The following is a 57,671-nucleotide window of genomic DNA, read 5'->3' as shown; positions in this document are numbered from 1 at the left end:
TTCTTCGGCGCCAGCCGCTTCGACCCCAAGTCGGATCGCTGGGTACGCATCACCCTGTTCCAGGGGGCACCGCTGGTCGAGGAGCTCAACGCCGAGCCCGACGACCTGCGTGCCTTCGACGACTGGAGCTTTCCGCTCGAACCATCGACAAGCCACGCCGAGGATACCCCCACCCCCCTTACCACCGGAGTCACAACATGAAGGTCTCCTACAACGAGCTCCAAGGACTCTGCCGCAAGGCCTTTCTGGGCCTGGGCTTCGAAGATGGCGACGCCAGCGACGCCGCCGACATGGTCGCCTGGATGCAGCTCCATGAGCTCGATGGACTGGAGGCCCTGAATCGTGGCCTCGATTATCTGCTGGCCGAGCAGCATGCCCAGGAGCATGCGCCGGTGCAGCTCTATTCCGATGGTGACCTCGCGGTACTCGATGGCCAGGGTCATAGCGTTCTCAGAAGCTCGAGCCTGGCGCTGGAGCTCGGTTTCGCCAAGGCGCGCGCCCGGGGCCTCTCGGTGATCAAGATCCGGCGCTGTCACAATCGCCAGCTGATCATGGGCTATCTGGCCCGCATCGCCGGGCGGGGCATGAACGTCACCGCCTTCTGGCGTAACGCTCAGGCCCCGGAGGGCAGCGACCAGCCACCGCTGACCGAGCAGGTGGTCGGCTTTCGTGCCAACAGCTCGGTGCCCGAGATCCGCGTCTATGCGGTGAAGCAGGTCCCCGAGGAGAACGAGCCGAACGACGGCATCACGCTGGTGTTTGCCAACCACGTCGACCTGCTGCCGTCGATGCGCTCCGAGTTCGACTACGAACTGCTGGCCCGCCATGAAGAGTCGACGCTGCTGGCCTGCCGCGAGCGGGCCATGCTCGATGGTATTCCCATCAATGATGGCGTGTGGAACAGGCTCAAGGACCTGGCAGCACGCATTCTGGTCGAGTCCACCGATGCCTCCCGCGGTGGCGCCGGAGCCGGCGTCTCCGACAACGATTGAGTCATCGATTCATTGGGTGACGACCAGGCCCGGCGCTTACCCTCGAGGAGCGCCGGGGCCTCGTTATCCACCCATATATCTCTCCGCCCACCCCCTTATCCACCTATCCAGAGCACCCCAGAGAAGGACACCCGCATGGTTCAGCCCGTTACCACCGATCTGTTCGCTTCCCGCGCCCCGCTGTCATGGGCAACCGTGGGCAATGGCATCCTCTTCACCGCCCAGATTCCGATCGACGATCAGGGCGAGGTCGTCAGCGGCGGCATTGAGGCCCAGACCCGCCAGACGCTGGATAATCTGGTACACACCCTGGAGTGCGCCGGCGGTGGCGTCGAGAACCTGACCCAGGTACTGATCTATGTGACCCGGCGCGAAGACCTCGCCACGGTCAACAGGCTCTACGCCGAGGTGGTGAAGGCCCCCTATCCCAATCGCGCCGCCATCATCGTCTCGGGCTTCGCCCGCGAGGAGATGCTGGTCGAGATGGTGGCCTACGCCGCCATCGATGAGGCAAGCTGAGGGAGGCGCTGGTGGCTGCCCGGAGATTGTCCTGGCGCGGGGCAAGTGCCACCATAGGGATGATTCATATCAACGCACGCGAATATAGAACCCGCTGACTGTCGCGCCTCTTAACAATTATGACAACGAGCTCGTTATGACTGTGGAGATCACTCAACCGAAGCGTCGCCGCGGCAGGGCCCGTGGCCGCGAACTGGCCCCGCTGGCGCTCGCCGGGCTGCGTCGCCTGCTGGGCGATGAACGCAGCGACCCCAGCCTGCAGCGCCGTGACCGGCTGATCGAGCATCTGCATGGTATCCAGGATGCCCATGGCCATCTGGCCATGGTCGAGCTGCGGGCGCTGGCCGCCTACATGAACCTGCCCATGGCGGCCATCTACGAGACCGCCACCTTCTACGCCCACTTCGACGTGGTCCACGACGACGAGGCACCGCCGCCGGCGGTGACGGTGCGGGTCTGTGACTCTCTCTCCTGCCAGCTGGCCGGCGCGGAAGCCCTGAAGGCGGAGCTCGAGGCCGGTGCCGCCCCGGAAGCGGTTCGCGTGTTGCGCGCGCCCTGCATGGGGCGCTGCGATAGCGCGCCGGTGGTGGAGGTGGGGCACCACCATGTCCGCTACGCCAGCGTGGAAGGGGTCGAGGCGGTGATCGATACCGGTCATTTCCACCCCGAGACGATCCTCTGGGAGCGCCTGGCCGACTACCGCGAGGCCGGTGGCTACCGGCTGCTGAACGCCTGCCGCGACGGTGAGGTGAGCGTCGAGAGGCTGATCAAGGCCTTCGAGCATGCCGGACTGCGTGGCCTGGGTGGCGCCGGCTTTCCGCTCCATCGGAAGTGGCAGGCGGTTCGCGCCGAGGCGGGCCCTCGCTATGCGGTGATCAATGCCGACGAGGGCGAGCCAGGCACCTTCAAGGATCGCTTCTATCTGGAGCGCGAGACCCACCGCTTCTTGGAGGGTGCCCTGGTCGGCGCCTGGGTGGTGGAGGCCGAGGCGCTCTATATCTACCTGCGCGACGAGTATCCCGGCCTGCACCGGGTGCTGCACAGCGCCATCGGCGAGCTGGAGGAGGCCGGCCTGGTGGCGCCGGGCTATATCGTGCTGCGTCGCGGTGCCGGCGCCTATATCTGTGGCGAGGAGTCGGCGCTGATCGAGTCCCTGGAGGGCAAGCCCGGCAAGCCCCGGCATCGCCCCCCCTTTGTTGCCCAGAGGGGGCTCTTCGACCGTCCGACCCTGGTCAACAATGTCGAGACCGTCTACTGGATCCCGCGCATCTGGGAGCAGGGGGCCGAGTGGTTCGCCGCCCAGGGGCGTCATGGCCGGCGTGGCCTGCGCAGCTTCTCGGTCTCCGGCCGGGTCAGGCGCCCCGGCGTCCACCTGGCCCCGGCGGGCATCACCCTGCACGAGCTGCTGGAGGAGTACTGTGGCGGCATGGCCGAGGGCCATCGGCTGCTGGGCTACCTGCCCGGCGGCGCCTCCGGGGGGATCCTGCCGGCCGACAAGGCGGATATCCCGCTCGATTTCGATACCCTTCAGGAGCATGGCTGCTTCATCGGCTCGGCGGCGATCGTCGTGCTCTCGGACCAGGATGATCTGCGTGCCGTGGCCAGCAACCTGTTGGCCTTCTTCGCCGACGAGTCCTGCGGACAGTGCACGCCCTGCCGCGTGGGGAGCGAGAAGATGCTCACCCTTCTCGAACGCGACGAGTGGGATGTCCCGCAGCTCGAGCGGCTCGCCCGGGTGATGATGGACGCCTCCATCTGCGGCCTGGGCCAGGCCGCGCCCAATCCGGTGATCAGCCTGCTGCGCGACTTCCGCGGCGAGCTTGCCGACCGCAACCTGATCGCCAAGGGGTGAGGAGGGAGAGATGAGTGACCAGAGCGTAATGGAAAGCTTTACCCTGAATCTGGATGGCGCCGAGGTCAGCGCCTGGCCCGGCGAGACCCTCTGGCAGGTGGCCAAGCGTGCCGGCGAGACCATTCCTCACCTGTGCTTCAAGGACGCCCCCGGCTACCGTTCCGATGGCAACTGCCGCGCCTGCATGGTGGAGATCGAGGGGGAGCGCGTGCTCGCCGCCAGCTGCATCCGCGAGGCGACCCCCGGCATGGTAGTGAAGAGCGCCGGCTCCGAGCGGGCCCGCGAGGCGCGGGAGGAGGTGCTGGCACTGCTGCTGGCCGACCAGCCCGATCGCGAGGCGAGTCCCGATCGCTCGAGCCACCTGTGGGCCATGGCCGACCGGCTGGCCGTCGACGCCACGGCGGTGGGCGAGCGTCTGCCCGCGCGGGCGGAGCGGACGTCGCCCACGGTGCATCATGTGGCCGAGAGGGCCGACTCGCTGCCCCATGCCGGAGGGCATGACGCCACCCACTCGGCGATGAACGTCAATCTGGATGCCTGCATCACCTGCGGGCTCTGTGTGCGGGCCTGTCGCGAGGTGCAGGGCAACGACGTGATCGGCCTGGCCCATCGCGGGGCGGCATCCAAGATCGTGTTCGACTTCGATGACCCCATGGGCGAGAGCACCTGCGTGGCCTGTGGCGAGTGCGTCCAGGCCTGTCCCACCGGGGCGCTGATGCCGGCGACCCTGATCGATGACGCGGGCCGTGGCGACTCCGCCGTGGCCGACCGCACCGTCGACTCGATCTGTCCCTACTGCGGGGTCGGTTGTCAGCTGACCTATCATGTCAAGGATGACGCGCCACACGTCGAGGAGCGCCGGGGGCAGGGCGAAGGGGAGGTCCGAGGACCGGGGATGGCCGAGGTAGCTTCCAGGGAGGGACTCGTAGCGCCTCCCTGCAGCCCTGCCGCCGGATCAGCTCCGTCCAATGCAGGAGCTGGGCGCATACTCTTTGTCACCGGTAGAAACGGTCCCTCCAACCAGGGCCGGCTCTGCGTCAAGGGGCGTTTCGGCTTCGACTACCCCAATCATCCGGCGCGACTGACCCGGCCGCTGATCCGGCGCGAGGGCGTGCCCAAGGGGGTCGATCCCGACTTCGATCCGGCCGACCCGCTGACTCACTTCCGCGAGGCGAGCTGGGAGGAGGCGCTGGATCTGGCGGCGGAGGGGCTCACCAGCCTCAAGGCCGGCAACGGTCCCGAGGCACTCGCCGGATTCGGCAGCGCCAAGTGCTCCAACGAGGAGGCCTGGCTGTTCCAGAAGCTGGTGCGTACCGGCTTCGGCTCCAACCATGTCGATCACTGTACCCGCCTGTGCCACGCCAGCTCCGTGGCGGCCCTGATGGAGTGCCTGGGTTCCGGCGCGGTCACCGCGTCGTTCATGCAGGCGCTCGAGGCCGATGTGGTGGTCCTTACCGGCTGCAACCCGGCGGTGAACCACCCGGTGGCGGCCACCTACTTCAAGCAGGCGGCCAGGAACGGCACCCGGCTGATCATCCTCGACCCTCGCGGCCAGGCCCTGGACGCCTACGCCTGGCGCAGCGTGCGCTTCACGCCGGGCGGCGATGTGGCGCTGCTGAACGCCATGCTCAACGTGATCATCGCCGAGGGTCTCTACGACCAGGCCTATATCGATGCCCATACCGAAGGCTTCGCGGCGCTGGCGGCGAGCGTGGTCGACATGACCCCCGAGGCCATGTCACCGCTGTGCGGCGTGGCGCCCGATACCCTTCGCGAGATCGCGCGGGCCTATGCCACCGCCGACAAGGCGATGGTCTTCTGGGGCATGGGCATCTCCCAGCACACCCACGGCACCGACAACGCTCGCTGCCTGATCTCGCTGGCGCTCGCCTGCGGGCAGACCGGACGTCCGGGAACCGGCCTGCATCCGCTGCGCGGCCAGAACAACGTCCAGGGCGCCTCGGACGCCGGCCTGATTCCCATGGTGCTGCCCGACTATCAGCCGGTGGGCGACGCCCAGCTGCGTGCCGCCTTCGAGGAGCTGTGGAATACCGAGCTCGACCCCGAGCCCGGGCTGACCGTGGTGGAGATCATGGATGCCATCGTGGCCGGTACCATCAAGGGCATGTATATCCTCGGCGAGAACCCGGCGATGTCCGACCCGGATCTCAACCATGCACGCCAGGCGCTGGCTACCCTCGAGCACCTGGTGGTGCAGGACCTGTTCGTGACCGAGACGGCCCAGTTCGCCGATGTCATCCTGCCGGCCACCGCCTGGGCGGAGAAGGATGGCACCGTCACCAACACCAACCGCCAGGTGCAGATGGGGCGCGCCGCGGTGGCCCCGCCGGGGGAGGCGAAGCCCGACTGGTGGATCATCCAGGAGATGGCCAGGCGCTTCGGGCTGGGCTGGGACTATGCCCACCCGCGGGAGGTGTTCGCCGAGATGAAGCAGGGCATGTCCTCGCTGGATCATATCAGCTGGGAGCGCCTCGAGGCGGAGGACTCGGTGATCTACCCCTGCCTCGCCCCCGACGCCCCGGGCGAGGACGTGGTGTTCAACGACGCCTTCCCGCGGGCCGGCGGCAAGGCGAAGTTCTCGCCCACCCGCCCGCTGCCGCCTGATGAGCCGGTGGATGCCGACTATCCGACGGTGCTGACCACCGGGCGGCTGCTGGAGCACTGGCACACCGGCGCCATGACGCGTCGCAGTCGGGTGCTCGATGATCTGGAGCCGGAGGCCGCGGCCAGCCTGGCTCCCGCGGAGCTGGGACGCCTGGGGGTGGCGCCGGGAGAGCCGATCACCATCGCGACCCGGCGTGGCACGATCACCCTGACGGCACGCTCCGATCCGCGCATGCCCGAAGGCATGGTGTTCGTGCCCTTCGCCTTCGTGGAGGCGGCGGCCAACCTGCTGACCAACCCGGCGCTGGACCCCTACGGCAAGATCCCGGAGTTCAAGTACGCGGCCTGTCGGCTCTCGCCGGCTGTCCCTTGACCACCAGCACCACGCCGGCGATGGCGATGGCCATGCCGGCAAGCGAGGCGGGAGGCAGGGCCTCATCGAACAGCCACCAGGCCTGCAGGGCGGTGACCGGTGGCACCAGATAGAACAGGCTTGCCACCCGCGAGGCCTCGCCGCGCTTGATCAGCGCCATCAGCAGCAGGATGGCGCTGATCGAGAGCACCAGCACCAGCCATCCCAGGGTCAGGGTGAAGACGGGAGACCACTCCACGCCGCGCTCCTCGAAGAGCAGGGCGCCCAGGCCGAACAGCGTGGCGGTGGCCAGATACTGCACCACGGTACCGGAGAGCAGTGGCATGCCGGTGCAGTGGCGCTTCTGGTAGAGCGTGCCGCCGGTAATGCCCAGCAGCGCGACCAGCACGGCCCCCAGTGCCCCCAGGCCGAAGCCCTGGAAGAGGCTCTCGCCCGGGTCGAGCTTGCCGCCCAGCACCAGGGCGACTCCCACCAGCCCCAGCAGCAGTCCCAGCCACTGGCGTGTCGTCAGCCGCTCGCCCAGCAGCGGGCCGGCGAGCCCCGCCGTCAGCAGCGGCTGCAGCCCCACCAGCAGCGAGGCGAGCCCCGCCGGCATGCCCAGGTAGATGCCGTAGAAGACCCCCCCCAGATAGGCGCCATGCACCAGCAGGCCCGAGACCGCGATATGCCCCCATAGCCGGGAGCCGCGGGGCCACTCGCCGGAGAGCCAGTGGGCGAGGGGAGCCAGCAGCACCAGGGTCAGGGCGGAGCGAATGAAGAGGAAGGTGAAGGGCTCGGCGTAGGGCAGGCCGAACTTGGCACCGATGAAGCCGGTGCTCCACAGCACCACGAACAGCAGCGGCATGGCGGCGAGCCACAGGCGATGAGAGAAGATGGCGGGCATGGGGGCATCCTTGCAGGGGAGGCAACCATCTTCGCCGCCTCGCGGCAGGCTGCCAAGGGGGCGTGGCGCCTTCGAGGGTTTGTGCTTTGGTCGTAGAGCGTGGGACCAGTGGCTAACTGGTCAGACCAGTTTTTCCCCATTGCTTACAACATATTGGCATCGGAGACAGGGCAGTGGTTCGCGGATGGCGGGCATCGCAACGTTGAATCGCGGCATTGGCCGGGCCCGGGGCTTTCGCTAGCTTCTTGAGGGGAGCGCCCGTGCGCTTACCGACCATGCACGATGGAGTCGAGCGTGGGGCGTCGGGGTCGCCTGGGCGGCCATGAACGGCGAATCGGTCCAGGGAAGATAACAACAAGATCCGGCCATGCCCCGTTGGGGCCGGCCACCGCCATCTGGAGTCTATTCCATGCAAGATGACAAGCAGCCATCACGCATCCTGACGTCACCCGGCGAGGCGATCTCCGATCGTCGCGAGCCCGATCGTCGCGAGCCCGACCGTCGCCGTTTCCTCAAGGCCGCCGCCGTCGGTTCCGCCGCCGCCGTGGCGGCGCCCTGGATCGGCAATGCCCAGGCCCAGGAGGGCATCCGCATCCGCATGCAGTCCTCGTGGCAGCCTGGCACCGTCGGCTATCGCACCTTCGAGGCCTGGGCCAAGGGCGTGGTCGAGTCCACCAGCGGTGAGGTCAATATCGAGCCCTTTCCCGCCGGTGCCGTTGCCGGGGCCTTCGAGGTCGCCGACGCCGTGCGCAATGGCGTGCTCGATGGCCAGAACTGGTTCACCGTCTACTGGCCGGGCAAGATGCCGGCGGGTGTCTTCCTTACCGCCTACCCCATGGGGCTCTCGCTGCCCCACCAGTGGGACATGATGTTCGGCGCCTATGGCGGCCTGGATATTGCCAAGGATCTCTATCGCAAGCAGGGCCAGGAGCTGCTGGGCTATGTCCACCATGACCTCAACCTGATCCATTCCAAGGTGCCGCTGCGCAGCTTCGATGACTTCGACGGCATCAAGATCCGCATGCCCGGCGGGATCGTCGCCGAGACCTTTGCCGCCATGGGCGCGCGTACCACCCTGCTGCCGGGCTCGGAGGTCTACCCGGCACTCGAGAAGGGCACCATCGATGCCGCCGACTTCACCGGTGCCGCGGTCAACTACGAGCTGGGGTTCTGGCAGGTGGCCGACTATATCATCATGGGGCCGCCCTCCACCCCCTGCCTGCACCAGTCCGTCGACCTCATGGATATCGCCGTCAATCGCCGCGTCTTCGAGCGCATGTCCTCCCAGACCCAGGACCTGATGCACGACCTGGTCGCCGCCTACTCCCGTGAGCACTATGCGGCGATTCAGAAGGCCAATGCCGAGGCCTGGCCCAAGTACCGCGAGAAGGGCGTGGAGATCATCCACCTGACCGAAGAGGACGCCACCCGCTTCCGCGAGGTGGCGATCCCGCTGTGGTTCAAGTGGGCCAACAAGGACCCGGATGCCGCCCGCCTGTTCAAGGCGCACCTCGACACCATGATGGATCCCGCGGTGGCGCTGATCACGCCCGAGGACATCAAGGACTACGAGCTCAACGTCTGACCCGCCGGCTCGGCCAGGCCGGGTGCTGCGTCTCAGGAGTCGCGGCACCCGGCCCCGGGCATATCGCTCAACCCCGCATCTGCCGGGTCCATGATCCGTCGCTCTCGCCGGGAGGTGATGGCATCGCGGAGGAGTCTCAATGAATCTAGAGATCAACTTTATCCTGCCCCACTGGCTCTACTGGTCGGTGCTGATCTTCCTGCCACTGGTGGTCATGTTCTTCGTCGATCGCAGCTTCCGCCGCGGTGGCCGCATCGATGGTGGCGAGGTCGCCGAGGTGCCGGCCGGTGAGGAGGTGGCGGTCGGCTATCAGCCTCCCGGCAACCTCCTTACCCTCGCCATCGATCGCGTGTCCGGCTTCTTCGGCCGCTACGTGGCCTACTGGTCGCTGATCGCGCCCTTCGTGTTCGCCTATGAAGTGCTGATGCGCTACGCCTTCAACTCGCCGACCAACTGGGCCCACGAGTCGATGACCCTGATGTTCGGCATGCAGTACCTGATGGCCGGCGCCTTCGCCCTGCGCGAGGGGGGCCATGTGCGCGTGGATATCCTCTACCAGCGCGCGCGGCCGTTGACCAAGGCGGCTCTGGACCTGCTGACCTCGGTATTCTTCTTTATCTTCACCGTGGCCCTGCTGGTCACCGGCTGGAAGTTCTTTTCCCAGTCGGTGAGCGACCGCCTCTTCTTCGGCGCGAGCTATGCCAACGAGGTCTCCTTTACCGAGTGGGCGGTGCAGTACTATCCGGTGAAGTTCATGCTCTTCTTCGGGGCGCTGCTGCTGCTGCTGCAGGGCATCGCTCAGCTGATCCGTGACGTCCAGGCGTTTCGGTATCATCGCGCACGGGAGCGCCAGGGGCGCGGCTTCGCCCAACTGCTGGTGGTGCTTGGCGTACTGCTGGCCGCCTGGGTCCTGTTCGAGATGGTCAATATCGCCGTCACCGACTACGAGAGCCTGGCCGGTAGTCTCGAGAACAGCCTGAGTCGGCTGGGCATCGGTGGCCTGACCCTGCTGATGTTCGGCACCCTGATGGTGGTGCTGGTGGCGGGCCTGCCGCTGGCCTTTGTCACCGGTGGCCTGGGGGTGGCCTTCCTCTATCTGGTCGGCGACCAGGCCATGCTCAACCTGATGCCCTCGCGCATCTTCCCGATGATGACCAACTATCAGCTCTCCGCCATTCCGCTGTTCATCTTCATGGCATCGGTGCTGGAGAAGGCGGGCATCATCGAGGAGCTGTTCGATGTCGTCTACAAGTGGATGGGCGGGCTCAAGGCGGGCCTGGCCATCGCCACGGTCATCGCCTCGACGCTGCTGGCCGCCATGGTCGGCGTGATCGGCGCGGCGGTGGTGACCATGGGGCTGATCGCCCTGCCGGCGATGCTCAAGCGCCACTACGACCCCGAGATCGCCATCGGCTCGATCATGGCCGGCGGCACCCTGGGCATCCTGATTCCCCCCTCGATCCTGGCCATCATCTATGGCGTCATCGCCCAGCAGTCGGTGGGGGAGCTCTACCTCGGCTCGCTTCTCCCCGGCCTGCTGCTCGCCTTCATGTATGGCTTCTACTGCTGGATGCGCGGCACCCTGAACGTCAAGATGGCGCCGCCGATGCCGGTCGAGGACCGGGTCGACATGGGCGAGAAGCTGTGCCTGCTGCGCAATATGCTGGCGCCCATCGTGCTGGTGGTGCTGGTGCTGGGCATCATCTTCACCGGCATCGCGACGCCGGTGGAGGCGGCGGGCATCGGTACCTTCGGCGCCCTGGTGGTGGCCGCGATGCACAAGCGGCTGACATGGCCCAACCTGCATGCCGCCTGCATGACCACGCTGGTGGCGTCGGCCATGGTGATGTGGATCATCTTCGGTGCCAGCATCTTCGTCGGTTTCTATATCCTGCAGGGGGGGCAGACCTTCGTGCAGGAGCTGATCTCCGGTGCCGGCCTCGGCCCCTATGCGGTGCTGGCGCTGATGATGGTGCTGCTGGTCGCGCTGGGGATGTTCCTCGACTGGGTGGGCATCCTGCTGCTGGCGGTGCCGATCTTCGTGCCGCTGATCAAGGGGCTCACCTTCGACGGGGTATTCGGGTTACCGGGTGTGGACCCCGCCGATGTCTCGCTATGGTTCGGCGTCATCTACCTGGTCAATATGCAGATGTCCTTTCTCAGCCCGCCCTTCGGCTATGCGCTCTTCTATATCAAGGGGGTCTGCCCGCCACATATCACCATGGCGCAGATCTTCCGCTCCTCCTTCCCGTTCCTGGCACTGCAGGCGCTGGGCCTGCTGCTGGTGATCCTGTTTCCGGCGCTGGTCACCTGGCTGCCCAACCTGGCATACGGCTGAAGGGGTGGTGTTCATGAGCAGGGCGCCTGCGGGCGCCCTTGTTACATTCCCACACAAAACGATCTGAACTCCTCCGGACACGGGGGCGTCACAGGGGGGCACACACATTTTGACGTATCCTTGTGACGTCCCCCTGGAGGTATCTATGAAACGCATGACTGCCCTGTTCTCCGCCGCCCTGCTCAGTGCCGGCCTGATGTCGGCCACGGCGCATGCCCAAGAGGACACTGCAGCCAATGCCTCAACGTCGGCCGAGGCCTCGGTTCAGGCCCAGGACTTCTCCGATGCCCAGCTCCAGCAGTTCGCCGATGCCTCGCAGGAGATCGCCGTGCTGTCTCAGGAGTATACCGAGCGTCTGCAGGCCGCCGAGGGTGAAGAGGCGCAGCAGCAGGTTCGTGTCGAGGCCAACGAGGAGATGGTCAGCGTAGTGGAAGAGAGCGGCCTCGAGGTCGACACCTTCAACGCCATCGGCCAGGCCATTCAGCAGGATCCCGAGCTGATGCAGCGTGTTCAGGAGATGGCGCAGTCGTAAGGCTTGCCCGACTCCCCGCCGGCTCCCATCGGCATTGACGGCCACCCTCCGGGGTGGCCGTTTTCATGGTGCGCCAGGCATGGCGCACCTGGCCGCGCTCGAAAGGGCCGTTGTCGAGGCCGATGGTATGAGAGTCGATTCTGGGCCGCATGGTCATCTTGCCCGCCGGCGCTGCAGCGCGATGGCCAGCAAATGTGAGGGCAGATACAGCAGGATCGGCCAGCCGATCATCAGGCCCAACAGGTAGATGAGCGGGTCGAGCAGGGCCTGGGGCTGGCCGAAAAGACCATATACCCAATTGATATTGCGCGCCGGATCGGTGAGCAACAGGGTCAAGGGCAGTACCAGCCAGGTCAGTACCGTCTGCAGCCAGAGGCCGCGTCGATCATAGCCCAGCCTGATCAGCGCATAGCTGGTCACTACCGGCAGCACCACATGGAAGAGCGAAAGCAGGCGAAAGGAGAGCGCCACCTGGGCATCGAACATGTATTCGGTGCCGCCGATGGGGTGAACGCCGAACAGCAAGGCCCCGCCCACATCCAGGCTCCACAGGGTGCCCACCACCAGCACCGCGAGCCACTGGGCCGACATCAACAGACGACTCTCGGCCCACAGCGCGACGAGAATCAGCAGGCTGGCCAGATCGCACAGCCACAGGAAATTCTGCCAGCCCACCTTGGCGAAATAGGTCGGTGCCCAGATGGCGATCCACAGGGTGAAGGCGAGCTTGAGCCAGAGGGGAAGGCGGTGTGATGACATGGCGACCTCATCGTGAACCGAAGACGCTTGATCGGCTACGCAAGCCCCACCCGGCGCAATCCGTCGTGCCAGTGTGCGCCTTCGGTGCTCAGGCGCAAGAGCAATGCCCGATAGGCCAGGCCAAGCAACTAGATGCGATCACTCGGTTGGGGAATACCTTGCTACCGATAGTGTAGTTATCACGGCGCGATCGAGGTTGCAGCCTGATCCGAAGCGGAGGCTTGCTTTACAGCCTGTCGGCACTCTTACAGACTTGCCGGAAACCGCCTGAGAAGGGGAGAGACCCATGGAAGTGGAATGGCTGGAGATACGCCAGCATATGGGGCAGTTTCCGCCCTTCGACGCCCTGTCCGACGAGCTGCTCGACGAGATCGCCAGCCAGGTCGAGGTTGCCTACTTCCAGGCCGGCAGCGATATCCTGGTGCTCGACGAGGAGATCAGGGAGCTCGGCTATGTGCGCAGTGGCGCGGTGGAGGTCTATCGCCGCAACGGCAGTCTCCACAATCGCCTCGGCGAGGGCGATATCTTTGGGCACTTCAGCCTGCTGCGCAACTATCGGGTGCGCTTCCCCGCCCGGGCGCTGGAAGATAGCCTGATCTACTTCATCCCGGATGCCGTCTTCCAGCGCCTGTGCGAGCAGGATGACGACTTCGCCGACTTCGTCGAGGTGGAGCGTCCACGCCTCGAGACGGCGGTGGAGCAGCACAAGCAGCAGAACGACATGCTGATTACCCGGGTGCGCAAGCTGCTCAGCCGCTACCCGCTGATGCTGGAGGCCAGCACCACATTGCAGGAGGCGGCCAGCCAGATCACCGACTACGGCGCCTCGGCGGTGCTGGTGCTCGATGCTCCGGAGGAGAATTCGCGCTATGTGCTGCGTGACAGCGAAGAGCGCGACTGGCAGGTGAAGGGCATCCTGACCGACAGCGACTTTCGCCGCACGGTGGCCGAGGGGCGCCCGCCAAGCACACCGATCGGCGATGTGGCGGGCAACAGGCTGGTAGCGGTTCAGTCCGGCGAGTCGGTACATGAGGCGATGCTCACCATGCTGCGCAACAATATTCACCATCTGCCGGTGATGCATCGCCGCAGCCCGGTGGGGATCGTGCACCTCTCCGATATCATCCGTTACGAGACCCACTCCAGCCTCTATCTGGTCAGCAATATCTACAGCCAGTCCACGGTGGAGGGGCTGGCCCGGCTGGCGCCGGATGTGAAAGGCACCTTCGTGCGCATGGTCGAGGATGGTGCCGACTCGCGAATGATCGGCAGCGCGCTCTCCACCATCGCCCGCAGCTTCACGCGCCGCCTGCTGGAGCTGGCCGAGGAGGAGCTGGGGCCGCCGCCGGTGCCCTACTGCTATATGGCCATGGGCTCCATGGCACGCAATGAGCAGACCATGGTTACCGACCAGGACAACGCCCTGGTGCTGGCCGATGACTTCGATTCCGAGCGCCACGATGGCTACTTCATGGCGCTGGCCACGCGGGTCAGTGATGGACTCGCCGCCTGCGGCTATGCCTACTGCACCGGCGATATCATGGCCACCAACCCACGCTGGCGGCAGCCGCTGTCGGTATGGAAGGGTTACTTCCAGGACTGGATTCGTGACCCCACGCCCGAGCGGCTGCTGCACAGCTCGATCTTCTTCGATCTGGACGGGGTCTATGGCGAGCACCGGTTCGTGGAGCAGCTCCAGGATCTGGTCGCCACCCAGGCGCCCCACAGCAAGCTGTTCCTGGCGGCCATGGCCCGTAACGCCCTCAACCGCACCCCGCCCCTGGGGTTCTTCCGCACCTTCGTGATGGAGAAGGATGGCAAGCACAACAACAGCATCAACCTGAAGCGACGCGGAACCGCACCGTTGACCGACCTGATCCGCGTTCACGCCCTGGCCTGCGGCTCCCACGCCCAGAACAGCTTCGAGCGCCTGGACGATATCAGCCATACCCAGCTGCTGCCGGATGGGGTAGGCGAGAAGCTGCGCCATGCGCTGGAGTTTCTGAGCATGACGCGGGTCCACCATCAGGTGATCGATGTTCAGGCCGAGCGTGAGCCGGACAACAATATCGAGCCGGAGAATATCAGCGACAGCGATCGGCACACCCTGAAGGATGCCTTCCAGGTGTTGAGCAATGCCCAGAAGTTTCTCAAGTTCCGCTACCCCCTGCCGCCTGCCTCCCAGCGGCGGAGGCGGTAGCCGTGATCTTCAGGGGGGTACGCCAACCCGCTCCGGGCTGGGCGGAGTATGTCGCCGACCGTGCCGGCCGCGTGCGCCATCCCTTGCTGGCCGACTATTATGCCGCCGGCTGCCCGGCGCCCGATACCCCTATCGGCGAGGCGCCGCTGGTGGCGCTGGATATCGAGACCACCGGCCTCGACCCGCGGCGTCACGCCATCGTCAGCATCGGCGTGGTGCCCTTCAACCTGGCGCGTATTCCACTACGCGAGGCGCGATACTGGGTGCTGAAGCCGTATCGCGAGCTTACTCGGAGCTCGGTGACCCTGCACCGCATCACCCATAGCGAGGTGGTCGATGCACCCGACCTGCAGGAGGTGCTGCCCGAGATGCTGGATGCCCTGAGAGGGCGCCTGGCGGTGGTGCACTACCGCCATATCGAGCGCGGTTTCATCGATACGGCCGTGCGCCATCGGTGGGGGGAGGGGCTGCTCTATCCGGTGATCGACACCATGTCGCTGGAGGCGCGGCTGCACCGTCAGTCGCTGTGGGCACGTTTCCGGCGCTGGCTGGGGCGGCCGCCGGTCTCCATTCGCCTCAATGCCAGTCGTGAGCGCTATGGCCTGCCAGCCTACCAGGGGCATCATGCACTGGTGGACGCGCTGGCCACGGCCGAGCTGTTTCAGGCCCAGGTGGCCAGCCGCTTCTCGGCCGAGACGCCGGTGGGCGAGCTATGGAGTTGAGGAGTTAGACGCAGAAGCAGCAGAAGTCGGTGAGCCAGGCGCTGTGAGACCGGAGTCGAGACTGAGACGTTGGCCACAAATGCAGAGAGGCGGCCCGTAGGCCGCCTCTCTGCGTCTTGGCGAGTCGTGTCGCTTACCGACTCACCGGCTTGTCGTCCTACTTGGCCTTGGGCTCGCTCATTAGCCCCTTGACGATGGCGTAACAGCCCACCAGCAGCACCAGGGTGAAGGGCAGCCCGGTGGTCAGCGCCGCGGTCTGCAGGGCACCGAGGCCGCCGCCCAGCAGCAGGGCGATGGCGATGCCGCCTTCGATCAGCGCCCAGAACACGCGCTGGGGCTTGGGAGCATCGACCTTGCCGCCGGCCGTGATCGAGTCGATCACCAGCGAGCCGGAGTCGGAGGAGGTGATGAAGAATACGATCACCAGCACGATACCGACGAAGGAGGTGATGGCGGTCAGCGGCAGGTACTCCAGCATGGTGAACAGCTGCAGCTCGAGCGCGGCGTTCTGCACCTCGGTAATGCCCTGGTTGATCACCTGATTGATGGCGGTGGTGCCGAAGGCGGTCATCCATACCACCGAGGCCAGGGTCGGGACCACCAGCACGGCGATCAGGAACTCACGCACGGTACGGCCACGGCTGACCCGGGCGATGAACATGCCGACGAAGGGCGACCACGCGATCCACCAGGCCCAGTAGAAGGCGGTCCAGCCCTGGGTGAAGTTGGCATCCTCACGTCCGAACGGCATGGCGAGGGCCGGCAGGTTCTTCACATAGCCCAGCAGGTTCTCGACCACCCCGGTGGCGATCATCAGCGTCGGGCCCACGGCGATCACGAACAGCAGCAGCAGCAGGGCGAGCGCCATGTTGAGCTGCGACAGGCGCTGCACGCCCTTGTCGACACCCAGCATGATCGAGCCCAGGGCGACGAGGGTGATGCCCAGGATCAGCAGCACCAGGGTGAGGTTGGTATCGGGGATACCGAACAGATAGTTGAGGCCGGCCGATGCCTGGGTGGCACCGAGCCCCAGCGAGGTGGCCAGGCCGAACAGCGTGGCGAAGACCGCCATGATATCGATCAGGTGACCCGGCCAGCCCCAGATACGCTCACCCAGAACCGGGTAGAAGATCGAGCGCATGGTCAGCGGCAGGCCCTTGTTGTAGGCGAAGATCGCCAGGGACAGGCCGACGATGGCATAGGCGCCCCAGGGGTGCAGGCCTCAGTGGAAGATGGTGGCGGCCATGCTCAGCGAGACGGCGCCGGCCTGATCACCCTCGGCGCCGCCCAGCGGTGCCCAGTCGGTGCGCAGGCCATCCTCGCCCAGGCCGATGCCTCCCAGGGCGGTGCCAAAGTGGCCCAGCGGCTCCGACACGCCATAGAACATCAGGCCGATGCCCATGCCGGCGGCGAACAGCATGGCGAACCAGCCGGCGTAGCCGAAGTTCGGCTTGGCGTTGGCCCCGCCGATACGCACCTTGCCCAGAGGGGTGAAGATCAGCACCAGCGCGAGTATCACGAAGACGTTGGCGCCGAGCAGGAACACCCAGGTCAGCTTGGTGGTGAGGAAGCTGAACATGGCATCGAAGATCGGCTCCATCTGAGCCTGCATGGCCAGCGTCAGGATCACGAACAGCAGGATCACGACCGAAGAGACCATGAAGACCGTGCTGTGCAGATCCACATTGACCCCTAGCGGGGACGCCTTGATATTGTCTTGACCGATCACGTAATCCGTGTCGATCAGGTTTGCCGGCCCTTCCGGGGCCGGAATCCCCTCGGAACCCTGCTGAGGCTCCCGGGGCTTGTCATCGTTGGTCGGATTGGCCACGAGACATCTCCCTTGAGGTTAATGGTAAGCGCAGGTTCGAGTTATTGGTGTGCGCGAGTGGTAGTGACGTCGTTATTCGTTAGCGTCGGGGCGCACCAGGAAGACCGATGCACTGGTGCGGCTGGCGACCTGGCTGCCATTGGCCGGCATGACGATATCCAGGTGGCGGTGGGCGTGGGTCGGCATCACCACGAGGTCGGCCTCGACTTCATCGATGGCCTTGACCAGCGTCTCGACCAGGTCGGCAACGGGGTCGACCCGACTGATCATCTTGCTGCTGACCGGCTGACCATGCACCTGCCCGCGCTGCTGAGCGAAGGCCTCCAGCTTCTGGGCATACTCCTCGGGTGTGCGGGCCACGCTGCCCGGCGTGGTGGCGGTGACCCCGACATAGCAGACCTCGGCCTGGTAGTGGCGTGCCATGTCCGCGGATACCTTCAGCGATGGCTCGATCACTTCGATATGTGCCAGATCGACCGGCACCATGATCTTGTTGAACATGCCTGCTTCTCCTTGTTTGCCACGCGCCCTGTTGCCACGGGGCTTCTTGCGACGCTCTTCTTGCTACGAGCTTGTTGCGATGCTCTTCTCGCAACGGCGTGCTTGCCGGCGACGGGCCGGGAGCGGTGGCTCTCCTTCCGAATGCCAACCGTGCTGAGCCAGCCGTGCTTAGTCGACCTTGCTGAGGTTAGTGTAGTCGCATCTCGGCATGCAAAAGGGGAGGCACTGTGGTGCCTCCCCTTTGCCTGGTCAAGCATCAGCCAGGGAGGAGTGAGCCGTTGTCCGCCCTCAGGAGGCGGCGTCGAGCCACTCCTGAACCACGTCCTGGTTCTCCTCGACCCACTTCTTGGCCTCCGCGTAGGCGTCGTCACCCTCTTCCTGCATAAGCATGACCTCGCCCATCATCTCGGTGTCCCACTCGAAGGCGTCCAGGATGGCGAAGGCCTCGGGCATCTCCTCCTCGAGGCCCTGGCGAACGATGGTGTGAATCTTCTCCTCACCGCCGTAGGTGCCCTTGGGGTCCTCGAGGAACTTGAGATCCCAGCGGGCCAGCTTCCAGTGGGGCGCCCAGCCGGTCACCGCCACATCCTGCTCGTTGTCGATGGCATTCTTGAGGGCGGCGGTCATGGTGGCGCCGCTGCCGCTGACCAGGTCATAGTCGAGGTCGTAATCCTCGATGACCTGCTCGGTCAGGCGCATGACACCGGCGCCCGGATCGATGCCGGTGATCTTGCCGTCGAAGCTGTCGACGTGATCGTTCAGGTCGGCGATGGAGTCGGCTTCACTGTAGGCGGGGACCACCATGCCCAGCTTGGCGCCTTCGAGACTGGGACCGGCATCGACCACGTCATCCTTGAGCTTGGCGTAGTAGTCCTCGTGGGTGATCGGCAGCCAGCCGGCCAGGTGTGCGTCGACGTCACCGGTGGCGACCGACTGCCACATGGCGGCGGCGGACAGCGAGGAGGTCTCGACATCGTAGCCGGCCTGCTCCAGCACCACCTGCATCACGTTGGTGGAGGCGACGGTGGAGGCCCACTCGACATAGGCCAGGTGCACGGTGCCCTTCTCTTCGGCTTGCGCGGCGCCCGCGGAAAGAGCGGCGCCGGTGGCCAGGGCCAGGCCGGCGAGGCGGATGCGATGGTTAAGCAGATGCTTCATCGTGATTCCTTCCTTCGAGTATTTACAGGCAATACTCTGGCGGCTTCTCTGCGGGCTTTCAACCGAGGCCCTCAACGCAGGCCTCGGTCGTCCGGCTCAGGACTTGCGCTGTTTGCGCAGGGACTGGGTCAGTCGGTCGAGCAGCATGGCCAGGATCACCACGGCGATGCCCGCCTCGAAGCCATCCCCCGGACGCAGGCGCTGGATGGCACGCCACACCTCGCTGCCCAGGCCATCGGCGCCGATCATGGCGGCGATCACCACCATGGAGAGGGCCAGCATGATGGTCTGGTTGATGCCCGCCATTACCGTGGGCAGCGACAGTGGCAGCTGCACCTTGAACAGCTTCTGGCCACGGGTGGCACCGTAGGCGTCGGCGGCCTCGATCAGCTCACCGGGCACCTGGCGGATGCCCAGGGTGGTGAAGCGGATCGCCGGCGGCATGGAGAAGATCACCGTGGCGAAGATCGCCGACACCGAGCCGATGCCGAAGAAGGGGATCGCCGGAATCAGATAGACGAAGGCCGGCATGGTCTGCATGAAGTCGAGTACCGGCATGATCACCCGGTAGAGCCGCTCGGAGAGCGCCGCGGCGATGCCTACCGGCAGGGCGATCACCACCGCCACCAGGGTGGCGATGACCACCAGGGTGAGGGTCTCGATCATCGAGTCCCACAGGCCCATGTTCCAGATCAGGGCCATGCCGACGGCGGCGCCGATCGCCAGGCGCGCGTTGGCCAGCCACCAGCACAGGCCGACGATGATCAGCAGCAGCCCCCAGGGGGGCAGCCACATCAGGGCGTCGTTGAGGCCGTCGATGCCGGTCTGGGTCACCCGGGAGATGCCACGGGTGACCATGGAGTACTCGCTGGTCAGCCACTCGAGGCTACCTTCGATCCAGTTGCCCAGGGGAATACGGGGAATGTCGATCGCCATCACTGGTCTCCTGCCGCTGCCGTGAGATTGTCTTCATTTACCGTCGAGGGCTCGGCGGCCTGGGCCAGCTGGTCGAGCACCGCCCCCTTGACCACCACGCCGAGCAGCCGGTTGTCGGCATCCACCACCGCGATGGGGTAGCTCTTCTCGCTGAACATGGCGAACAGGTTATGCATCGGCTCGTCGAGCCTCACGCTACGGAACTCCTGGGTCATGCAGTCGGCGATGGTGTCCTTGCCGTCGTTGGCCGCCTGTTCTAGGGCATCGACCTCGGCCAGCCCGACCAGGGTGCGATCCCGGCGGGTGACATAGATGGAGTCGATGTTGTTCTCGTGCATCTTGCGCAGCGTGGTGCGAGGGCCGTCGGTATCCCGGGCAATGGCGCGTACCTTGCGCATGGCATGCTCGGCGGTAAGGATCTTGGACATGTCCACGCCTTCCACGAAGCGCCTTACGTACTCGTCGGCAGGCTGGGTCAGGATCTCTTCCGGCGTGCCGATCTGCACGATCTCGCCATCCTTGAGCAGGATGATGCGGTCGGCGATATTGAGCGCCTCGTCGAGATCGTGGGTAATGAACACCGTGGTCTTCTGCATGCGGCTCTGCAGTTCCTGCAGCTCCTGCTGCATATCGCCGCGGATCAGCGGGTCCAGTGCCGAGAAGGCTTCGTCCATCAGCAGCACGGTGGAGTCGTTGGCCAGGGCACGGGCCAGGCCCACGCGCTGCTGCATGCCGCCGGAGAGCTGGTTGGGGTAGGCGTCTTCCCAGCTCTCGAGGCCCACCTGCTTGAGCGCCTTGCTGGCGATCTCGCTGCGCTCTGCCTTGTCGACCCCACGGATTTCCAGACCGAACTCGGCGTTCTGCTGCACCGTGCGGTGCGGGAACAGAGCAAAGTTCTGGAAAACCATGGAGAAGTGGCGGCGGCGGCACTCCAGCAGTGCCTTGTCATCGAGCTCGGGGATATTCTCGTCGTCGATGATGATCTCGCCCTCGGTGGGCTCGATCAGCCGGTTGAGGCAGCGGATCAGGGTCGACTTGCCGGAGCCGGAAAGGCCCATGATCACCAGCAGCTCGCCCTCGTAGACATCGAAGTCGATATTGGAGAGGCCCAGGGTCTGGCCGGTCTTTTCGTGGATTTCGGCGCGCTTGAGGCCCTGGTCACGCAGTTCGAGCCCCTTCTTCGGATTGCTGCCGAAGACCTTGCTCAGGTTGCGAACCCGAATCTTGACGTTTCGGTTCTCATTCATTGATTTGCCTTCTTGTCAGTCCCTGGCGTAATGCAAACGGCGCAGCATATGCCGGGCCGATGCCGCCTATTTTGGCATGCGGGAGCGTTGACGGTTGCGAAAGGTGCTACACCCTACTTTTTTTTGAATGATCATTCAACTTAACGGCCCGATGCGATGGGGCGGCCTGTTAGTCGCGCCATGAGGATACGCGATCTGTTATATGACGCCAGCCGCCGTTACCTGGCGGTATCCGCCGGGGACCCCGTCGCATCGTCGCGAACCGCGTCTCTGGCCGCATCTTGATCTCCCTGGCGAGCCATGTAGGAGGCGTGGGCGCGCTGGGCCTGACGCTGCAGGGCAAGGTCGAGGCGCTCCACCAGCCCGGCGAGCAGGCTCTGGTGGCGCTCGCTCAATGAGGGCTGGTGATGTGCGGCCTCGATCAGTGCCGCACCCGCCTCGCGCACCCCGTGAGGCGTTCGCCCCCGGGCGCTGTCGGCGTAGGCTTCGGCCAGCGCCAGGATGAAGCGCCGCTTGGCCCGCTTCAGCTCGCTACCCGGCAGGTCGTCGAGGCGGCGGCGGATCTGCAGGCAGGCGTAGCCGGTGTCCAGGCCGGCGAGGCCGAGGCTGAGGAGGTGGCGCTGGTCATCCGGCAGCACATCGTCATGCTTGGCCAGGTGCAGCATGCGGTCGGCCATGGCACCGATGAAGTGTGCCTCCGTCTCCTGCACCGGTGGACCCGCCAGGCGCTTCAGGTCGCCGACGATGGCGGCGATCAGGCGGCGCTTGCGCAGGGTGGCGCCCAGGCCGGGCAGCAGGCGGAAGCCCATCACTACCGTGGCCAGCCCGATCATCACGGCGACGGCCCGGTTGATGAAGGATGCGAAGGAGAGGTCCATGCCGTTGCCCGGCATGGTCAGCAGGATATTGCCGATGGTGAAGGCCAGGCAGTAGCCCATCAGTCGCGGATTGGCCGCGCCCAGCAACCCGAGGAACAGCGGAGTGAGCACGAGCATCGCCAGCATCGGGAAGCCGCTGGCCTGGGCCAGCAGCACATGGCCGAACAGGAAGGCGCTGGGGATCGCCGCCAGCATGCCCTTGGCGAACATCATGGCGACCATGACCGGATTGTCACGACTGGCGAAGAACGCCGACAGCAGGGTGCCGAGCAGCATGGCCACCTGGCCACTGCTCCAGCCGGTGGCCATCCAGAAGGCGGCGAGCACGCAGAAGATGCCCCCGGCGCGCAGCGCGTTGACGCCGGCGACCAGATGGTCGCGATGCCAGGCGAGGGCGACCCCGCGCAGTCGCTTCCCTTGCGGCCGGGTAATGGCATCGCGTGCGTCGAGCATCACCAGGGCGTGGCCCAGGGTCTCGCGCATGCCCAGCAGGCAGCGCTGCTCGATGGGGGAGAGGGCCTCATCGGGACACGCCAGCACCCGGCGGCGCAGCGCGTGCAGCCGCCGATGGGCCGCGGTGATGCCGCTCTCCCTGGCGGAATCGCGAAAGGCGTCGGCCAGGTCACCGGCCAGGGCGTGGATCGTCGGCGAGAGGCGCTGCGCCTCGTGGTGCAGCAGCTGCTGCAGGGCGTGTAGGGTGGCCAGCATGCGCAGGGTATGGCGGGTCAGCACGTGGCTGGCGCGAATTCGCCCCGGACCCTCGGGGCCCTCATAACGCGCCGCCTGGCTATCCCCCTCGAGCAGGGTGAGAGGCTCCAGGCTGCCGGTCAGGGTGCCCTGAAGCTCGCCGAGATCCTGCGAGTCGGTCATCCGCTGGGCGGCATGCAGGAAGGCCTGGTTAACGACCTCGTCGGCCTGGCGGCCCAGATGGTCGCCGACCCTGATCGGCCACAGCAGCGAGCTGACCAGGGTGGCGCATACCGCGCCCAGGGCCAGCTCCGACAGGCGGGCCACGGCGATGCTGAAGATGGCGTCGGGCCGGCTGGCGCCGATCACCACGATCAGCATGGCCGTGACGGCCCCCATGATGCAGCCATAGGAGGCGTTGTTGCGCAGCAGCGAGCTGCCGTAGGTGCACAGCATGATCCACAGGGTCAGGAACAGCAGGGCCGGCACGGGGGCCTGACCGAACACGGCCATGATGGCGATGCCGGCACCGCAGCCCACCAGGGTGCCGGTGATCTGGCTCAGCCCCTTCTCGACCACCATGCCACTCATCGGGCGGATCTGCAGGAACGCCGCCGAGATCAGCGCCCAGTAGGGGCGTTCCAGGTCACACCAGAGCGCCACATAGAGGGCCAGCAGCATGGCCAGGGTCGCCTTGATGGCGAACCGCACGGCCTCGCCGCTGGGAGTCAGGTATGCCTGCAGCCAGGGCGACATGCGGGTTACTCCCGGGGCTCGATATGCACCGAGGCGGTCATGCCGGCGCTCAGCGAGAGCTCCGCGGGGAGCTCATCGAGGGCGATGCGTACCGGGATGCGCTGGGCCAGGCGGACCCAGTTGAAGGTGGGGGCCACCCGGGGCAGCAACTGGGCATCGGGGGTGGTGTGGGGGTCGGCGATGGCGCGGCCGATGCTCTCGACATGGCCGCGCAGCTCGGTATCGCCGCTCATCAGGATGACCCGGGCGGGGTCACCGACCCGGATGCGCGGCATCTTGGTCTCCTCGAAATAGCCGGTGACATGGAAGGAGTCCGTCTTGACCAGCGCCATCACCGGCGCGCCGGCATTTACGTAGTTCCCTTGGGCCAGCTGCAGGTTGAGCACATGGCCGCTCGCCGGTGCCACCACCGTGGTGCGCTCGAGGTCGAGGCGGGCGCTGGCGAGCTGGCTGCGGGCCTGATCGAGTCGGGCCTGGGCCACCTGGCTCTCGAGGCGTGCCGTCTCCTGGCTTTCGGCGCTGATCGCCTGGCGGCTAAGATGACTACGGCGCGAGGCCTCGTGCTGGCGTCGCTCCAGTTCGACCTGGCGCTGGTCGACCAGGGCCTGGGCACTCTCCAGGGCCGAGCGATAGCGCTGGGGGTCGACCCGGAACAGGGGCTCGCCCGCCGCGACGCGCTGGTTGTCATCGACCGACAGCGAGACGACCCGGCCCGAGAGGTCCGAGGCCACGGTGATGATCTCGGCCCCGACCCGGCCATCGCGTGTCCAGGGGGTATAGAGGTAGTAGTGCCAAAGCCACAGGCCGGCGAGGATGGCCAGGGCGACGATAACGAGGGTGACGAGGCTGCGAAGCAGTGTGCGCATGGTATGAGGGTTCCGGGTGACTACGCCGAGAGATAGGCCGCGGCAGCGGTGCAGATCACGAACAGGGAGACATCGAACCAGGCCTCGTACCACAGGCGGTTAGCGCCCAGCAGCCGAAAGAGCAGGCTACGAATCAGCAGGGTGGCGCCGAGCCCGATCAGGGCATACAGCAGCAGAGGGGAAAGATATAGCCCGCCGATGGCGACTTCACGAAGTGGCATGCTCGCTCCTGGCGCGCTGGGTCTGGAGTTAACGCCATGGTAGCAAAGTTCATGGGACGCAAAATCCACGCAGGATAACGTAGCTGGCTCTCCCGCCCCTGGTCTATATCAACCAGGCCTACATCAGCCAGGCCAGCAGCAGCGGCAGATAGAGCAGCGAGAGCAGGGTCGAGCAGAACACCAGGCTGGCGACATACTCCGGCTCGCGGCGTGCCTTCTGGGCGAACAGATAGTTGAACACCGCCACCGGCATGCTCATCTGCAGCACCACGATGCCGTGGGCCAGCGGCGGCAGGCCGAGCAGTGCGCCGATGCCCCAGGCCAGCGCCGCGGCCACCGGGATGCGCAGCAGGCTGAAGCCGATGCCGGAGCGCAGGCTCCTGACCTGAATGCTGGCCAGCGATACCCCCAGGGTGATCAGCATCAGCGGCACGGTAAAGCCCGAGATCAGGTCGACGCTATTGGCGAGCCACAGGGGCAGGTCGGTATCGGTCAGCAGCAGGACCAGCGACAGCAGAATGGCGTAGACGGTGGGCGTGCGCACCAGGGTGCGCAGCGCGTTGCCGCTGTTGCTGGCCATCACCGACCCCAGGGTGAACTGGAACAGCGAGACGGTGACCATGACCGTGATGCCGTAGGCGAAGCCGGCGTTGCCGAAGGCGTAGAGCACTACCGGCAGGCCCATGTTGCCGGTGTTGGGGTACATGGCCGGTGCCAGCAGCACCCGCCAGTCCTTGCGCAGCAGGCGGGCCAGCGGCCAGGTCATCGCCGCCATGGTGCAGATCACCAGCGCCGTGGCGAGCATGGTGCGGCCGAAGTTGCCGGCCTCGATCTCGGCGCTGGAGAGCGAGGCGATGACCAGCGCCGGCGTCCCGATATTGAAGACCAGGCGGGTAACGAACTCGACCGGATAGGGCTGCCCCAGTCGCACCCAGGAAAAACCCAGACCCGCCCCGGCCAGTACCGGGGCCATCACCGCGAAGAGTTCGGCAAGCATGCAGGTGCCTCAGAAGAGTGGAGGACCCGCCATTGTCCTGAATCGCCGCACGGCTTGCCAAGGCAGAAGGGGAAAAGTGAATGCGTGACCATCTCGAACGCCATCAGGTCTGGCTCTACCTGGCGGCGATAGTGACCGGGCTTGGCCTGGGCCTGATGCGGCCCGAGATCAGGGCCACCCTCGAGGGCGGACTCTGGCCACTGCTCGGCGTGCTGCTCTACGCGACCTTCACCCAGGTGCCGCTAGGGCGGCTCGCCCTGGCCCTGCAGGACTGGCGCTTCGCCATGGCACTGGTGGCAGGCAACTTCCTGCTGCTGCCGCTGTTGGTGGGCACGCTGGTGGCGCTGTTGCCGCTGGCGCCGGCCGTTCGGCTCGGGGTGCTGTTGGTGCTGCTGGTGCCCTGCACCGACTGGTTTATCACCTTCACCCATCTGGGCAAGGGCGATGCCGGACGCGCCATCGCCGCCACGCCGCTGCTGCTGGTGTTGCAGCTGCTGACGCTGCCGCTCTATCTCTGGCTGTTTCTGGATATGCAGTGGGTGCGGGTCGCCATCGGCGCGCCGCTGCTCGGCGCCTTCGTCGGGTTGATTCTGGTGTCACTGGTGGCGGCCGGGTTGACCCAGCGGCTGGCGCGACGTCGCGCCACGGCACGCCGCCTGGTGCAGGGACTGGGCTGGCTGCCCGTGCCGCTTCTGGCCATGGTGTTGCTGGTGGTGGCGGCGACCCAGATCGCCGGCATGCGGGGGCTGAGTGGCGTGGTATTGCAGGTGCTGCCGCTCTTTATCGGCTACCTGGCACTGGCCGCGCTACTGGGCTGGGGGCTGGGGCGTGGCTTCGGGCTGACGCCACCGGCGGCACGCACGCTCACCTTCAGCTTCGGTACCCGCAACTCCTTCGTGATGCTGCCCATCGCCCTGGCGCTGCCCGAGGGCTGGCAGGCCACGGTGGTGGTCGTCTGCCAGTCGCTGGTCGAGCTGTTCGGCATGCTGGCCTATCTGCGCTGGGTGCCCGGCCGGTTGATCCCCGATCGATAGATTATCGTCAGCACACCGTCGGGGATACGGCCAGGCCATCCCGTCAGACCATCCAGCCAGAGCACTGATCCAGGAGAAGCGGCGGACTACTCCTCGGTCGTCTTCAGGCTCTTGGTCCAGCGCTGGCGGGCGTACTTGCGCAGGTTGGCGACATTGTCGGTCTCGTCGACGATATCCTGACCGAGAATAGTCTCGATAACGTCCTCCAGGGTGATCAGGCCCACCCAGGTGCCCAGGTCGTCATACACCACGCAGAGGTGCTGACGGTCCTGCACCATCATGGTGAAGATCTGCTCGATGCTCTCCTCGGCGAGTACCGACTTGACCGGATGCATCAGCGACTTGAGGTCGGCGCTCTCATCGGCGCTGTAGGTGTCGGCCTTGTGCACATAGCCCAACGCCTGCTCCCCTCCATCCATCACCGGGAAGCGGGTAAAGGGCGAGGGACTGAGCTCTGAGCTGAACTCGCTCACCGTCATGGCGGGCGTCCCCGTGACCGAGACGGTACGCGGGGTCATCACGTCCTTCACCTGGATATCATGCAGGTTGAGGATATTGATGATGACGCGGGTCTCCTCCGGGTCCAGCGCCTTCTCCTCCTGGCCGATCTGCGCCAGCGCCTTGATCTCGCCACGCATGTCGGTGTCCATGGCATCCTTGCCGATGCGCCTGGTGATCTGCTCCGACATCCAGATAAACGGCTTGAGGGTCAGCACCATGACATCGAGAGTGGGGGCCAGCATGCCCGACAGCTGACGCCAGTAGGTGGCCCCGATGGTCTTGGGGATGATCTCGGAGAGAAACAGGATCAGCAGCGTCATCAGTGCCGAGGCGATGCCCAGCCAGGCTTCGCCGAACACCACCGTGACCTGGGCGCCGACGCCGGTGGCACCCACCGTATGGGCAATGGTGTTGAGCGTAAGAATCGCCGCCAGCGGCTGATCGATATTGCGCTTCAGATCGTTGAGCCTGGCGTGCAGCTTGGGGTTGGTCTCGCGTACCTGGGCCACATAGCTGGGGGTCATCGAGAGCAGCGCCGCCTCGAGCAGTGAGCACAGGAAGGAAACGCCAATGGAGAGAACAGCGAAGGCTATCAGCAGGAACATGAGGTCTCGGATGGTGGCCAGAAAAGGGCCGCGTGTTGCGGCTCGAGCATAATCGCCGATGGCATCGCTTCACTGCAAGGCATCTCGCTCTGGTCTCGGCCATCGGCATTCGCTATCATACGCCGGCGCCTTTCGCGCACCCTCCGTATAAAGGGCCTATAGCTCAGTTGGTTAGAGCAGAGGACTCATAATCCTTTGGTCGCTGGTTCGAGTCCAGCTGGGCCCACCAATGAAATCAGCGTCTTACGAATTTTACCTGGTGAGTCCCATAGCCCAAGGGTACAGTTTCGGTACAGTGCCGATCCTTCAGCCCCCTGGAGACTTTCATGGCCACCATCGTCAAGACCCCTGCCGGTAGCTGGAAAGCCGTTATCCGCAAGACCGGCTGGCCCACCACCGCCAAGACCTTCCGCACCAAACGAGACGCCCAGGACTGGGCACGCCGCACCGAAGACGAAATGGTGCGTGGCGTCTATATCCAGCGCAGCGCCTCGGAGCGTATGACGCTCGAAGCCGCGCTCAAGCGGTACCTGGCCGACGTTACCCCTACCAAGAAGCCCAGCACCCAGAAGAGCGAACGCCACAAGGCCAACACGCTGATTGAGCACTTGGGCAAGTACTCCCTCGCGGCCCTGACGCCGGAGCTGATCGCCAACTTCCGTGACACCCGTCTGAACAGCATTGGCCATCGTGGCCAGCCCATCAGCGCCAATACCGTGCGCCTGGAGCTCGCCTTGCTTGGCCACCTATACACCGTGGCCATCCAGGAATGGGGGCTGGGCTTGACCTACAACCCCGTCCAGAACATCCGTAAGCCCAGCCCGGGGGAGGGGCGAGACCGGCGCCTGAGTCCCGACGAGGAGAAACGGCTTTTCGCCGTGCTCCGGCAGCACAGCAACCCCATGCTGGCCTGGATCGCCAGAATCGCTCTGGAGACGGGCATGCGCTCGTCGGAGATCCTGACCCTCACACGCTCCCAGGTCGATGTGAAACGCCGCGTGGTGCGTCTCACCGATACCAAGAACAACGAAGCCCGCCTGGTGCCGCTGACCCAGTCCGCCACCGAGGTTTTCAAGCAGGCGCTGAACAACCCGGTGCGGCCGCTTGACTGTGACCTGGTGTTCTTCGGTGAGCCTGGTAGGGACGGAAAGCGCGGTCCCTACGCTTACACAAAGCTATGGAATCAGGCGAAGAAGAAGGCCGGACTCGATGACTTTCGTTTCCACGACCTACGCCATGAAGCCGTCAGTCGGCTGGTAGAGGCGGGACTATCTGATCAAGAGGTCGCCTCAATTAGCGGCCATAAGTCCATGCAAATGCTGAGGCGGTATACGCATTTGCGGGCAGAAGATCTTGTCTCGAAGCTAGACCGAATTCAAAGCTACTAGCCAAACCATCTCGGATGTAACGCTGTGGTAGTAATAGTAATATTATTACTATTACTACCACTGAATAGACAAACTCCCTTCATCTCCTGATCAAAGATAGCCCATGTCATGCCAGTGATGTGTGGCGGGCATGCTTCATATCATATTCTGTATGATATTTTGTATCGTATTAAGTCCTCAGTACGAAATAAGTGCCTAGGCGTGCCGTAAGGGAAAGCCAGAGGCGCCTGCAAGATTTAGCCTGAGCGAGGTGGTGGGGTGTTGAAAGATAATAATAATAATATTCTTATTATTATTATGAGGTCGCTGGTTTGAGCCTGTAGGCGAAGGTTTTAAAATAATATTGTGTATTTTTGTTAATTTGCAAAGCGTTGAAATTATTTGCCTTTCTGAGTTTGTTTTTAAGACAGATAGTCAAAGTGATATATTTTGATGGTCAATGTGTATTGTATTGATTGGCCTAAAAAAATGGCATGGTTGAGCTTTATCTTGAGTTGGTTAGTATAATTTCCGTCAACGTTCGATTGATGGTGCTAGCTATGACTGTAGATGATTACCTTATTGACAGATTCGGCCTTCTGATGAGCATATCTGACTTGGCGGACCTGCTCGATCGCTCTCCAGATGGCGTTCGTGTTTCTTTATATAGCGATACTGAGGTGTCGAGAAAGCTGAAGTCGACAATGGTAAAGGTAGGGCGTCGAGTCTACTTTCGGACTCTTCAGGTAAAGGATGCGTTGGGCTTGGAGCACTGATGAGCGTGCAAGCAATAGCCTGGGCTCTACATCAGCAAATTGTGAGAGACCCCGGTGCGCGTCATGTACTCATTGGCTTGGCTAACCATGCCGACGAAATAGGTCGTTACGCTTTTCCAAGCATCGATCTGTTATCTAAATATACAGGCCTTAAGCGTCGAACTGTACAAGAAAAAATTAAGTTGCTGAAGGAGTTGGGTGTAATAAAGAAAGGAAATCAGAGGGTGGCAGCGGCAATTATTGACCGCGCTGATCGTAGGCCAGTGGTATATGACCTCAGAATGGACATTGGTGCTGATCAAAGCGTTGTCGATTCTGAAAAGAAAGCGAGTGGTGAGGGGCAACGAGATGCGAAATCTGCACCCCGTCTGCCACGGGGGGAAAATACTGCACCCCGCCACTGCCACGGGGCGCAGATTACGGTGGAACGGGGTGCAATATCTGCACCCGAACCGCCCTTAACCGTCACTAACACACACACATACGTAGATGAACAGAGCGAGAGGCATCCTAAGCAGTACCGAATGACCTATGCATGGGAACCCGATAACGATGTCTTCAGGTTTGCATGTAAACGCAGAGGCATGCCTGATGATATTTACCCTAGCCAAGCTGAGATAGCTGACTTTGTTGGGTTTTATTCGGAAACAGCTCGGAAGTTCACTGAACAGGGCTGGCATGACCGGTTAGCACGTTGGGTTTATGAAAACCAAACGTCTCGAAAAGGAACTGAGGAGAGGTCCTCACGACTTTGGGGGAAAGATGGCGATGAAAGTTACTACGGAAAATCTTCATCACGTCGTGTCTCAGCTGCCGAAGCACGAGAACGAAACCGGAGATGTTAATAACTGGAAAACTGAATCCGAATCAAGTTTCAATGCGCAAGTAGTGAGTGAAGGCGACATTGATGCACTATTTGATGCCCTTAAGAATCTTTACGGTAATAAGTTTGTTAGTCAATGGGGGTTGTTTGATGAGCAGGGGGTGTGGCTTGCTGAATTGGCCCATTTAAATGTCTTGCAGCTAAATATTGGCTATTGCCGTTGTAAGGAGAGGCTTAAAGATTTTGTTAGAGAAGGTAAGGCCGCTTGGCCGCCACAACCTGCAGAATTCGCTGTTTTATGTGAGATAAGGCCAGAGGATTTAGGCATGCCAACTATGGAAGAAGCTTGGGAGGAAGTATGTGAAAAGGCTCACTCTCCTGGTGATCGTTTGTGGAGCCATGTCGTTGTCCGTCTTGCAGCTAGAAAAGTAACGTGGGCTGTTATGCACACTTCTTTTGAAGAAATAGGCAGGGTTCGCGACCGGTTCAGTCAGGAATACCTTGCACTAGTTAACCGTGTGATTAGCGGGCAGCAATTATCTGATCAGGAATTGCTGGGAAAAGACAATGAACTTACTCCGGTTCAAAGGGCTGTGAAACGGGGAGAGGAACGAGCTCTGATGCTAGCAAAGAGCTTGGGTTGCACAAAGGTTAAAGGCGCTGCGCTGAGCGAGATTAGGAAAATTTTGTCGCATTGATAAATACGCTCTGCTTAGTGATGTAAACAGGAAGGTCATGGGGTTAGTTGTGGGTGTGTGTAATTGATGGGAAATTTTCTTATAGAGATCTAGTATGGAGAGTAATAATTTTGATGCGCCTAATTATTTTGATAATGGTTTATCACGGCTTTATCGAACACATGCAGTAGAACTGCAAGCGATGCAGAGTGAGATTAAAACTTTGGTAATTATTGCCGGTCACGCTCGCGATTGTATAACTGAAGGGCTGGAGGATCTTCCTGAAGAATTTTTCATATGCATTGAGGAGATGAAAGAGGTGATGGAGTCCATCGATATCAAAAGCCTGGATTTTGAAAAGCGTGCACTCACGCTCCAGAGAACGAAACGGCGTCTGGAGGCCAAGGCGAACCATCAGAAGCCTCAAAAGGAGGATTGATCATGAGCATCAAAATTTCGTGCGCACGAAAAATGGCCGGTGTCGCCCTCGCGGCCACCATCGGACTATCGCAGCCAGCCATGGCAGGCGGGATTCCCGTTATCGACGTGTCGAGCTTGACCCAGCAGATTTTGCAGGCTCAGCACATGCTTAACCAAATCGAGCAACTGAAAAGCCAGCTCGAAACGGCCAACAAGGAGCTGGACAGCATGAGCGGGGTTCGTGGCCTGGGCAACGCCATCGACTCGGCCTATGACACCGCCGTGAACGTCGATCCTAACCAGGTGCTGAGTGACGCCGGTATCAGGGGCGCGAACGAACACGGCCTGTCCGGGGATGTGGCGGAGCTGTACGACAGTGGCAACCAGAACACGGCGACCTGGCTTGGCCAGTCCCAAAAGTCCCTGGAGCAGGCCCAGGAGCGTTTTAACGAGCTGACCGGCTTGGTGGCCGAGGTCAACAACAGCCCCGATCAGAAAGACGTTCTGGACCTCCAGGCCCGTATCGGCGCCGAGGAAGTCATGCTGCAAAACGAAATGGCCAAGCTGACCATGCTTCGTTCGCAAGCCGAGGCCAACCGGGCAATGCACAACCAGCGTGTGCAGCAGATGCGCGTCGGGTCATCAGGGGAACCGTTCGAACTTGATTGGTAAGGAGGTCTTATGGATGTCGGGAAAATTTCGTGCGCACGAAATATTGCCATTGTGGTTCTGGTCAGCGTTGCGCAGTCCGGGTGCTTTGATGACACCCCGGATACTGGCCCGGTGCAGACCGTGGACTGGTACAAAGCGCATTACAATAAGCGCAAGGTGACCCTGGAGACATGCGGCAACAACCCTGGCGAACTCCAAGAGACGCCGAATTGCATCAATGCACTCCAGGCAGAACGGGCACTGTCTAGCGGTGAACCCTTCGAGCTTGACCTGTCTAGCCTCAAAAGCGAGGAGGGTTCATGAACCTGTTTGAAGGCATGTTCTCCGTCGTTGATCAAGCACTGGACCAGTACATCGTCAACACGGCTACTGACCTCATCGCTTACATCACTCCAATGTTTACCAGTATGTTGATCGTCTGGGTTGCGATCTGGGGCTATTTGATGATGTTTGGCAAGGTCAGTGAGCCTTTGCAGGAGGGCGTCTTTCGCATCCTTCGCATCGGCTTCATCATGACGCTGGGACTGACGGTCGGTACCTATATGGGCGTCGTGGTGGACGTGCTGGCTCACGGCCCGGTAAAGGTAGCAGCAGTCATCACGGGGTCCAATGGAGGTGCAGCGACCATTTTGGACAGCCTATTCTCCCGCGTTCTGGCCGTAGCCGATCAGGCCTGGGATAAAGCGGGAGTCATGAGTGGTGATTTCGGCATGTATCTGGTGGCAATTTTGATCATGGTGTTTGGTGGTGGTGTTGCCATCGTAGTGGCGTTTCTCCTGCTGGCCAGCAAGGTGGCAACGACAGTGCTGCTGGCTATTGGGCCGTTCTTTATCACCGGCCTGCTGTTTAACAGCACCCAACGCTTTTTCGAGAGCTGGCTGGGCATGGTGGTCAATTTCGGCATGCTGCTGGTTTTGGGTTCAGCCATTGGGCGCATGGTCATCGATGTCAGCGAAGCGTTCATGAACATCGTGGAATCTTCGGCAGGCACGATGGCTAGTATGACCACAAGCGCCTATCTGATTGCTTTTTTTGCCCTTGGCATCCTCGTTCTGAAGCAGGTGCCGGCCATTGCTTCTGCATTGGGCGGTGGTGTGGCATTGGCAACTCAGGGCGCTCTGGGCTCCGCTATGTCCGCGATGCGTCCCTCAACAATCAGGCGTCAGTACCGTGGTATTCAGCGAGATACGCGTATCGTAGGAAACGCTGCAGCAGCACCGTATCGTGGCGCCAAATCGGCTTATCGAGCGTATCAGAAGCGCTTTGGTGCCGGCAACGTGATAACCGGAGGTTGAACATGCCATCACAATGGTTTGCCACCTGGCATGCGCGTTGGATGCGCATCAAACGTCTCGGAGAGCTATGGCTATCTGGCGTGCTGCTACTCATTGGTGCCTTGCTGGTCGTGGCCTTGATGCCCGCACTCCCAGGGATGGTCTCGAATGCGTTGGGGGGGGATACCCATGCCATCAAAATACTGCTTGTTTGCACGGCGGGAATCGCAGTGTGCGTACTTCAATGGCGATGGCGAACGGCGATCTATCCGCAGCTTCGGCGAGATGCGTCACAGGACCGACAATCATGAGCTATCGTCGCTTGACGCCTCAGGAGGTAGAAGACTTGCGCAACGAGATGCGCGCCGCCGGGCAATGGATGAAGACTGAGATAGCCAGGCGTCGGCATGAGCGCGGAGTGGCTATTGAGGCTGAGACAAGTGCCTCCCCTATTACTAATGGCGAATCCACCGGCTCAGCCCCAGGTCACGATCAGGTTTGAGAAAAGCTCGTGCGTATTACTAATGGCGACGCCTTCAGCCTTGTCAGCGAAACCTGAATTTCTTACGTAAGAAAGGCACGTTGCGGATTATGGGCAGCCATTTATTCGGCGTTAACCGCCGGCCTACCGACATCGAGAAAATTTCGTGCGTACGAAATCCACCACTGGTTTTAGGGCTAGGGCAGGATTCGCAAAGTGCTGGCATTTGGTACCAAGTGCTCGTGCAGGTTCAGATTTCTGTTAAAAGTTGCGATGAGAACGTATGGTTGACGCTTATGAAGGTGACTAGAACTCGACTGACTGATGATGAGAAGGCAGCGTGGAGTCAATTCTGCCGAGCGAGCCGTGTTAGTGAATCCAAGATGCTAAGGATGATGATCCGGAAGGTGTCTGGCTGTGCACCTCATACTGTTGCCAGTAGCGCAGAATCAAAATCTGAAAAGGTTACGATTCGGCTAGCGCCTGGGGATTTCAAAAAAATGGACGGGATGGCTCAAGAAGAAGGGTACTTAAATCGTACCAGCTGGACGGCAGCGGTCGTACTGGCTGCTCTTCACCGCGAACCTGTCCTCTCTGATGAAGAGATTAAGGCGCTGCGTCAATCATGCCGTGAGTTGGGTGCAATCGGGCGTAACCTTAACCAGGTGGCTAGGGCTTTGAATGTCGAGTTTCGGGAGAGTGATAGAATCAAGCGTGAAGAAATTGAAGACTTATCCGGGAATATAGATGAGCATCGTGCGCTAGTTTTGGATTTGTTGGATAAGAATATGAATCGGTGGAGATAGCGAGGCATGATTAAGGTTGCCAGAATCTATATGAGAGCAAGCAGTAAAACACAGAGTCTTGAGCGCCAGGAGAGGCTTATTTCGGATGCTAGAGAAGCTGGTTATTATGTTGCTGCTGTGTATCGGGAAAAGGCTTCAGGAGCTATAGCTGATCGACCAGAGCTCATGCGTATGATTTCGGACCTGCAGCCTGGTGAGCTCGTGGTCGCAGAAAGAATTGATCGTATTAGTCGTTTACCCCTTCCAAAGGCCCAAGCCCTTATAGATACTATCCATGAAAAAGGCGCGAAACTTTCAATTCCTGGTGTTTTCGATTTTTCAGATCTGGTGAAGGAGTCGGAGGGGATAACCAAAATAGTTCTTGAGTCAGTGCAAGAGATGCTACTTAAATTAGCTTTGCAGATGGCTAGAGATGATTATGAGGAGCGTCGCAGGCGACAGCAGGAGGGCATCGAGCTTGCTAAAGAAAAGGGACTGTTTACGGGGCGACGTCCGAATAAAGAGCTTCATGAACGCATTAGGGCTTTGCGTTCTGCTAGGTTCTCTATATCAGATACTGCTCGCATTGCTGGATGCAGTGAAGCTTCGGTTAAACGAGTCTGGTCTAAATTTAGCAAGGGTGATAGTTGATTTTATGATATTGCACTTTGTCGAGAAATTTAGGAATAAGGAGTGTTAAATGCAAAGAGGAATTGCTCTAGGTGCTGTGTTTTTATCCTGTTTGTATGTGGCGGGGTATGTTTATAAATACTCGTTTTTCTCATTAATTACGTATGAGGTGGGCTGGGCTGATTTAGATCCCTCTGACTATATCGCCTGGGGTGTTTATTCGCTGATTGATATTTTTCGTATCAATGTTGTTGCGTTGGTGGTTTTGTATGCTGCCGCACTGACATACTTTTCTGATGTTATGGCCCTGCTGTTTAAGGTTAGAGGGCGGATATATCTTGGCGGCCTGGGTCGTGATACGGCTCGTGCTTTAATGTTATCTATTGGTGCTTGCTTTTACTATTTGACAGGGCTTCTTGTATTTTTGGTGGTTGCTGCTGGCGTTCAAGGAATAGAGGAAAAGGCTAAAGAAGACCTGGGTAAATTCTTGGAGTTAAATAGGACTGACTTTATGTGCGAAGTCTCTGGGGAAAGTTGTGTTAAAGGTAAGCTTTTTTACACAAGTGATAATGAATACATTTTTTATGAACATGGCGAAGACGTCTATTCTGGTGAGTTTCATGTAGCCCATAAGCGGAATGTTTATGTTCAGGTGGGTTGGAACGAGAGTAGCGAGAGTAGGATGCGGGAACTGAGTAAGGGTGATGAAGGTGAATAAGCTCTGAATTTATAGCCTAGTGCTCCATGTACCTGCAGTCCGAGGCCGGGCTGCTTTGAGCCCATCCCCCCGTGTATGATGCTACTCAACCTATACTGAATCGCATAAAACGTGGGGAAGCATCGTGAACACGGAAAGTCACTCTCAACTGGCGGCCTTTATCTGGTCCGTGGCAGACCTGCTGCGCGGCGATTTCAAGCAGTCCCAGTACGGCCGCATCATCCTGCCCTTTACCCTGCTGCGACGCCTGGAGTGCGTGCTGGAGCCCACCAAGGCCGATGTGCTGGCCGCGGCGCATACCCATCAGGCCAAGCCCGAGGTGGTGCGCGAGAAGCTGCTGCTGCGCGCGGCGGAGCAGCCTTTCTTCAACGCCTCACCGCTGGCCCTGGGTACGCTCTCCGACACCCAGACCGCCGACGACCTGATGAGCTATGTGCAGTCGTTTAGCCAGGACGCTCGGGAGATCTTCGAGCACTTCGAGTTCGAGAACTACGTTCAGCAGCTCGACGCCGCCAACTTGCTGTACAAGGTCATCGAGAGCTTTGCCGCCACCGACCTGAGCCCCCAGCGGCTGACCAACTACGGCATGGGCCTGGTGTTCGAGGAGCTGATCCGCAAGTTCGCCGAGAGCTCCAACGAGACGGCGGGGGAGCACTTCACCCCGCGCGATATCGTCCACCTGACTACCTCCCTGGTGCTCACCGGCCAGGACGACAAGCTGCGCCCCCACGGCATCGTCACCGTCTACGACCCCACCGCGGGCACCGGCGGTTTCCTCTCCGAGAGCGACGAGTATATCCAGCAGGTCAGCCAGGACGTGACCGTCTCGCTGCACGGCCAGGAGCTCAACCCGGAGTCTTACGCCATCTGCAAGGCGGACATGCTGATCAAGGGCCAGGCGGTGGAACGGATCAAGCTCGGCAACACCCTCGCCGACGACCAGCTTCCCGGCGAGCGCTTCGACGTCATGCTCTCCAATCCGCCCTTCGGCGTGGAGTGGAAGAAGGTGCAGAAGGCGATCACCGACGAGCATAAGCAGAAGGGCTATGAGGGCCGCTTCGGCCCCGGCCTGCCGCGGGTCTCCGACGGCTCGCTGCTGTTTCTGATGCACCTGGTGAGCAAGATGCGCGCCCGCCGGGATGGCGGCTCGCGTATCGGCATCATCCTCAACGGCTCGCCGCTGTTTACCGGCGGGGCCGGCAGTGGCGAGTCCGAGATCCGCCGCTACCTGCTGCAGCATGACCTGGTGGAGGCCATCGTCGGCCTGCCCACCGACATGTTCTACAACACCGGCATCGCCACCTATGTGTGGGTGCTCTCGAATAACAAGCCCGCCGAGCGCCGCGGCCAGGTGCAGCTGATCAATGCCACCGGCCGGGCCAGCAAGATGCGCAAGTCGCTGGGCAGCAAGCGCCAGTTCGTTGCCGACCGCGATATCGAGGAGATCGTGCGCCTCTACGGCGCCAACCAGGAGAGCGAGGAGAGCAAGCTCTTCCCGGTGGAGGCCTTCGGCTACCGGCGCATCACCGTGGAGCGCCCGCTGCGCCTCAACTTCCAGGCCAGCCCCGAGCGCCTGGCCAGGCTCGATGACGAGAAGCCGATTCAGAAGCTCATTGATGCCGAGCGCGAGGCGCTCAAGGCCGCCTGCGCCACTCTTGACCCGGAACAGCGCTTCACCAATCGCGATGCCTTCACCAAGGCACTGAAGGCCGCGTTCAAGCAGCACCTGCCGGAGGGCATGAAGGTCGGCGCCCCGCTGCAGAAGACGATCCTCAATGCCCTCTCCGAGCGCGACCCTGAGGCGGATATCTGCCTCGACAGGAAGGGCAGCCCCGAGCCCGACACCGGCCTGCGCGATAACGAGAACGTGCCGCTGGACGAGTCGGTGTTCGACTACTTCGAGCGCGAGGTAAAGCCCCATGTGCCCGATGCGTGGATCGACGAGGAGAAGCGCGACCCGCTGGATGGCCGCATCGGCATCGTCGGTTTCGAGATCCCCTTCAACCGGCACTTTTATGAGTTCACTCCGCCGCGCCCGTTGGAGGAGATCGACGCCGACCTCAAGGCCTGCACCGACCGGATCAAGCAGATGATCGAGGAGCTGTCGGCATGAGTTTCCCGAAGTATCCCGAATACAAGGACTCCGGCGTCGAGTGGTTGGGGGAAGTGCCGGCGCATTGGGGACTCAAGAAAATTGCTTGGCATGTGCCCTACACAGTGGGGTGGACCCCCTCGTCGGGCAAAGAAGAATATTACGATGGCGATAACCTTTGGGTGACCATCGCTGACCTTAACAAGCCAGTGATCCATGACACTAAATCAAAAATCAGCGATAAGGCTGTATCCGACAGGGGCGGCAGGTTGTCGCCTGCCGGCAGCATGTTGTTTTCTTTCAAGCTGACTGTCGGTAATGTTTCATTTCTTGGCAAGCAGGCATACACAAACGAAGCTATCGCCTCCTTTGAGCCGAACGAATATGTTGACCTGGTTTATTGGAGCTACGCTGCTCCTCAGTTCATTCCAAAATATGGAAGAGAGAATATATACGGAGCCCTTCTTTTAAACCAAGAACTGATTGGGGCTGTGCGTTTCTATGCACCGGATATTGAAGAGCAAAAGCGTATATCGCGCTTCCTCGACCACGAAACCGCCCGCATCGACGCCTTGGTGGAGGAGCAGCAGTGCCTGATCGCGCTGCTCAAAGAGAAACGCCAAGCGGTGATCTCCCATGCCGTCACCAAGGGGCTGGATCCCGATGTTCCGATGAAGGACTCCGGGGTGGAGTGGCTGGGGGAAGTGCCGGCGCATTGGGAGGTGACGCGCCTAAAGTTTGTTGCTCGAATTGTGGATTGTAAGAATAGGACGCCAAGCTATCATGATGATGGAGAGTTTTTGGTTGTAAGAACCTCGAATGTTAAAAGCCAGTCTCTAATTGTTGATGGTGCGTTTTACACAAACGAAGAAGATTTTAATGTCTGGACTCAGAGGGGCGTGCCGCCAGAAGGTTCGATTTTGTTTACTCGTGAGGCCCCGGCAGGGGAGGTCTGCTTGGTGCCAGAAAACATGCCTTTATGCCTGGGTCAGAGGATGATGAATATCATTCCAAGCGACAGCAGGATCACGTTTTTTGTTTTTGACTTTTTAACTTCAGATTGTCTTTCTCGCTACATTAACAGTGTTTCACACGGCAGTACCGTTTCTCACCTGCGCGTTGAGCAGGTCTACGACATTCCGTTAGTTGTACCTCCCTTAAGTGAGCAAGAGGCGATTGATCTTAAGGTTTCAGCTTTAAAACAACAGTTCACAAAGCTAATTGATGAAGCTGAAAGTGCAGTAAAGATGTTGTCCGAGCGTCGCTCCGCCCTGATCTCCGCCGCCGTCACCGGCAAGATAGACGTGCGAGACTGGCTGTCACCTGAGGGCTCAACGGCATCCAGCGAGGCCGCGCAAGTGGAGATGGTATGACGCAGGGACGCAGCATTCGGCTCTTTCTGGTGGACGGCACGCCCAACGGCCTGCTGACCGCCGAGATCATGAACTGGACCGGCCATGTGCTCACCGGGCCGCGCAGCAAGCTCAGCGAGCTGGTCCAGCGCCCCGAGTGCGGCCGCACCGGGATCTACTTCCTGGTCGGCCCCGACCCCGACAATAGCCTGCGCCCGCAGGTCTACATTGGCGAGAGCGATGACGTCGGCACCCGCCTGAAACAGCACAATCGGACCGAGGAGCGTGGTGGCAAGGACTTCTGGGAGAAGGTCAGCCTGGTCACCAGCAAGGACCAGAACCTGACCAAGGCCCACGTGAAGTACCTGGAAAGCTTGCTGATTCAAAGTGCAGGGCAGACAGGCCGAAGCAAGCTGATCAACGGCACTGCCCACGAGTACATCAACCTGCCCGAGTCTGACCGCGCCGATATGGCGTTCTTCCTGGAGCAGATTCGCACCGTACTGCCGGTGCTGGGCTTCGACTTCCTGCGTGACCGCCCGATGCCTTCCAGTGAGCCGGTTGCCCAGGAGTCCCGTACTGAAAAATCGCCCCGCTTTATTGCCGAAGTGCCGCGGCACGGCATCAAAGCCCATGGCCAGGAGATCGACGGCGAGTTCTATGTGCTGGAAGGGTCTTTGGCGCGTGGCAAATGGACCGGCGTGGATGGAGGCTACCAGAGCCTCTATCAGCAGCTATGCGACGACGGAGTGCTGGTGGAGGCTGAACAAGGACTTCGGCGCTTCTCCACCGACTACGCCTTCTCGAGCCCCAGCGCCGCCGCGGCGGTCGTTTCCGGCCGAAGTGCCAATGGCAGAGAGCACTGGAAGGTGGAGGGCAGAGGGCAGACTTACGCCGCCTGGCAAGATCAGCAGGTTAGCGCTGCCGCTGCGGAGGCAGAGCCAGTCTCTACCTGAGGAGGTGAAAAATGTGTGGCCGCTTCGCCCTTTATAGCGATTATCCCAGCTTGGCACGCTCCCTCAGGCTGCCCCTGGCCGAGGGCGAGATTAGCCCCCGCTTCAACGTCGCGCCGGGCACTTGGATCAGCGCGGTGCGCCGAAGCGACGATAGCGGCCAGCTGAGCCTTGACGCGCTGTGGTGGGGCTATCGGCTCCACTGGGCCGACGACAAGGCCCCTCAGCCGATCAACGCCACCGTCGAGAAGGTGGCCACTTCTCCCTACTTCCGCGGGGCCTTCGCCCATCATCGCTGCTTGGTGGCGGCCAATGGCTGGTATGAGTGGCTGGCGGTGGACGGTCGCAAGCAACCCCACTACCTGACCCACCGCGGCGGCGAGCCGCTGTGGTTTGCCGGTATCTGGACGGAACGCCCGGACGGCAAGCCCGGTTGCGCCATCCTTACCGAGCCCGCCCGCGGCATCGCCAAGGCGATCCATGCACGCATGCCGCTGATTCTGGATCAACAGAGCCTGGAGCCCTGGCTCGATCCCGACCTGACAGAGCGTGAGACGATCAGCCAGCTGGTCCACCACCTCCCGCACGATCGACTGGCCCACTGGCCGGTCAGTACCCGGGTCAACAAGCCGGTAGAGGATGATCCGGCGCTGATCGAGGCGCTGAGCTGAATCATTATCAGTGCTGTTCCGATGCCTGGCGGGTAGGTGCAGTTTAGGGAACCACTAAACAATTCGGCACTGGGCAGTTTGGGCGAAAGAGATCTGCTTCATCGGGTGGCTCGGCCAGGTGGTGACAGGGTGGCTAGATTTTCCCTTGCCAACTTCTGTCAGGCAGCTCGTAGCGGGATTCATGTAGCGTTTCCCTTAAACTTTAGTCTCGAGATATTAGGCTTCCTTCACTTTCCATAAAGCGGCCCGTTAGTTTTTCTGATGCTGGTTGGGCCGACACCTATGCTGCCGCACTATCCCCGCAACGAACCGCAATGGATTCAGGTTTACACACAGGGAGGGCGAGGCAGTGTCTGCGACCATACTACCCGAGGACGACGGCTCTAACGGCTGGTATCGGATGCTGCCGCCGGCGGCCTCCGCCGACGTTTTGCGACGCGCCAAGGACGTTGACTGGCTGGTCATCGGGGCTGGCTTCACCGGCCTGGCCGCCGCCCGGCGGCTGGGCGAACTGCGCCCGCACCAGTCGGTGGCCCTGCTGGAGGGACTCCGGGTCGGCCAGGGCGCCTCGGGACGCAACTCCGGCTTCGTAATCGACCTGCCCCACAAGCGGGACCTGGAGAGTAAGGACGACTGTCGCAAGCAGCGCCAGTTAAGGCTCAACCGCCAGGCTATCGCCGATCTCCAGGATCTCGTGGAGCGCCATGGAATCGACTGCGGCTGGTCCATTGAAGGCAAGTACCAGGGGGCCGTTGGCAAGCGCGGTCTGGTCTTCCTTGATCACTTCGAGACCTGCCTGAAGATGCTCGACTATCCTTTCGAGCGTCTCGAGGGCGAGGCCCTGGCGAGTCGACTGGGCACGCGACACTACGCGGCCGCCATCTACACCGCCGGCGGCGCCCTGATGCAGCCCGCCGCCCTAGTACGGGGGCTGGCAAACCACCTACCGTCGAACGTTATGCTGCATGAGGAGAGCCCGGTCATGTCGCTTACCCGGGAGGCCGGTCGCTGGGTCGCCCAGACCCCCGAGGGAAGCGTCCGGGCCGACGGTCTGATCCTCGGCTCCAACATCTACTCCGGCCAGTTCGGCTTCCTGCGCCGACGTATGCTGCCCATCATGACCTTCGCCAGCATGACACGTCCGTTGGCGGTCGAAGAGCGTGCCGGCTTCCTCGATCGCCAGTGGGGGCTGACGCCGGCGGATCATGCCGGCACGACGCTGCGCATGACCCACGACTTCCGACTGATGGTGCGCAACCAGTACCGCTTCGTCCCGAAGTATCACGACGACCCGAAGGGGCGCGCTGCCATCCGCCAGGGCCATCGCGACTCCTTCATTGCGCGATACCCCCAGCTGGCCCACGTTCCGTTCGAGGAGACCTGGGGTGGCGCCTGCGGACTGTCCACCAATTTCGAACCCTGGTTCGGCAAGGTCGCCGAGAACGCCTGGATGTCCGGGATCCATCAGAGCGTCGGCGCCGGTCGAGGCACCATCTCCGGCCGCTTGCTGGCGGAGATGGCGCTGGGCGAATCGTCGGAGCTGCTCTCCGACATGCTGGCCATCTCCGGCAAGCCCGGGCTCAACCCGCCGGAGCCCTTCCTCAGCCTGGGCGTCAAGACACGCCTGCGCTATGCCGCCTGGGCCAGCCGGAGCGAATTCTGAACGCGATAAATGCTGCTCGCGATAATTGCAGCGAACGATCGATCCGATAACGACAAATGGAGCAACACCTATGAATATCTGGGATCTGGTCCTCGACCTGGGCATCGCCAGCCTGCTGCTGCTGCTGGCCAAACTCATCCGTGTCAGGGTGAGCGTGATACAGCACCTGTTCATACCGGTCTCTATGATCGCCGGGCTGCTGGGGCTGGCACTCGGCCCCTACGCCCTCGACGTGCTGCCCTGGTCAGACAGCTTCACCTCCTACGCCGGCGTCCTGATCACGGTGATATTCGCCGCCGTGGGCCTCGCCACCCAGTTCCCCAGCGCCCGCGAGGTGTTGGGACGGGCCGGCACCCTGTGGGCCTTCAACCAGACTGTGACGGTCAGCCAATGGTGCGTCGGCCTGGTCGCCGGCTGGCTGATGGTGGCGACCCTGTGGCCCGAGCTGAGCCCTGGCTTCGGCCTGATCATGCCGGCCGGCTTCATGGGCGGGCATGGTACCGCGGTGGCCATCGGCGAATCCTTCCAGCAGCTGGGCTGGGACGACGCCTTCACCCTGGCGCTGAGCTCCGCCACCTTCGGGATCTTCGCTGCCATCTTTCTGGGCATGGCCCTGCTCAACTTCGGCGTCAATCGCGGCTGGCTCAAGGGGCTGCCCCGCTTCGCCGAGATGAGCACCGAGCTGCGCCGCGGCCTGGTCAAGGAGGAGGACCGTCGCATCGTGGCCCGCGAGGGGATCTCCTCCATGTCGGTGGACACCTTTGCCGTGCATGCCGCGGTGGTGCTGGTGGTCACCGCCCTGGCCTACCTGATGAGCAACGCCCTCTCGGGCCTGCATGACCTGGTCTCGGTGCCCAAGTTCGCCTGCGCCTTTTTGCTCGGCTGCATCGCGCGCACCCTGCTGCAGAGGTCCGGCGCCGGCCGCTTCCTGGATGACGGCATCTTCAACCACACCGCCGGCGGCGCCACCGACTTCCTGATCGTCTTCGGCATCGCCTCCATCCAGATCTCGGTGCTCATCACCTATGCTGTGCCCATGGCGCTGCTGATGGCCACGGGCCTAGCGATGTGCCTCTTCCTCGTACTGGTAGTAGCGCCGCGCATGCTGGGCAAGGAGTGGTTCGAGAAGGGCATCTTCTCCTGGGGCTGGATGACCGGCACCGTGGCCATGGGCATCCTGCTGCTACGGGTGGCCGATCCGCAGATGAAGAGCAAGGTGCTCGATGACTACGCCATCGCCTATGTGCCCGGCGCCGTGGTCGATATTCTGCTGATCTCGCTGATGCCCATGCTGGTGCTGAGCGGCTACGGCTGGCAGGCCCTGGTCGGCATGCTGGGCTACATCGTGATCGTGCAGCTGCTGGCCCGCGCCTTCCGCGGCTCGGCTGCCCGCTTGCAGACGGCCCGCTAGTCGACGCGAGCGCCGGCCCCGCCAGAATCCCCTCTGGCGGGGCCGGCTGCGTGGTATATTGAGCGATTGACGCCCGCAGGGCAGCCCCTTCGAGCGTCGTCTCCGGATACCGACACGCTACGATCATGACCAGTTTCTCTCCCCGCCTCGACCTCCCAGATCTCCGACAGCTCCAGGCCTTCTGCCAGATCATTGACTGCCGCAGCATGGCCGAGGCGGCCAGGACCCTGGGGTTCACGCAATCGGCGATCTCGCAATCGCTGACGCGGCTGGAAAAGCAGCTGGGACTCACGCTGATCGACCGCCAGTGCCGCCCCCTAAGGCCCACGGTCGCCGGCGAACGCCTCTATCGCGAGAGCCGCACTCTGCTGAGCGAGGCGCGCAGCGTGGTCGCCAACGTCGGGCGCACCGGCATGGACGCCGCCCCCTTCCTACGCTGCGGCTTCGTGGACTCCTTCGCCTCCGTCTTCGCCCCGCTGGTGGTCAACCGGCTGGGAGCGAGGATCGAGGAGCTGACGCTGCGCTCCGGCTTTTGCGAGCCCAACGAGGAGAGCCTCCTGCAGCGCCATATCGACGTGCTGGTGACCTCCAGCGCCATGGAGCATCGCGAGGGGCTGGAGCGGCATCACCTGTTCAGCGATCCGTACCTGCTCGTCCTGCCGCCCGAGCGGTGGGTCGACAGCCGGGAGGCGTTGGCCAAGATGAGTCGCTCCCTGGGAATGATTCGCTACTCCCGCCACTCACGCATGGGGCTGGACATCGACATCCACCTCCGGCGCCTGGGACTGGAGTGCCAGCGACGGATCGAGTTCGACACCACGGACTCCATGCTGGCGTTGGTCCAGGCGCGACTGGGATGGGGCATTACCTCCGCGCTGAGCCTGTTGCACGCGCGCCACGAGGCCTTTCAGATCCGGCTGGCGCCCCTGCCGGGGCCGGCCCTGCAACGAGAGCTCTACTTGCTCGCCTGGGAGGGCGAACAGGGCTCCTTGCCGGCCGAGCTGGCCCGCTTCTGCAGCCGCCACTACGAGGCCGCCATTCGGCCCGAGGTCGAGAAGATGCTGGCGGCGGGCTGACGTGCCCGCCGAGGGGCGTGCCGCCTGGGCTCAGGCCTGCTGCTCGAGCAGCGCCTTCCAGTTGCCCGGATAGACCGCATAGCCGAACAGCGCCTTGCCGCGGTACTTGAGCCAGGTGCCGTTGGGCAGCCACAGCATCTGCCCCGGCGTGACGATGTGCGTCTCCTCCCGGGTCTCTACCTCCAGAGCCCCTTCGATGACGAAGATGAGCTCGTCGTAGAGGACCGTCCATTCGACCTCGGCGCCGTCCCAGCGAGCAAAGCCGGCGCCCATGGTCTGGCTGAGCTCGGTCGAGACGGTGCGCCCGACCTCGGCGTGGCCGGGCGGGCCGCCACGGTTAGTGAAGGCCGTGTCCCGATGATCGAACTTGATCGCTTTCATGGTGCGTATCCCTGTTGCTTGAACGGAGTGGAGGTGCGTCGTGCACGGGGGTAGACTCGAAGCCGGGTACCCGGCATGGCATCTCGGTCGGCACGGTAGGCCAACGGCGTGGCCCTGCGCCAACGCCTTCAGGAACATTAACGGTCGTCGTAAGGCACACTAAGGAAACGCTGCATAAACCCCGCCCCAGCTGCCTGGCAGTCGTCGGCAAAGGAAAATCTGGCCACCCTGTCACCACCTGACCGAGCCACCCGATGAAGCAGATCTCTTGCGCCCAAACTGCCCAGTGACGAACTGTTCAGTGGTTCCTTAGGAATGCGCTTGGAATCGCCCGTGGCGGCCGTTTTCAGAGAAGGAGTTAAACCAGCCGGAGGCCCCCATCTGAGAAGGATCAGCGACTCGCCCCGGTCGCTGTGTCCGGCATCATTTCATACGACAACACCCCCACGCCTCTCACGGAAGCGCACCTTGGGAGGTTACTTTTCTCCAGGTCGTGAGGTGATGTTCAGAACCTGAGTCCTAGCAGTGTCGTGAGCGTCTGATCGGGCTAACTCAACGCCATACCAGCCATGATGCTTAAATGAACCCTCGACGATTGGCGTGCGGCCTTCCAAAGGGCAATGCACCGCCCTAAGTCGCCTTCTCCTTCCATCCCCAAAGCGCTAGGCTGTTACTCATAATTACGCTAAACGCAGGGGAGAACATGGCGGATAGCAGGGAAGCCCGCTTTCAGCAGGACATCATCGAGGCCATGACGGCCCACGGCTGGAGGACCGGTCCGGCCAGCGGCTTTGAACGCACCTCGGCGCTCTATACCGAAGATCTGCTCGGCTACGTTCGCGAGGCCTGGCCTGAGCGCTGGGAGAAGTTCTGCAAGGCCAACCCCCAGGCGCCGGAGCAGGTGTTCGTTCAGAAGGTGGTGCGTGAGCTGGAGCGGGCCGGCACCCTGGAGGTGCTGCGCCACGGCTTCAAGGTGCCGGGGGTGAAGTTCGACCTGTGCAGCTTCCAGCCCGACCACGGCATGAACCCGGATTCGCTGGCCCGCTATCGCGCCAATCGGCTGCGGGTGGTGCCCGAGGTCTCCTACTCGCCCCACGCCCGGGAAGGGCAATACAACCCGCGCCTCGACCTGGTGCTGTTCGTCAACGGCATCCCCACCGCGACGCTGGAGCTCAAGAGCCAGTTCAAGCAGACGGTGGAGAACGCCAAGCGCCAGTATCGCCAGGACCGCCCGATCAAGGATCCCGTCACCCGCAAGCCGGAGCCGCTGCTGACCTTCAAGCGCGGTGCATTGGTCCACTTCGCGGTGAGCCAGGACGAGGTGGCCATGACCACCAAGCTGGCTGGCAAGGATACCTACTTTCTGCCCTTCAACCGCGGCACGGAGGAGGGCGGTGCGGGTAACCCGCCGGCGCCGGACGAGGCCAGCTACGCCACCGGCTATCTGTGGGAGGAGGTGTTCGCGCCGGATGCCTGGCTGAAGGTGCTCGGTCGCTTCCTGCACCTGGAGAAGAAGCCCTTTGAGGACTTCCACGGTCGGCGCGGCCATAAAGAGACGCTGATCTTCCCGCGCTATCACCAGTGGGAGGTAGTCAATCGCCTGGTACAGGCCACCCTGGCCGAGGGGCCGGGGCAGCGTTACCTGGTGCAGCACAGTGCCGGTTCCGGCAAGTCCAACTCCATCGCCTGGGCCGCCCACCAGCTGGCCAATCTCTACGCCGAGGATGGGAAGAAACTCTTCAACTCGGTGATCGTGGTCACCGACCGCACGGTGCTCGACAGCCAGCTGCAGGACACCATCTATCAGTTCGAGCATGCCCACGGCGTGGTGTGCCCGATCACCCGCGACGTCGGCAACCAGAGCAAGTCGGAGCAGCTCGCCGAGGCGCTGGCCAGCAACACCCGCATCATCATCGTCACCATCCAGACCTTCCCGGCGCTGTTCGACGCCCTGGACAAGCGCCCCCGGCTCGCCGAAGGTCACTACGCGGTGATCGCCGACGAGGCTCACTCCTCGCAGACCGGCAGCTCGGCCAGCAAGCTCAAGGCGCTGCTGGCGGCGGCAGGCGAAACCGTAGAGGGCGATAGTGGGAGTGAGAGCGGCGGTGAGCTGGAAATCAGCGCCGAGGCGATGCTGGATGCCGCCGTGGCCTCGCGCCGCCCCAGCGAGCGCATCAGCTACTACGCCTTTACCGCCACCCCCAAGGCCAAGACCCTGGAGCTGTTCGGGCGGGCGCCGGATCCTGAGCTGCCGGCCAGTGGCGACAACCTGCCCGAGCCGTTCCACCTCTACTCCATGCGCCAGGCCATCGAGGAGGGCTTTATCCTCGATGTGCTCACCAACTACGTCACCTACAGCACCGCCTGGAAGCTCGCCCACCCCGATGGCGAGGAGCAGGAGGTCGATTCCAAGAAGGCCTCGCGCACCCTGGCCAAGTGGGTGCGCCTGCACCCCTACAACATCGCCCAGCGGGTCGAGGTGATCGTCGAGCACTACCGCGACAACGTCCGTCACCTGCTCGATGGCCAGGCCAAGGCCATGGTGGTCACCGCCAGCCGCCAGGAAGCGGTGCGCTATCAGCTGGCCATGCGCGACTACATCGCCGAGCAGGGCTATGACGATGTTCACCCCATGGTGGCCTTCTCCGGCAGCGTGCCGCCCGATGAGGTGATCCCCGAGGAGGTCACCGAGACCAGCCAACTGCTCAACCCCGGGCTCAAGGGCCGCGACCTGGCCGAGGCGTTCGACACCGATGACTTCAACGTGATGATCGCCGCCAACAAGTTCCAGACCGGCTTCGACCAGCCCAAGCTATGCGCCATGTACGTGGACAAGAAGCTCCAGGGCGTGGACTGCGTGCAGACCCTCTCGCGGCTCAACCGGCTGTTCCCCGGCAAGCAGACCTTTATCCTCGATTTCTACAACGACGAGCAGGAGATTCTCGACGCCTTCGCCCCCTATTACCGCAAGGCGGAGCTGGCCGATGTCTCCGACCCCCAGGTGGTCTACGATCTGCAGCGAAGTCTGGATGCCAGCGGTATCTACCAATGGCCCGAGGTGGAGGGCTTCGCCAAGGCCTTCTTCGATCCCAAGGCCCCGGCATCGAGCCTCAGCTACTACTGCCGTCCCGCCCAGGACCGCTTCAAGCACAAGTATCAAGCGCTTCTCGAACACCTGCAGACCTGGAAGGAGGCCCGCCGCATCGCCGAGCAGAATGGCGACGACAAGGGCCTCAAGCGCGCCGAGCAGGAGCTCAAGGAGGCCGGCACCGCCCAGGACGAGCTCGACCTGTTCCGCAAGAACCTCGCCAGCTTCGTGCGCACCTACGAGTTCCTCAGCCAGATCGTCACCTTCGACGACGCCGAGCTGGAGCAACTGTGCGTCTATGCCCGCCACCTCACCCCGCTGCTGCGCATCGACCGCCTGTTGGAAGAGGAGAGCATCGACGTCAGCGAGCTGGAGCTGACCCACTACCGCCTCACCAAGCGCGAGGAGAAGCGCCTGCGCCTGGAAGAGGCCGAGGGCGACTACGGCCTCACCCCGGTCAGCGAAGTCGGCTCAGGCAAGCCCCACGACCCCGAAAAGCAGCGCCTGGCCGAGATCATCGATCGGCTCAACGACCTCTACGGCGCCGATGTCAGCGACGACGACAAGCTTCACTTCGCCAATGGCATCGCCGACCGCATAGAGCGCGACGAGGCAGTGATGGCTCAGGTGCGCAATCATAGCGAGGATCAGGTGATGCACGGCCTGTTCCCAAAGAAGGTGACCGACGCCGTACTGGATGCACTGAGCGACCATGAGAAACTCAGCATGCCGCTGTTAGAAGATGAGGAGACGGGGAGACAGTTTGCACTGTTGATACTGAAGTTGTTGGCGGGGAGGTCGAGCTGTGACTCGCCTATTGAATAGCGGTTTAGGGGCCAACGTGACTGATAACAACCTGAAGTCGCCATGTCGGCAAAGGCAGCAGGCACGTTCATCGATGTTATGCCGCATGCGCTGCGGTTGGTGTTATGTGGCCGGGCTATATTTAACCCTCTGCATTTTCAATAAGCTAAGAGATGGTCGAGCATGAAGCATAACATTCTTGAACGCGCACGCGAGTTAAAGTGGGAAAGCGCGCGCGCTATCTAATACCTGTTAGAGCTCACGTAGTCCCGAGTATAAGCATCATTAAAGGAACATAATGCAAAACCTTGTAAAACATACACTTTATCTTTTTCTATTGATTACTGGTCTAACCGCTGCTATGACGCTGGCAGGTATTGGGTATGCTTGGTTTTTTTCGGAAACCAAAGAGCTTTCCCATTTAGAGTGGCTAATAGGCTCTGTGATCATAGAGGTAGTTGCAGTGATCCTTATGCTTGCTAAAAAAGGTATGAAATACCTTCCTGACACACAAACCGATAAAGTACCAAAAGATACCCTCAAATTCATGGAGAATTTTATCTCTACTGGCACTAGTGCAACGGTTGTGAGTAACAGAGTCTCTTGGCTGGTAGGTGAAGATAAGTTGATATCAATTCTTCAATCAAAAATCGAAAGCGGCACTCGCATTGAAATTATCACACCAAATGAAGTCCCCGAAGCACTTAGAGAAAACCTGAAAGGCGCATCCTTTATTGTCACGAAAGAAAATATATCACCAGAAGCCAGGTTTACATTAGTGAATGGTGATCGTAGCGGCGCTGAAAAACTCGCCATTGCCCGCGGCGTTCATCCTGATCACGAGATTACAATTTTTGATAATAATTCTGGCCCACAAATAATTGCAATGGCAAAGGATGTAATTAGAAAATCCAAGGAGTTATCTAATGCCGCATAGATGGTGCAATTCGGCACAAATACGTCGAGAGCAAATTGAGTCAGGAAAAGACTTAACATTCAACGAGGTATTTAAGCCACTTCTAGTAAGTCGAATTAAGAGCCTTTCACCTAGCAATGTTCTGGAAGTGGGCGCTGGTACTGGCCACATTTCCAATGAGTTATTTAAGTTAGGGTTTTCCGTTACGGCAATAGAACCTTCTGCAGGAATGTATGGGGTCGCAAAAGACGTTTTGTCTTTAACTAATGTTAGGCTGCTGAACTGTGCTTCATTCGATTTGGAGCAAGATGAATTTTATGAGGTCGCTTTTTCTCATCTTGTTGCACACGTTGTTGATGACCTTTTTGCGTTCTTTGAATCAATTGGCCAACACCTAAAAGCCAATAGTCATTTTATTTTCTCAATCCCTCACCCCTGCTTTTACAATGAGTATAAGGGAGTTTTCGGAGATGAATATAATTATATGACTCCAATGATAAAGAACGTGTCATTTACCATCACCAAAGATTCACAAAATACGATCAGTGGGGTGCCATACCATCACAGGCCGTTGTCGGAGTACTTTAACAAACTGGTTGAGTCTGGTTTCGCTATTGATGGATTTGATGAAACTTATCCAGAAGATGATGTACAAGAAAAATATGGAGCCAAATGGGAGACCCCACGATACTGTGTGTTTACTTGCAAAAAACTCTAACAAGCGCATGTTGTCGTACTTGTTTTCCGCTACGCTTCAAACCAGCCGAAAATGCAGGCGTTATAAAACTTTAAGGAAGTGCTATGAAAGATAAGATTAAGTCAATTTTATTTCGAATTTTTGGTGTTAGAAAATCACTTTTGGGTGGTCTAAAGGCAGCTCTCAGTGATTCATGTGGAGTTGTTGTGGGGGCCGCAGTTACTGCATTTATGACACTATTAACGTACCAGAATCCAGAGTGGATGGGATTCTTATCCTATATATTTGCAGTTATTTTGGTGATAATTGGTTTCTTTGTATCTTACAAATATCCAGGCGGCTATCTTTCCTCCGCTGCTGGAACATCAATAGCTTCATTTCTTTGTGTTGTGGCATCAGTTGATGCTTTAAAAGCGATGTCTGGAATATTAATAAAAGTTGCCTATTGGGAAACGCCTTTAAAGTCAGTGCCAAGCTTTATTTTCAATAAAGCAGACATCACATCGCCTGAAAAAACAGCATTAATTTCGGTGGCTATGGTTTTTGTAGTATTGCTGTTATATAAGTGGTTCGACTTGCACCGTTCAGAATTTTATAATAAGGCCAGTAAAGCGGACTCGTAAATTCGCCGCTTTTGGCAGAATTAGCAGTTTTTTCACTTCGAAAATTTAGGATGACTTAGCTTTTGAAGATTTTTGTTTGCAACAGGACGATTGACTCTGGGGCTTCATCACAAGCCTTGGATAGCTTGCTATCAATCTCGGGTGAATCCATTGCGATCCTGAGAGAAAGTGAGCACTCAGATTATTGGAAAGACAGGGTAGAGAGCCAGTTAAAGGAGGTTGATTTCGTCGTTTTCTTTGTTGGCCATGAAACCTTCAAAAGCGATCCAATGAAGTGGGAGTACGCGAAGGCAAAAAATTTAAACAAGCAGGTTGTGGGTATTAAACTGAATTCTGCTAGTGAGGATTCCGTGCTTTTTTGCCAAGGTTTTCCGGTATTTGATGACTTAGAAAACTGCTGGGGGTATTTGAAAAAGACCTACGAAGAGGACCGTCAGCTGTTACTTGAACAATACAAGATAATGGTAGGGTCCACGGAAAAAGTCACCGACCAGAGGATGCGGGTCAACAACCTCTTTTTTACGGTGACTTCTTCAATCCTCTCAATATCGTTAGTTGTTGGGAAAGCATTCGAGTTCTCCGTGGTGGGGGCAATCGGGATGCTGCTTCTCTCTCTGATGGCCTTCTTGGTCACATTTTTGTGGGAGAAGTTGGTGCGCTCATACGGGAAGCTGAATACCGGAAAATTCACCGTAATCGATCAGATCGAAAAGCAACTCAGGACTAATATGTTTGAGCACGAGTGGCAGGTCTTGAAACAGGACGTTGGCTACGAGTCAAATACTGAGACAGAAGCCAAGGTAGTTAGGAGGTTCCGTTGGTTCGTGCTAGTGGTTGTTGTTATTGAACTAATTTACACATTATCTCAAGTTGAGTGGAGCTTCTTAAGCGCTCTGACCGACTGGGCGTTGTGCATAACCCAAGGACAAGGAAATTAGTTATGGCCAAGCGTATATTTACGAGTTTTGCTATTGAAGATGAACGCATGCGTGATCTTTTTATTGGTCAAGCAAGGGCGAGTCGTGTGCCCTATGAGTTGGTCGATATGTCAGTTAAGGAACCGTGGAGCAACTCTTGGAAAACGAGATGCCGAACGAAAATTAAAGGGTGCGACGGCGTTGTTGCTTTAATCACCAGGCATCTTAAACAAGGTGAAGGTGCTCTTTGGGAAATTCGTTGTGCTAAGGAAGAAGGTATACCGGTTCTGGGTGTTTACGTTGGTGATGCTTCAGTTAATGACGCCCCGGCTGAGCTTGATGGTGTAAAGAAGATTAAATGGTCTTGGGATGGTATTGCAAATTTTGTTAATGGCCTATAAGGCTGCTAACCAAGGGCTCCAGCCGATCGGTTTTCCGCTGCCGCTACAAACCGGCGGCTGAGCCCAGGATTATAACAGGAAAGTCGAGATGGCCGCTTCGGGCCGTAAGCGGTCAGCATGCCTTTGAGGCGAGCAGTTTTTCGCTCCCCCTGAGGCATGCTGTTCGAGAGAGAGGGAGCTAAAACGGTACACGAGCGGTACACAAACCAGCTTCGTATGCTATCCTCAACTTTCGCTAAGCTACAGATTCCAAAGAACTGTACCTTTCGCTCGATTACGGTCGCTTTTCCTTGTTAGTCAGTCACTTATTGCTTTAAAAGCGAACTCATAATCCCTTGGTCGCTGGTTCGAGTCCAGCTGGGCCCACCATTCTTGCTTCACCATCCCACTTGCTTGACTCTTCGCTCCGTCGCGGAGCTTGTCGCTTTCCCTGGAAGGAGCGCAATTTATTGCGCGGTAGCGCCGTAAGGTGCCCGACTGAAGGCATACCTGCTGCTAACGGCACGCAATCAACATCGCTGCCACGGAACGGTCAGAGTCTGTCAACATATTTGCCATATAAAATGACGACGGCTCTGTACAGTCCTGCTGTAATGCCCCCCTAGTTTTTGCACCACCTCCGGTAAACTGAGGTTTCAGATGCGCCCCGACCAACGCTCTGGGTGACGCTGCTTCGTGGCCTCAAAGACCTCTCGGCGCTGCGTCAGAGTCTCTTCGGCTTCGCCGCTATGACGCTGGCCTGGGGTGACGTAGCGAAGAACACTAAGCCGGTGCTCGTGGTTGTACCACTCGGTGAATTCCTGGATCCACTCCTGTGCCTCAGCCAGGGTGGCGAAGCCGTCGACGGGGAAGTCTGGCCGGTACTTCAGCGTCTTGAAGGCCGACTCGGCGAAGGCATCGTCGCTGGCGTTCATGCGGGCATCCTGCCAGGCCTCCACCTGCTCGGGGTAGAGCCCACGCTCGCGGCAGTAGGCACTGACTTCCGCCTCGTTTACCGGAGCCGTCTCCAAGACGATCTGGAACTTCTCCTGGCTGATGCATTGGTCGGGCTGGGTGGAACGTGATGGCAAAAACTGACCTCGTGCTCTGGCCTGTTTCCGCCAATTAATTGTAGAAGGTTGTCGCGTTGATGCCTTCCTGTTCGACCAATTCCGGAATGGTCATGCTCATCGGCGGCGCCATCTTCTTGAGAATGGCTTCCTTACGTTCTGCGGGCTAACGCACGCTGATCACCTCTCAATCCGTTTAGGTGACAACTACGTTGACGCATAGAGGAGGAGGGTACATAACTATAGTGGGTATTGAAAACGTGGGTCAGTAAGTTGAGGCTGGTGACCTTCGGTTTCATAGCCCGGTTTGTAAAGTCATTTATTGGCGTTTGGCATGGTTTTTTCAGGAGGCTGTCGCGATGTGTTGCCTATCAAATTACAACACACTTTACGATTACACTTTCGAACAAAAAGATACATAAGGCAGTTGATTTTATTTATGAGTGTGCTATTCTGAGGTGTACTGTGGGACAAAGGGATAGCATATGTGCAGGGTGGCAGAGGTAGAGCTGGTGTTTAAGTGTTTTTTTGGAAGTTTTTTACCCGGGCGGTGGTTGCTCTGTAGGGGTGTGGGATTTATAGGCCAGAAGTTTGCTCACTGTTTTGTTATAAGCCACTATTAAATACGATCGGTGTAGAAAAGCGCGTCAAAAATTTGGTGTACCTGATCTTGAACAATTAAGAAAGCGAAAAGGAGTGTTACATGGGCATGGATGTCAAGGTTAGCCGTCTGGAAGAAAAGCTTTCTAAAGCAGTGGCCTGGGAGGTCGAAGGCGATCTCATTCTTGAAACTTCCAGCAGGGTATTACTGGATATTACCCCAGAGGATGTCGCATCCCTTGTCAGAACCGGGGATGACCTCATTGTTAACACTACCGACGGGCAGACCCTGAAAATTGTCGAGTTCTACGCTGATGACGGCCAAGGGGTGAGCGAGCTCTATCTAGTAGATAGCGAGGGGGAGGTTCTCTGGGCAGAGCTTTCTCCTGCTACGGATAGTGGTCTGGTCAGTGCACAGTATATTCCTCAGGCTGACATGGTCGGCTTCGATATGGTTACTGCCATAGAGCAGGGTGGTGTTGGCTTTAGCGGCGCCGGGATTCTTGGAGGTGCTGCTGCGCTTGGTGTAGCCGCGGCGGCAGCTGGCGGAAGTAGTAGCGGTAGTAGTAACGACCAAGGTGACGCTAGCCCTGACGCCACTATGCCGCCAAGACCAAAGATCAAGGAGGCTCTGGATGACCAGGGTGTCATTACTGGGTCTCTTGCTAACGGAGACAGCACCGATGACACCACCCCGACACTGACCGGCACCGCCGAGGCGAATAGCACGGTGACCATCCGGGACGGAGACACCGTACTGGGCTCCGTCGAAGCCGACGGCAATGGCAACTGGAGCTTTACCCCGACGGACCCACTGGGCGAAGGCAGCCATAGCCTGACGGTCACCACTACCGATCCCGCCGGCAACACCTCGGAGCCGAGCGACGCCTTCGAGTTGAACGTGGATATCAGCGCGCCAGATGCGCCTGACATCAACCCTACTGACGGCTCCGTGATCAGCGGGACCGCCGAGCCCGGGAGCACGATTGAGCTCGACGTCGATGGTGACGGCACCTCGGATTTGACGACCACCGCGGACGAGACGACCGGTGACTGGTCGGTGGCACCGGATTCTCCGTTGGCAGACGACACCGTGGTCACGGTGACCGCGACGGATCCGGCAGGCAATACCAGCCCACAGGCAACGACCACGGTGGACACCCAGCCGCCGGTCGCACCGACCATTGCAGAGGTCGCGGACGATGAAGGCGATGTGACCGGGGCGCTTGCCAACGGTGACAGCACCGACGACACCACCCCGACGCTGACCGGCACCGCCGAGGCGGGCAGCACGGTAACCATCCTCGACGGTGGCACCGTACTGGGCTCCGTCGACGCCGACGGCAATGGCAGCTGGAGTTTCACCCCGACGGACCCACTGGGCGAAGGCAGCCATAGCCTGACGGTCACCGCGACCGATCCCGCCGGCAACACCTCGGAGCCGAGCGCCGCCTTCGAGTTGAACGTGGATATCAGCGCGCCAGATGCGCCTGACATCAACCCTACCGACGGCTCCGTGATCAGCGGGACCGCCGAGCCCGGGAGCACGATTGAGCTCGACGTCGATGGTGACGGCACTTCGGATCTGACGACCACCGCGGACGAGACGACCGGTGACTGGTCGGTGGCACCGGATTCTCCGTTGGCAGACGACACCGTGATCACGGTGACCGCGATGGATCCGGCAGGCAATACCAGCCCGCAGGCAACGACCACGGTGGACACCTCACTGGATGACACCCAGCCGCCGGTTGCACCGACCATTGCAGAGGTCGTGGACGATGAAGGTGATGTGACCGGGGCGCTTGCCAACGGTGACAGCACCGACGACGCCACCCCGACGCTGTCCGGCACCGCCGAGGCGGGCAGCACGGTGACCATCCTCGATGGTGACACCGTACTGGGTACCGCCGTTGCGGATGACAGCGGCCATTGGAGCTACACCCCGATCTCAGACCTCGGCGAGGGTAGCCACAGCCTCACCGCTACCGCCACCGATGACGCTGACAATACCTCGGAGCCGAGCGACGCCTTCGAGTTGAACGTGGATATCAGCGCGCCAGACGCGCCTGTCATCAACCCTACCGACGGCTCCGTGATCAGCGGGACCGCCGAGCCCGGGAGCACGATTGAGCTCGACGTCGATGGTGACGGCACCTCGGATCTGACGACCACCGCGGACGAGACGACCGGTGACTGGTCGGTGGCACCGGATTCTCCGTTGGCAGACGACACCGTGGTCACGGTGACCGCGACGGATCCGGCAGGCAATACCAGCCCACAGGCAACGACCACGGTGGACACCTCACTGAATGACACCCAGCCGCCGGTCGCACCGACCATTGCAGAGGTCGCGGACGATGAAGGTGATGTGACCGGGGCGCTTGCCAACGGTGACAGCACCGACGACACCACCCCGGCGCTGTCTGGCACCGCCGAGGCGGGCAGCACGGTGACCATCTTCGATGGTGACACCGTACTGGGTACCGCTGTGGCGGATGACAGCGGCCATTGGAGCTACACCCCGGTCTCAGACCTCGGCGAGGGTAGCCACAGCCTCACCGCTACCGCCACCGATGACGCTGACAACACCTCGGAGCCGAGCGCCGCCTTCGAACTGATCGTCGACACCACCAGCCCAGGTGGTGACGACGGCACAGACGCCCCGACCCTGGCGATTGCCGAGGCCGCAGACGACGACACCGTCAACGCCGATGAGCTTTCCGATGGCGTTGAGGCCAGCGTCGGCCTGACGG

General features: G+C 61.0%; 47 protein-coding genes, 1 tRNA gene and 3 pseudogenes (1 of these 51 running past the window's edge). 37 read left to right on the top strand and 14 right to left on the bottom strand.

From position 1 onward, the window contains the following. The 5 genes from RM463_RS07550 to RM463_RS07530 form a co-directional block, all read left to right on the top strand. Positions 1-201, top strand: the 3' portion of a protein-coding gene (locus RM463_RS07550) for a hypothetical protein (RefSeq protein ID WP_311429647.1). Its footprint begins 1,560 nt before the window's first position; 201 of the gene's 1,761 nt are visible here — the last part of the coding sequence; its start codon lies off the left edge, out of view; it ends in the stop codon at positions 199-201. After that, on the top strand, positions 198-992 hold the full coding sequence (locus RM463_RS07545; RefSeq protein ID WP_195689055.1) for an Ldh family oxidoreductase: 795 nt from the start codon (positions 198-200) through the stop codon (positions 990-992). Before RM463_RS07550 ends, RM463_RS07545 begins: the two co-directional genes overlap by 4 nt. 135 nt (positions 993-1,127) lie before the next feature. Further along, positions 1,128-1,511, top strand: coding sequence for a RidA family protein (locus RM463_RS07540; protein WP_195689056.1), 384 nt, complete (start codon positions 1,128-1,130; stop codon positions 1,509-1,511). 136 nt (positions 1,512-1,647) lie between these two features. Then, complete coding sequence (locus RM463_RS07535; RefSeq protein ID WP_311429646.1) at positions 1,648-3,363, top strand: NADH-ubiquinone oxidoreductase-F iron-sulfur binding region domain-containing protein; 1,716 nt, start codon at positions 1,648-1,650, stop codon at positions 3,361-3,363. Between the two features lie 10 nt (positions 3,364-3,373). Beyond that, complete coding sequence (locus RM463_RS07530; protein ID WP_311429645.1) at positions 3,374-6,361, top strand: molybdopterin-dependent oxidoreductase; 2,988 nt, start codon at positions 3,374-3,376, stop codon at positions 6,359-6,361. Here the strand turns inward: RM463_RS07530 and RM463_RS07525 are convergent. Continuing rightward, positions 6,321-7,244: a DMT family transporter gene (locus RM463_RS07525; protein ID WP_311429644.1), complete on the bottom strand. Its 924-nt coding sequence runs from the start codon at positions 7,242-7,244 to the stop codon at positions 6,321-6,323. The two genes, RM463_RS07530 and RM463_RS07525, sit on opposite strands and share 41 nt — an antisense overlap. A gap of 409 nt (positions 7,245-7,653) precedes the next feature. Here RM463_RS07525 and dctP point away from each other — a divergent pair, with 409 nt between their 5' ends. From dctP to RM463_RS07510, 3 genes are all read left to right on the top strand, one after another. After that, entirely contained in the window at positions 7,654-8,829 is a 1,176-nt protein-coding gene (gene dctP / locus RM463_RS07520) for a TRAP transporter substrate-binding protein DctP (protein ID WP_311429643.1), read from the top strand. Positions 8,830-8,968: 139 nt separating this feature from the next. Further along, the gene (locus RM463_RS07515) at positions 8,969-11,167 is read left to right on the top strand and encodes a TRAP transporter large permease subunit (RefSeq protein ID WP_311429642.1); all 2,199 of its coding nucleotides are present in this window, start codon (positions 8,969-8,971) and stop codon (positions 11,165-11,167) included. 145 nt (positions 11,168-11,312) lie between these two features. Next, positions 11,313-11,699, top strand: a complete 387-nt coding sequence (locus tag RM463_RS07510; RefSeq protein ID WP_195689062.1) for a DUF4168 domain-containing protein — start codon at positions 11,313-11,315, stop codon at positions 11,697-11,699. 153 nt (positions 11,700-11,852) lie between these two features. On the opposite strand, the gene RM463_RS07505 is transcribed toward RM463_RS07510, so the two are convergent. Further along, positions 11,853-12,458 carry a hypothetical protein gene (locus RM463_RS07505; RefSeq protein ID WP_311429641.1) on the bottom strand — a complete coding sequence of 202 codons (606 nt, stop codon included), beginning with the start codon at positions 12,456-12,458 and terminating at the stop codon, positions 11,853-11,855. A 286-nt stretch (positions 12,459-12,744) separates the two neighbouring features. Here RM463_RS07505 and RM463_RS07500 point away from each other — a divergent pair, with 286 nt between their 5' ends. Next, positions 12,745-14,658 (top strand): DUF294 nucleotidyltransferase-like domain-containing protein, encoded by a 1,914-nt coding sequence (locus tag RM463_RS07500; protein WP_311429640.1) that lies wholly within the window; start codon positions 12,745-12,747, stop codon positions 14,656-14,658. Positions 14,659-14,660: 2 nt separating this feature from the next. Next, positions 14,661-15,380 carry a 3'-5' exonuclease gene (locus tag RM463_RS07495; protein WP_311429639.1) on the top strand — a complete coding sequence of 240 codons (720 nt, stop codon included), beginning with the start codon at positions 14,661-14,663 and terminating at the stop codon, positions 15,378-15,380. 157 nt (positions 15,381-15,537) lie between these two features. Here the strand turns inward: RM463_RS07495 and RM463_RS07490 are convergent. The 9 genes and pseudogenes from RM463_RS07490 to RM463_RS07450 all read right to left on the bottom strand — a co-directional run bounded on the left by RM463_RS07490 (position 15,538) and on the right by RM463_RS07450 (position 25,458). Continuing rightward, positions 15,538-17,211 (bottom strand): annotated as a pseudogene (locus RM463_RS07490) (BCCT family transporter). Between the two features lie 72 nt (positions 17,212-17,283). After that, the gene (locus tag RM463_RS07485) at positions 17,284-17,712 is read right to left on the bottom strand and encodes a universal stress protein (RefSeq protein WP_195689067.1); all 429 of its coding nucleotides are present in this window, start codon (positions 17,710-17,712) and stop codon (positions 17,284-17,286) included. Positions 17,713-18,000: 288 nt separating this feature from the next. Further along, positions 18,001-18,870: a glycine betaine ABC transporter substrate-binding protein gene (locus RM463_RS07480; protein ID WP_311429638.1), complete on the bottom strand. Its 870-nt coding sequence runs from the start codon at positions 18,868-18,870 to the stop codon at positions 18,001-18,003. A 96-nt stretch (positions 18,871-18,966) separates the two neighbouring features. Further along, positions 18,967-19,800, bottom strand: coding sequence for a proline/glycine betaine ABC transporter permease (locus RM463_RS07475; protein WP_311429938.1), 834 nt, complete (start codon positions 19,798-19,800; stop codon positions 18,967-18,969). Between the two features lie 5 nt (positions 19,801-19,805). Beyond that, positions 19,806-21,053, bottom strand: a complete 1,248-nt coding sequence (locus tag RM463_RS07470; RefSeq protein WP_195689069.1) for a glycine betaine/L-proline ABC transporter ATP-binding protein — start codon at positions 21,051-21,053, stop codon at positions 19,806-19,808. Positions 21,054-21,271: 218 nt separating this feature from the next. Beyond that, positions 21,272-23,374, bottom strand: a complete 2,103-nt coding sequence (locus tag RM463_RS07465; RefSeq protein ID WP_311429637.1) for an FUSC family protein — start codon at positions 23,372-23,374, stop codon at positions 21,272-21,274. A 5-nt stretch (positions 23,375-23,379) separates the two neighbouring features. Then, positions 23,380-24,240 (bottom strand): HlyD family secretion protein, encoded by an 861-nt coding sequence (locus RM463_RS07460; RefSeq protein WP_311429636.1) that lies wholly within the window; start codon positions 24,238-24,240, stop codon positions 23,380-23,382. Positions 24,241-24,260: 20 nt separating this feature from the next. Next, a complete protein-coding gene (locus RM463_RS07455; protein WP_161423752.1) occupies positions 24,261-24,461 on the bottom strand; it encodes a DUF1656 domain-containing protein in 201 nt (66 codons plus the stop codon). Positions 24,462-24,579: 118 nt separating this feature from the next. After that, positions 24,580-25,458 carry an AEC family transporter gene (locus tag RM463_RS07450; RefSeq protein ID WP_311429635.1) on the bottom strand — a complete coding sequence of 293 codons (879 nt, stop codon included), beginning with the start codon at positions 25,456-25,458 and terminating at the stop codon, positions 24,580-24,582. Between the two features lie 80 nt (positions 25,459-25,538). Here RM463_RS07450 and RM463_RS07445 point away from each other — a divergent pair, with 80 nt between their 5' ends. Next, positions 25,539-26,492 (top strand): arsenic resistance protein, encoded by a 954-nt coding sequence (locus RM463_RS07445; protein WP_311429634.1) that lies wholly within the window; start codon positions 25,539-25,541, stop codon positions 26,490-26,492. 86 nt (positions 26,493-26,578) lie between these two features. Here RM463_RS07445 and RM463_RS07440 read toward each other — a convergent pair whose 3' ends face one another. Next, positions 26,579-27,598, bottom strand: coding sequence for a CNNM domain-containing protein (locus RM463_RS07440; protein WP_311429633.1), 1,020 nt, complete (start codon positions 27,596-27,598; stop codon positions 26,579-26,581). 152 nt (positions 27,599-27,750) lie between these two features. Between RM463_RS07440 and RM463_RS07435 the strand changes: the two genes are divergently transcribed. The 18 genes and pseudogenes from RM463_RS07435 to RM463_RS07350 all read left to right on the top strand — a co-directional run bounded on the left by RM463_RS07435 (position 27,751) and on the right by RM463_RS07350 (position 45,439). Beyond that, positions 27,751-27,827 (top strand) — tRNA-Ile (locus tag RM463_RS07435). A gap of 97 nt (positions 27,828-27,924) precedes the next feature. After that, on the top strand, positions 27,925-28,986 hold the full coding sequence (locus tag RM463_RS07430) for a site-specific integrase (protein ID WP_311429632.1): 1,062 nt from the start codon (positions 27,925-27,927) through the stop codon (positions 28,984-28,986). Positions 28,987-29,740: 754 nt separating this feature from the next. Beyond that, positions 29,741-30,397: pseudogene (locus tag RM463_RS17520) on the top strand (helix-turn-helix domain-containing protein); the annotation flags it as partial. Between the two features lie 46 nt (positions 30,398-30,443). After that, positions 30,444-31,262, top strand: a complete 819-nt coding sequence (locus tag RM463_RS07420) for a replication protein P (protein ID WP_311429630.1) — start codon at positions 30,444-30,446, stop codon at positions 31,260-31,262. A gap of 94 nt (positions 31,263-31,356) precedes the next feature. Then, positions 31,357-31,680 (top strand): hypothetical protein, encoded by a 324-nt coding sequence (locus tag RM463_RS07415; protein WP_311429629.1) that lies wholly within the window; start codon positions 31,357-31,359, stop codon positions 31,678-31,680. Positions 31,681-31,682: 2 nt separating this feature from the next. Next, positions 31,683-32,333, top strand: coding sequence for a type IV secretion system protein (locus RM463_RS07410; protein WP_311429628.1), 651 nt, complete (start codon positions 31,683-31,685; stop codon positions 32,331-32,333). 9 nt (positions 32,334-32,342) lie between these two features. Continuing rightward, positions 32,343-32,636 (top strand): EexN family lipoprotein, encoded by a 294-nt coding sequence (locus tag RM463_RS07405; RefSeq protein WP_311429627.1) that lies wholly within the window; start codon positions 32,343-32,345, stop codon positions 32,634-32,636. Then, complete coding sequence (locus RM463_RS07400; RefSeq protein WP_311429626.1) at positions 32,633-33,628, top strand: type IV secretion system protein; 996 nt, start codon at positions 32,633-32,635, stop codon at positions 33,626-33,628. The genes RM463_RS07405 and RM463_RS07400 overlap by 4 nt, the downstream gene beginning before the upstream one ends. Before the next feature lie 852 nt (positions 33,629-34,480). Continuing rightward, positions 34,481-34,894, top strand: a complete 414-nt coding sequence (mobC, locus tag RM463_RS07395) for a plasmid mobilization relaxosome protein MobC (protein ID WP_311429625.1) — start codon at positions 34,481-34,483, stop codon at positions 34,892-34,894. A 6-nt stretch (positions 34,895-34,900) separates the two neighbouring features. Further along, complete coding sequence (locus RM463_RS07390) at positions 34,901-35,524, top strand: recombinase family protein (protein WP_311429624.1); 624 nt, start codon at positions 34,901-34,903, stop codon at positions 35,522-35,524. 49 nt (positions 35,525-35,573) lie between these two features. Continuing rightward, positions 35,574-36,221, top strand: a complete 648-nt coding sequence (locus RM463_RS07385; RefSeq protein WP_311429623.1) for a hypothetical protein — start codon at positions 35,574-35,576, stop codon at positions 36,219-36,221. Between the two features lie 124 nt (positions 36,222-36,345). After that, positions 36,346-38,334 (top strand): class I SAM-dependent DNA methyltransferase, encoded by a 1,989-nt coding sequence (locus RM463_RS07380; RefSeq protein WP_311429622.1) that lies wholly within the window; start codon positions 36,346-36,348, stop codon positions 38,332-38,334. Continuing rightward, a complete protein-coding gene (locus tag RM463_RS07375) occupies positions 38,331-39,686 on the top strand; it encodes a restriction endonuclease subunit S (protein ID WP_311429621.1) in 1,356 nt (451 codons plus the stop codon). Before RM463_RS07380 ends, RM463_RS07375 begins: the two co-directional genes overlap by 4 nt. Next, the gene (locus tag RM463_RS07370; RefSeq protein WP_311429620.1) at positions 39,683-40,621 is read left to right on the top strand and encodes a GIY-YIG nuclease family protein; all 939 of its coding nucleotides are present in this window, start codon (positions 39,683-39,685) and stop codon (positions 40,619-40,621) included. The genes RM463_RS07375 and RM463_RS07370 overlap by 4 nt, the downstream gene beginning before the upstream one ends. A gap of 11 nt (positions 40,622-40,632) precedes the next feature. After that, positions 40,633-41,289: an SOS response-associated peptidase gene (locus RM463_RS07365; RefSeq protein ID WP_311429619.1), complete on the top strand. Its 657-nt coding sequence runs from the start codon at positions 40,633-40,635 to the stop codon at positions 41,287-41,289. A gap of 349 nt (positions 41,290-41,638) precedes the next feature. Next, positions 41,639-42,952 carry an FAD-binding oxidoreductase gene (locus RM463_RS07360; RefSeq protein ID WP_311429618.1) on the top strand — a complete coding sequence of 438 codons (1,314 nt, stop codon included), beginning with the start codon at positions 41,639-41,641 and terminating at the stop codon, positions 42,950-42,952. Between the two features lie 70 nt (positions 42,953-43,022). Continuing rightward, the gene (locus tag RM463_RS07355; protein ID WP_311429617.1) at positions 43,023-44,363 is read left to right on the top strand and encodes a sodium/glutamate symporter; all 1,341 of its coding nucleotides are present in this window, start codon (positions 43,023-43,025) and stop codon (positions 44,361-44,363) included. 125 nt (positions 44,364-44,488) lie between these two features. Then, positions 44,489-45,439 carry a LysR family transcriptional regulator gene (locus RM463_RS07350; RefSeq protein WP_311429616.1) on the top strand — a complete coding sequence of 317 codons (951 nt, stop codon included), beginning with the start codon at positions 44,489-44,491 and terminating at the stop codon, positions 45,437-45,439. A gap of 30 nt (positions 45,440-45,469) precedes the next feature. Here RM463_RS07350 and RM463_RS07345 read toward each other — a convergent pair whose 3' ends face one another. Further along, a complete protein-coding gene (locus tag RM463_RS07345) occupies positions 45,470-45,958 on the bottom strand; it encodes a hypothetical protein (protein ID WP_311429615.1) in 489 nt (162 codons plus the stop codon). Positions 45,959-46,523: 565 nt separating this feature from the next. Between RM463_RS07345 and RM463_RS07340 the strand changes: the two genes are divergently transcribed. From RM463_RS07340 to RM463_RS07315, 6 genes are all read left to right on the top strand, one after another. Further along, the gene (locus RM463_RS07340) at positions 46,524-49,733 is read left to right on the top strand and encodes a type I restriction endonuclease (protein WP_311429614.1); all 3,210 of its coding nucleotides are present in this window, start codon (positions 46,524-46,526) and stop codon (positions 49,731-49,733) included. Between the two features lie 277 nt (positions 49,734-50,010). Beyond that, a complete protein-coding gene (locus RM463_RS07335; RefSeq protein ID WP_311429613.1) occupies positions 50,011-50,649 on the top strand; it encodes a hypothetical protein in 639 nt (212 codons plus the stop codon). Continuing rightward, complete coding sequence (locus RM463_RS07330) at positions 50,639-51,346, top strand: class I SAM-dependent methyltransferase (protein ID WP_311429612.1); 708 nt, start codon at positions 50,639-50,641, stop codon at positions 51,344-51,346. The genes RM463_RS07335 and RM463_RS07330 overlap by 11 nt, the downstream gene beginning before the upstream one ends. Before the next feature lie 83 nt (positions 51,347-51,429). Further along, positions 51,430-51,948, top strand: a complete 519-nt coding sequence (locus RM463_RS07325; protein ID WP_311429611.1) for a hypothetical protein — start codon at positions 51,430-51,432, stop codon at positions 51,946-51,948. Between the two features lie 62 nt (positions 51,949-52,010). Beyond that, positions 52,011-52,886 (top strand): TIR domain-containing protein, encoded by an 876-nt coding sequence (locus RM463_RS07320; RefSeq protein WP_311429610.1) that lies wholly within the window; start codon positions 52,011-52,013, stop codon positions 52,884-52,886. Between the two features lie 2 nt (positions 52,887-52,888). Next, positions 52,889-53,266, top strand: coding sequence for a hypothetical protein (locus tag RM463_RS07315; RefSeq protein ID WP_311429609.1), 378 nt, complete (start codon positions 52,889-52,891; stop codon positions 53,264-53,266). A 635-nt stretch (positions 53,267-53,901) separates the two neighbouring features. On the opposite strand, the gene RM463_RS07310 is transcribed toward RM463_RS07315, so the two are convergent. Further along, positions 53,902-54,336, bottom strand: a complete 435-nt coding sequence (locus RM463_RS07310) for an integrase core domain-containing protein (protein WP_311429608.1) — start codon at positions 54,334-54,336, stop codon at positions 53,902-53,904. A 682-nt stretch (positions 54,337-55,018) separates the two neighbouring features. Here RM463_RS07310 and RM463_RS17515 point away from each other — a divergent pair. Together RM463_RS17515 and RM463_RS07305 are read left to right on the top strand one after the other, a co-directional pair. Beyond that, positions 55,019-55,291: pseudogene (locus tag RM463_RS17515) on the top strand (BapA/Bap/LapF family prefix-like domain-containing protein); the annotation flags it as partial. A gap of 225 nt (positions 55,292-55,516) precedes the next feature. Continuing rightward, positions 55,517-57,671: Ig-like domain-containing protein (locus tag RM463_RS07305; RefSeq protein WP_311429607.1), on the top strand; the 2,155-nt coding region annotated here is incomplete at its 3' end.

The organism is Halomonas sp. LES1, from assembly GCF_031846005.1.
In the GTDB taxonomy this organism is placed as follows: Bacteria; Pseudomonadota; Gammaproteobacteria; order Pseudomonadales; family Halomonadaceae; genus Halomonas.
Note: the sequence above shows the minus strand (reverse complement) of the source record. Positions and strands in the feature narration are given on the sequence as shown.

Excerpts from the sequence above, each read along its gene's own strand:
- RM463_RS07440 (WP_311429633.1), bottom strand. The coding sequence starts at position 27,598 with ATGTTCCTGCTGATAGCCTTCGCTGTTCTCTCCATTGGCGTTTCCTTC.
- RM463_RS07455 (WP_161423752.1), bottom strand. The coding sequence starts at position 24,461 with ATGCCACTTCGTGAAGTCGCCATCGGCGGGCTATATCTTTCCCCTCTG.
- RM463_RS07505 (WP_311429641.1), bottom strand. The coding sequence starts at position 12,458 with ATGTCATCACACCGCCTTCCCCTCTGGCTCAAGCTCGCCTTCACCCTG.
- RM463_RS07460 (WP_311429636.1), bottom strand. The coding sequence starts at position 24,240 with ATGCGCACACTGCTTCGCAGCCTCGTCACCCTCGTTATCGTCGCCCTG.
- RM463_RS07370 (WP_311429620.1), top strand. The coding sequence starts at position 39,683 with ATGACGCAGGGACGCAGCATTCGGCTCTTTCTGGTGGACGGCACGCCC.
- RM463_RS07525 (WP_311429644.1), bottom strand. The coding sequence starts at position 7,244 with ATGCCCGCCATCTTCTCTCATCGCCTGTGGCTCGCCGCCATGCCGCTG.
- RM463_RS07335 (WP_311429613.1), top strand. The coding sequence starts at position 50,011 with ATGCAAAACCTTGTAAAACATACACTTTATCTTTTTCTATTGATTACT.
- RM463_RS07480 (WP_311429638.1), bottom strand. The coding sequence starts at position 18,870 with ATGAAGCATCTGCTTAACCATCGCATCCGCCTCGCCGGCCTGGCCCTG.
- RM463_RS07365 (WP_311429619.1), top strand. The coding sequence starts at position 40,633 with ATGTGTGGCCGCTTCGCCCTTTATAGCGATTATCCCAGCTTGGCACGC.
- RM463_RS07375 (WP_311429621.1), top strand. The coding sequence starts at position 38,331 with ATGAGTTTCCCGAAGTATCCCGAATACAAGGACTCCGGCGTCGAGTGG.
- RM463_RS07465 (WP_311429637.1), bottom strand. The coding sequence starts at position 23,374 with ATGTCGCCCTGGCTGCAGGCATACCTGACTCCCAGCGGCGAGGCCGTG.
- RM463_RS07515 (WP_311429642.1), top strand. The coding sequence starts at position 8,969 with ATGAATCTAGAGATCAACTTTATCCTGCCCCACTGGCTCTACTGGTCG.
- RM463_RS07450 (WP_311429635.1), bottom strand. The coding sequence starts at position 25,458 with ATGCTTGCCGAACTCTTCGCGGTGATGGCCCCGGTACTGGCCGGGGCG.
- RM463_RS07340 (WP_311429614.1), top strand. The coding sequence starts at position 46,524 with ATGGCGGATAGCAGGGAAGCCCGCTTTCAGCAGGACATCATCGAGGCC.
- RM463_RS07400 (WP_311429626.1), top strand. The coding sequence starts at position 32,633 with ATGAACCTGTTTGAAGGCATGTTCTCCGTCGTTGATCAAGCACTGGAC.
- RM463_RS07485 (WP_195689067.1), bottom strand. The coding sequence starts at position 17,712 with ATGTTCAACAAGATCATGGTGCCGGTCGATCTGGCACATATCGAAGTG.
- dctP (WP_311429643.1), top strand. The coding sequence starts at position 7,654 with ATGCAAGATGACAAGCAGCCATCACGCATCCTGACGTCACCCGGCGAG.
- RM463_RS07530 (WP_311429645.1), top strand. The coding sequence starts at position 3,374 with ATGAGTGACCAGAGCGTAATGGAAAGCTTTACCCTGAATCTGGATGGC.
- RM463_RS07385 (WP_311429623.1), top strand. The coding sequence starts at position 35,574 with ATGCAAAGAGGAATTGCTCTAGGTGCTGTGTTTTTATCCTGTTTGTAT.
- RM463_RS07510 (WP_195689062.1), top strand. The coding sequence starts at position 11,313 with ATGAAACGCATGACTGCCCTGTTCTCCGCCGCCCTGCTCAGTGCCGGC.
- RM463_RS07405 (WP_311429627.1), top strand. The coding sequence starts at position 32,343 with ATGGATGTCGGGAAAATTTCGTGCGCACGAAATATTGCCATTGTGGTT.
- RM463_RS07415 (WP_311429629.1), top strand. The coding sequence starts at position 31,357 with ATGGAGAGTAATAATTTTGATGCGCCTAATTATTTTGATAATGGTTTA.
- RM463_RS07420 (WP_311429630.1), top strand. The coding sequence starts at position 30,444 with ATGAAAACCAAACGTCTCGAAAAGGAACTGAGGAGAGGTCCTCACGAC.
- RM463_RS07345 (WP_311429615.1), bottom strand. The coding sequence starts at position 45,958 with ATGTTCCTGAAGGCGTTGGCGCAGGGCCACGCCGTTGGCCTACCGTGC.
- RM463_RS07410 (WP_311429628.1), top strand. The coding sequence starts at position 31,683 with ATGAGCATCAAAATTTCGTGCGCACGAAAAATGGCCGGTGTCGCCCTC.
- RM463_RS07430 (WP_311429632.1), top strand. The coding sequence starts at position 27,925 with ATGGCCACCATCGTCAAGACCCCTGCCGGTAGCTGGAAAGCCGTTATC.
- RM463_RS07535 (WP_311429646.1), top strand. The coding sequence starts at position 1,648 with ATGACTGTGGAGATCACTCAACCGAAGCGTCGCCGCGGCAGGGCCCGT.
- RM463_RS07470 (WP_195689069.1), bottom strand. The coding sequence starts at position 21,053 with ATGAATGAGAACCGAAACGTCAAGATTCGGGTTCGCAACCTGAGCAAG.
- RM463_RS07390 (WP_311429624.1), top strand. The coding sequence starts at position 34,901 with ATGATTAAGGTTGCCAGAATCTATATGAGAGCAAGCAGTAAAACACAG.
- RM463_RS07355 (WP_311429617.1), top strand. The coding sequence starts at position 43,023 with ATGAATATCTGGGATCTGGTCCTCGACCTGGGCATCGCCAGCCTGCTG.
- RM463_RS07540 (WP_195689056.1), top strand. The coding sequence starts at position 1,128 with ATGGTTCAGCCCGTTACCACCGATCTGTTCGCTTCCCGCGCCCCGCTG.
- RM463_RS07350 (WP_311429616.1), top strand. The coding sequence starts at position 44,489 with ATGACCAGTTTCTCTCCCCGCCTCGACCTCCCAGATCTCCGACAGCTC.
- RM463_RS07445 (WP_311429634.1), top strand. The coding sequence starts at position 25,539 with ATGCGTGACCATCTCGAACGCCATCAGGTCTGGCTCTACCTGGCGGCG.
- RM463_RS07545 (WP_195689055.1), top strand. The coding sequence starts at position 198 with ATGAAGGTCTCCTACAACGAGCTCCAAGGACTCTGCCGCAAGGCCTTT.
- RM463_RS07315 (WP_311429609.1), top strand. The coding sequence starts at position 52,889 with ATGGCCAAGCGTATATTTACGAGTTTTGCTATTGAAGATGAACGCATG.
- RM463_RS07500 (WP_311429640.1), top strand. The coding sequence starts at position 12,745 with ATGGAAGTGGAATGGCTGGAGATACGCCAGCATATGGGGCAGTTTCCG.
- mobC (WP_311429625.1), top strand. The coding sequence starts at position 34,481 with ATGATGATCCGGAAGGTGTCTGGCTGTGCACCTCATACTGTTGCCAGT.
- RM463_RS07325 (WP_311429611.1), top strand. The coding sequence starts at position 51,430 with ATGAAAGATAAGATTAAGTCAATTTTATTTCGAATTTTTGGTGTTAGA.
- RM463_RS07330 (WP_311429612.1), top strand. The coding sequence starts at position 50,639 with ATGCCGCATAGATGGTGCAATTCGGCACAAATACGTCGAGAGCAAATT.